We start from the raw sequence: 56,720 nt of genomic DNA on the forward strand, positions 1-56,720 counted from the left end.
ATGAGGTATCCCACTCTTCGTGAGTTAAGGCCCCCAGCTAGACCACTGGGTTGATAGGCCGGAGGTGGAAGACCGGTAACGGTTGGAGCTGACTGGTACTAATAGGCCGAGGACTTGTTACGAAGACGCTACGCATCCACTGTGCGGTTCTGGAAGAACAACCAGAACCGATCGAGCCCTGCCGCTGTGGCGGTTCGGGGTTTGGGTTGTGAATTCCATAGTGTTTCGGTGGTTATAGCGTTGGGGAAACACCCGGTCCCATTCCGAACCCGGTAGTTAAGCCCTTCTGCGCCGATGGTACTGCACTGGTTACGGTGTGGGAGAGTAGGTCGCCGCCGAACTTTACTTCCCTGAAGGGGCTTGTGATGCGGGGCACAACAACGGTGCTCGCTCGCAAGCCCCTTTCAGCATGTCCATAGGAGGATTTGGTGTCCAGGTTCGGGGATCGTCCCGGCGACCGTCAGCGTGGCCAGGGAGACCGACCGCGCCATTCCGACGGTGGCCGTTCGACAGGCGATCGCAAGTTCAGCAACAACCGCAACAACCCCCAGCGTGGTGAAGGCTCCGGCGACCGCACCAACAGCGGCGGCCGTCGAGACGACCGCGCCGGCTACCGCAAGGATGACTCCGGCGATCGCGGTGGCTACCGCGGCGACCGGTCCAGCTCGGGCGACCGCGGTGGCTACCAGCGCGGCCAGGGCTCGAGCGACCGCAGCGGTGGCTCGGGTGACCGTGGGGGCTACCGCGGTGGTAGTGGTTCCGGTGAGCGCAGCGGCTTCCGCAGCGACCGCCCTGCCTACCGCAAGGACGAGTCGGGCGACCGCGGTGGTTACCGCGGGGACCGCTCGGGTTCGTCCGACCGCGGTGGTTACCGCAAGAGCGAGTCGAGCGATCGTGGCGGTTACCGCGGTGACCGTTCGGACGATCGCGGTGGCTACCGCAAGAGCGACTCCGGCGACCGTGGTGGTTACCGCGGCGACCGTTCCAGCTCGGGTGACCGTGGCGGCTTCCGCAGGGACGAGTCGGGCGACCGCGGTGGTTACCGCGGGGACCGCTCGGGTTCGTCCGACCGCGGCGGCTACCGCAAGAGCGACTCCGGTGGCTCGGGTGACCGCGGCGGGTTCCGCTCCGGTGACCGCGACCGCGGTGGCTACCAGCGCAGCGAGACCTCCGGCGGCTACCGCTCCGACCGCGGTGGCGACCGCCCCGGCTTCCGCAAGGACGACTCCGGCGACCGTGGTGGTTACCGCGGCGACCGTTCCAGCTCGGGTGACCGCGGCGGCTACCGGGGTGCCGGTTCCAGCGACCGCGGCGATCGTGGTGGCTACCGCGGTGACCGCTCGGGTTCGTCCGACCGCGGCGGTTACCGCAAGAGCGAGTCGAGCGACCGCGGTGGTTACCGCGGTGACCGTTCGGACGATCGCGGTGGCTACCGCAAGAGCGACTCCGGCGACCGTGGCGGCTACCGGGGCACCGGTTCGAGCGACCGCGGCGGTTACCGCGGCGCAGGCTCCGGTGATCGCGGTGGTTACCGCGGCCAGGGGTCGAGCGACCGGGGTGGCTACCGCAAGAGCGAGTCGGGTGACCGCGGTGGTTACCGCGGCGACCGTTCCAGCTCGGGTGACCGCGGCGGCTTCCGCAGGGACGACTCCGGTGACCGGGGTGGCTACCGCGGCGACCGTCGTGACTCGCGTCCCGCCTACCAGCGCGACGACCGCGACAACCGCGGCAGCCAGCGCAACGACGAGCGGTCCGGCCCTCAGCGCGATGATCGTCGTGATGAGCGCAGCCGTGAGCGTGCGGCGCGGTTCCAGGAGCGTCGCACCGAGCAGGAGACCACCGGCCCGGACGACATCAGCCCGAACGACATCAGCCCGAACAACATCAGCCCGAACAACAGCTCCGACAGCACCGATGTCGAGACCACCGGTCAGGACACGGCGGGTGCCGAGCGCGCCTCTGACGTGAAGGCCGAAACGGCCCCGAGCGGTGAGCGCGCGGGCTACCGCCTGGGCGACGGTGCCGCGGCCACCCGTGCCGCCGCGAGCCGCGAGCAGACCACCTCCGAGAGCGACGCCCCGGCCGGCGAGCGTGGCGACATCGGCGGCACGTCCGGCGACTCGGACGTCCGCGACGACGTCGACAGCAGCGCCGACAGCGACAAGAGCGCCGGCGACATCGCCGACGACCGCGACGCTGACGACGAGCGTGACGTTCGCGCGGCCGGCGCCGGCTCCGGTGCGGGCGACGACCGCCAGGCCGGCGAGAACGCCGACCAGGCTTCGCGCGACGACGCCCCCGCGCCTCGCGGCGGACGTCCCGAGCTGCCGGAGGAGGCCGACCTCTCGCTGCTCGACCCGGAGATCCGGGCCGAGCTGCGCAGCCTGCCCAAGGGGCTCGCGGAGATCATCGGACGGCACCTGGCCGCGGCCGGGCTGCTGATCGACGAGGAGCCGGAGCTCGCGCTCGAGCACGCCCGGTACGCGCGCAGCAAGGCCGCGCGGGTCGGTGTCGTGCGGGAAGCGGCGGGTCTCACCGCGTACTTCGCCGACGAGTGGGCGGAGGCGCTGAGCGAGCTGCGCGCCGCGCGCCGGATGATGACCGGTCCCGGCCACCTCGCGATCATGGCCGACTGCGAGCGGGCGCTCGGGCGTCCGGAGCGGGCCATCGACCTCGCCAAGGACCCGGCGGCCAAGGAGCTCAGCCAGGAGGACGAGATCGAGCTGCGGATCGTCGCGGCCGCCGCTCGGCGCGACATGGGCCAGCTCGACGCGGCCGTCGTGGCGCTGCAGGGGCCGGACCTCGATCCCGGGCAGCGCACCCCCTACTCGGCGCGGCTCTTCTACGCTTACGCCGACAACCTGGCCGCGGCCGGTCGCACCGAGGAAGCGGTCAAGTGGTTCCTCAACGCCGCCGAGGCTGACGACGACGGGGAGACGGACGCCGCCGAGCGCGCGTTCGAGCTGACCCACGAGGAGACCGCGCAGCAGTGAGCGAGACGTTGGTCGACCGGTACGACGCTTTGCTGATCGATCTCGACGGCACCGTCTACCGCGGAAAAGAGGCCGTGCCCGGAGCCGCCGAAGCCATCGCGCGGGCGAGGGACAAGGGTCTCGGGATCCGCTACGTCACCAACAACGCCTCCCGCTCACCGCAGGAGGTCGCCGACCACCTCGTCGAGCTCGGGTTCTCCACGAGCGTCGACGAGGTGAGCACCTCCTCCCAGGCGGGCGCGGCCATGCTGGCCGAACGCCTGCCGAAGCGCTCCACCGTGCTCGTGCTCGGCACCGAGGCCCTGGAGGCCGAGGTGTTCAAGCGCGGTCTCATCCCGACCGACACCGCCGAGGGCGCGGTGGCGGTCCTGCAGGGCCTCAGCATGGACCTCGGCTGGCGCGAGCTGGCCGAGGCCGCGGTGGCCATCCGCTCCGGTGCGCTGTGGGTGGCGTGCAACGTCGACGCCACCCTGCCCACCGAGCGCGGGCTGCTGCCCGGCAACGGCTCCCTCGTCGCGGCGCTCAGGACGGCCACCGACCAGGAGCCGCTCGTCGCCGGCAAGCCCGCCACCCCGCTGTTGCAGCAGGCGGCGAAGGACCTCGGCGCGCACCGCCCGCTGGTCGTCGGTGACCGGCTCGACACCGACGTCCTGGGCGCGGTCAACGCGGGCATGGACTCGCTGCTCGTGCTCACGGGCGTGTCGACGGAGCAAGAGGCGCAAGCGCTTCCGGATGAGCAGAAGCCCACGTATGTCGGCGCGGACCTGTCAGTGCTCCATCGGCTACCGTAGGTCTGTGAACTACCCCCTGCCCGGACCGCCGCCCAACCCGGCCGACGCCATCGACGGCGCGCTGGAGAGGCTCGACGGGCTCGAGAACGTCCCCCTCGCCGAGCACGTGGCGCGGTTCGACGCCGTGCACGCCACGCTCACCGAAGCACTGTCGAGCATCGACAAGGTGTGATGCACAGTGCCTCGCAGGGTGCGGCTCGACGCCGAACTCGTGCGCAGGGGGCTCGCCAGGTCCCGTGAGCACGCCAGCCAACTCGTCGCGGACGGCCGCGTCACGGTGCGCGGCACCGTCGCGACCAAGCCCGCGACCGCCGTGGAGACCTCCGACGCGGTCGTCGTGAAGGACCTCGGCAACGACCCGAACTGGGCGTCCCGGGGCGCGCACAAGCTGATCGGCGCGCTCGACGCGTTCAAGATCGACCCCACCGGCAAGCGTTGTCTCGACGCCGGCGCATCCACTGGCGGTTTCACCGACGTGCTGCTGCGGGGCGGCGCACGGCAGGTCGTCGCGGCCGACGTCGGCCGGGGCCTGCTCGACTGGAAGCTGCAGACCGACGACCGGGTCGTGGTGAAGGACAAAACCAACGTCCGCACCCTCACGCCCGAGGACATCGGCGGCGAAGTTGAACTCGTGGTGGCCGATCTTTCGTTCATCTCGTTGAGGCTTGTGCTCCCCGCACTGGCCGCGTGCCTCGACGAGGAGGGCGACCTGCTGCCGATGGTCAAGCCCCAGTTCGAGGTCGGCAAGGAACGCCTCGGCTCCGGTGGCGTCGTGCGCGACCCGGAGCTGCGCGCCGCAGCCGTCCTCGAGGTGACCAGGGCCGCCGGACAGCTCGGCCTCGCGACGAACGGTGTCGTCGCGAGCCCGCTGCCCGGCCCGTCCGGCAACGTCGAGTACTTCCTCTGGCTCCGCAAGGGCGACCCGGTCGACCCCGCGGAGATGGTGCGCACCGCCGTCGAAGAAGGGCCCCAATGAGGGAAGTCCTGCTGGTCGTCCACACGGGCCACCAGAGCAACATCGATCTCGCCCGACAGGTGGCCGGCCGGCTCGCGGTCGGAGGCGTCACGACGAGGGTGCTCGACGACGAGGCGCGTGACCTCGGCCCGTCGTGCTGCACCAAGGTCGTGCCCGCCGACGACCACGCGGCCGAGGGCACCGAGCTCGTCCTGGTGCTGGGCGGTGACGGCACGCTGCTGCGCGGCGCCGAGCTCGCCCGCCCGGCGCGGGTGCCGGTGCTCGGCGTCAACCTGGGCCGGGTCGGGTTCCTCGCGGAAGCCGACGGGGACGCGCTGCACGAGGCCGTCGGCCACGTGCTGGAGCGCGACTACTTCGTCGAAGAGCGCATGACGCTCGACCTCGTCGCGAAGGTCGACGGCGAGGTCGTCGTGGAGACGTGGGCGCTCAACGAGGTCAGCGTCGAGAAGCTGATCCGCGAACGCATCCTCGAGGTCGTCGTCGAGGTCGACGGACGGCCGGTGTCGGCGTTCGGCTGCGACGGCGTGCTGTGCGCGACGCCGACGGGTTCGACGGCGTACGCGTTCTCGGCGGGCGGACCGGTCGTGTGGCCGGACGTCCAGGCGATCCTGGTGGTGCCGAGCAACGCGCACGCGCTGTTCGCCCGCCCGCTGGTCGTCTCGCCCAAGTCGCACGTCGCGTTCGAGATCGAGTCGACCGGGCACCCCGCCGCGCTGTCGGCGGACGGGCGGCGCACGTTCGAGCTGCCCGCGGGCGCGCGGATCGAGATCGTGGAGGGCGCGGTGCCGCTCAAGGTCGTGCGGCTGCGCCAGGCTCCGTTCACCGACCGGCTGGTCGAGAAGTTCGACCTGCCGGTGAAGGGATGGCGAGGGCCATCGGCAGGCTGACCGCGCCGCTCGGTGCGTCGGCACTCGCTCGTTATGGTGCCCGCGAGGAAATGTCGGACTCGACAAGTAAGGTTCGCCCTGTGCTGGCCGAGATGCGCATCAATGGCCTTGGCGTGATCGACGAGGCCACCCTTGAACTAGACCCCGGGTTCACCGTCGTGACGGGTGAGACCGGCGCGGGCAAGACCATGGTCGTGACCGGGTTGCACCTGCTCGGCGGTGGCCGGGCGGAGGCGTCCCGCGTGCGCACCGGCGCCGACAAGGCGGTGGTCGAAGGCCGCTTCCAGGCCCCGGCGGGCAGCCCCGCCGCGAAGGTGGCGGAGGAGGTCGGCGGCGAGGCCGACGAGGACGGGTCGCTGATCGCGATCCGCACCGTCGGCGCCGACGGCCGGTCCCGCGCCCACGTCGGCGGCCGGTCGGTGCCGGTCGGCGTGCTGTCCGAACTGGCGGAGCAGCTCATCGCCGTCCACGGCCAGAACGACCAGCTACGCCTCATGCGCCCCACGGAGCAGCGCGGCGTGCTGGACCGCTTCGCGGGCGACGACGTGGCCGAGCCGTTGCGCGAGTACCAGCGCATCCGCGAGGAGTGGCTGCGCGTCTCCGCCGAGCTGCGCGAGCGCACCGAGCGCTCCCGCGAGCTGGCGCGCGAAGCCGACCTGCTGCGGCACGGCCTGGCGGAGATCGACGCCGTCGCCCCGGTGCAGGGCGAGGACGCCGAGCTGCACGACGAAGCACGCCGGCTGGCCGACGCCGACCAGCTCCGCGAGGCGGCCCAGGGCGCGCAGTACGCGGTGTCGGGCTCGCTGGAAGGCGACCCGGACAACCCCGGCGCCCTGGGGCTGATCTCCGAAGCCGCGCGCCGCCTGTCCACGTCCGAGGACCCGAAGCTGCGCGACCTCGAACCGCGCCTGGTCGAGGCGGCGACGCTGCTGGCCGACGTCGGCGCCGAGATCTCCGCCTACCTCGACCACCTGGAAGCCGACCCCGGCCGCCTGGAACAGGTCCTGCAGCGCCAGGCCGAGCTGAAGGCGCTGACCCGCAAGTACGCCGCGGACGTCGACGGCGTGATCGCGTGGGCCGCCGACGCCCGCGCGCGCCTCGACGGCCTCGATACCTCGGAAGAGGCACTGACGGCCCTGGCCACCCGCCGCGACGAACTGGCCGTCGAACTCGCCGCCCTGGCCGAGCAGGTCACCGCCGCGCGCGTCGAGGCCGCCCTCGAACTGGGCAAGGCCGTCACCGAGGAGCTCGACGGCCTCGCGATGCCGCACGCCTCGGTCGAGCTGGCCGTGCGCCCCCGCCACGCCGAGTCGGGCGACCCGCAGGCGTTGACGGTGGGCCGCTCGATCCTGCACGCGGGCTCGTCGGGCGTCGACGACGTGGAGCTGCGCCTGATCTCGCACCCCGGTGCCCCGGCCCTGCCGGTGCACAAGGGCGCGTCGGGCGGCGAGCTCTCGCGCGTGATGCTCGCGCTCGAGGTCGTGCTGTCGCACTCGGACCCGGTCCCGACCCTGGTCTTCGACGAGGTGGACGCCGGCGTCGGTGGCCGCGCCGCGGTCGAGGTGGGCCGCAGGCTCGCGCGCCTGGCCCGCTCGCACCAGGTCATCGTGGTGACGCACCTGCCGCAGGTGGCGGCGTTCGCCGACCGGCACCTCGTGGTGGACAAGTCGGCCGACGGCACGTTCACGCGGTCCGCGGTGCGCAAGCTCGACGAGACGCAGCGCGTCGTCGAGCTGGCCCGCATGCTGGCCGGCATGGACTCGACGGACACCGGGCGCGCGCACGCCGAGGAACTGCTGGCGGCGGCCAAGGCGGACAAGTCGTCGGCGCCGGTGGTGCGGCGGCGCAAGAAGAAGGCCTGACGCGCCGGGTCTGTGCCGCGGATCGCCCTTGGTGTTGTAGGGGAGGGGCTGGCTTGCTGTGGATGGGAGCCGGCCGAGGGTGTCCGCCGGTCGTGCGGCGGCGTAGGAAGAAGGCCTGACGTACCGGGTTCGTGCTTGCCGCGGTGAGGTTTCTCGTGCGCGGGTGCGCTTGGCCGGATCGCTTTCGTGTCGCGGCCGCAGGCTGTTGATCCCGCCTCGCCCCACACCGCTGATCCCGACGGGATTCGGCATGATGGGGAACGTGACCGGTCATCGGTCAGCGGACGCACACGGTGGTGCGGTGGAAGGTGGACCATAGTCGTGACCACGCGCCGGGTGTTCGGGGCGGTGCTGGTGTTCGTCGCGGCCGGGCTGGCGGTGGCGGCGTCGTTCCTGAACGCCTACGCGGTCCAGGTCACGGTGGGTGGCCGGGTCCTGCGGTTCGAGGCCACGTCGTGGGCGGTCGAACGGGACGACTTCCGCGGGGCGTTGATGCTCGTGCCGATCGAGTTCGGGGAGCCCGCCGTCGGCGCGGCGCTGGTGATGGCGTTGTCGGCGGTGCTGGCGTTCCGGGTTCCGGCGATGAGGGTGGGGTCGTTGCTCGGCGCCGGGTTGCTGGCGGGGGTGGCCTGGTCCGCGGTCGGGTCCGTGCGGTCGACGGTGACGAAGCTGCAGGAGATCGACTCACCGGTGACCGTGGCGGTCGAGCAGGGGGACGGGATCACCTTGCTCGTCGTGGCGGCCGGGGTGGCCGTGGTGTCGGCGGTGCTGCACCAGGAGCTGCCGAAGCCGGCACGGACCGGGCAGACCGCGGACGGTGTGGTGATCCACCAGCTCGACGACGAGCCGGACGACACCGACACGCCTCCATACGGGTACCCGGTAGTCGTGGAGCCGAAGGATGGCTGACCGCCGCAAGATCGCACCGGTGCTGCTGGTGCTGGGAGCGGGACTGGCGGTCGTCGCCGGCTTCCGCACGACCTACAGCACCGTCTACCGGGGGTACGGGCCGGAGGTGACGATCTCCAGCACGTTGTGGACCACCACGTCCGATCCCTCCGACGGTCCCGCGGCGCAGCCCGCGCAGTACGCGGCCGGCTGGCCGGTGGTGATCAGCGCCCTGGTCGTGGTCGCCGCGGTGGTGCTGATGACGCGCGAGCGCACCGCGGTCGCCGGGCGTCCGCTGGCCGTGGGCGGGGCGGGCGCGCTGGCCGGTGTCGTGTTCTCCTACCTCAGCCAGGTCTGGCGGCTGGAGGACCTGGTGCAGCAGCTACCGCCGGACTCCGGGCTGACGTACGAGCTGAACTACCTCAGCGGTATGCACCTCCTGGTCGCGGCGGCGATCATCGCCTTGGCCGGCGCCGCGCTCGCGCAGCGCGGCCCACAATCCGTGCAACCACGAGAAGAGGTTGTCGTGCACCAGCTCGGCGCGGACGACGACACGCCGCCGTTCGGAATCGCCATCCCGGACGAGCGGGAGGCGCGGTGATCGGCCGGGCCACGGCGGTCGCGCTGATCGCGGCCGGGGTCGTGCTGACCGCGACGGCCATGGTGCTGCCCTGGTACTCGACCGCCTACCCCGGCGATGTGGAGGTCGTGGTCAGGGCCTGGGGCACGGAGGTCGTCAACAAGCCCGGCGACTGGCCCGCCGGTGACCTGTCGCCCTGGTACGGCCTGCCGATCGCGGTCACGGCCGCGCTCCTCACGGCGGGCATCTGGGTCGGCAGGGCCGCGCTGGCGGGGGCCGCGGCCCAGCTCGGTGCCGTCGGCGTGATCGCGGCGCTGCTGGTCTCCGAGCGCGGCCACGCGGTCGAGCAGCAGGGCGACTTCGCGATCGGCTTCGGGCTGGTGTTCCTCGCGCTGGGAACGCTGACCGCGTTCGCCGGTGCCGTCGCCGTCCAGCGGGAGGCGGCGTGAAGATCGTCAGCGCGGTGCTCCTGGCGGCAGCGGCCGCGGCGGCGGTCACCGCGACGTTCCTGCCGCTCTCGGAACTGCTGATCCGGCTCGCACCGGACCAGCCGCAGACCGCCTACGTCACCACGGGCTGGGCCACGCACTTCGGTGGCACGAAAGATCGGCACGGCCCGCTGTTCGGCGTCCCGGTCGCAGCGGCGGCGATCGCGCTCCTCGCGGGCATCCGGTGGCGCAGAACCGCTTTCGCCGCGGCGGCGGCGCTCGCCGGCGTCACCGGCATGTTGTTCGTGTACCTGCTGAACGCCATCGGTTTCCACGAAGAGGGCAACATCGCGATCGATCCCGGCCTTGAGGCGGGCTTCGGCACCGGGACCTGGGTGCTGATGGCGGCGACGGTCCTCGCGTTCGGCGCCGTGGTGGTTCACCCCGACGACTGACCACCGTGAAACGCCCGGCGTGCCTCACCGTTCACATGCGCACCGTGAGCCACTATCGGGCGCATGAAGCTTTCCGGGCTGCTGAGCCGTACCAACCACGAACTTCCCGGTGTCACGGGTGTCGCGCGGGTTGATCGGCGCGCGAGCGACCTGGTGCGGCGCGTCAGTCCCGGTGACGTCGCCGTGTTCGACCTCGTCGACCTGGACCGGCGCACGGCGGAAGCGCTCGTCGCCGCCGAGGTGGTGGGCGTCGTGAACGCCTCGCCGTCGATCTCCGGGCGCTATCCCAACCTCGGTCCGGAACTGCTGGTCGAGGCGGGCATCCCGCTGATCGACAACGTCGGCGCCGTCGCGCTGCGCGAGATCAAGGAAGGCACCAGGATCCGGCTGCACGAGGGGGTCGTGTACGCCGGGGAGCGCGAGCTCGCCCAGGGGGTCGAGCAGAACGCCGAGAGCGTCGCCGACGCGATGATCGAGGCGAAGGCGGGCATGTCCGCTCAGCTGGAGGCGTTCTCCGCCAACACCATCGAGTTCCTGCGCCGCGAACGCGCGCTCGTGCTCGACGGTGTCGGCGTGCCCGAGGTCTACGTGCCGATGCGCGACCGGCAGGTGCTGGTCGTCGCCGGCGGCCCGTCGCACGCCGAGCAGCTCCGCAAGCTCCGCAAGTACATCCGCGAGTACCGGCCGGTGCTGATCGGCGTCGACACCGGCGCGGACACGCTGCACGACGCCGGGCTCAAGCCGGACATCATCGTCGGCGACCCCGACGGCATCGGCACCGCGTCACTGCGCGCCGCCACCGAGGTGGTCGTGCCCGCGCAGACCGACGGCCACGCGCCCGGCCTGCAGCGGATCCAGGACCTCGGCATCGGCGCGGTGACGTTCCCCGCCTCCGGCAACGCCGAGGACCTCGCACTGCTGCTCGCCGAGGCGCACGGGGCGTCGCTGATCGTCACGGTCGGCCTGCGGGCGACGCTGCGCGAGTTCCTCGACCGCGGCCACTCCGGTTCCAACCCCTCCACGTTCCTCACCCGGCTGAAGCTCGGCAGCTTGCTCGTCGACGGGGAGGCCGTCGCGACCTTGCACCGCAGCCGGGTCTCGCTGGGCGTGATCGTCGCGCTGGTGGCCGCCGCGATCGCCGCCATGGCGGCGGCGCTCACGATGTCCGGCGTCGGTCACGTCTACGTCGACATCGTCGTCGACGGCTGGCAATCCGTCGTCAACTGGTTCAAGGGGATCTTCTCGTGATCACGCTGCGATACCACATAGTTTCGATCACCTCGGTGTTCCTCGCGCTCGCGGTGGGGGTCGTGCTGGGGTCGACCGCGATCAGCGGACGGCTGCTGTCGGGGCTGAGCGACGAGAAGAACTCGTTGGCGCAGCAGGTGAACGAGCTGCAGAACGACCGCAACGCGTTGAACGCCAAGCTGACCGAGGCCGACGAGTTCGCCGAGTCCGTCGGCCCGCTCGCGGTGAAGGACCGGCTCACCGAGCGGACCGTCGTCCTGGTGACGACCGCGGACGCCCGCCCGTCGGACCGCGACGCGCTGTCCGGGCTGCTGAAGGCCGCGGGCGCCACCGTCACCGGCGAGGTCCAGCTCACCGACGCGTTCGCCGACCCGTCCCGCGGCGACCAGCTTCGCGACCTCGTGGCACGGTTGCAGCCCGCCGGTTCGCAGCTTCCCACGGCCGGTGACCCCGGAACGCGCGCGGGCGGCCTGTTCGGCACGTTGCTGCTGCTCAACCCCACCAACAACCAGCCGCAGGCCACGCCGGACGAGGCGGCCGCCGCGCTCTCCGGGCTCTCCAACGCCGGGTTCGTGAAGGCGAGCGCGGGCGTGAAGCCCGCGCAGCTCGCGGTCGTGCTGACCGGGGGCGCCGCGCTCGGCGACTCGGCCGCCGACCGCGCCTCGACCCTCGCGCGCTTCGCGACCCAGCTCGACCGGACCGGCGCGGGTGTCGTGCTGGCCGGGGCGGACGGGTCGGCGAACGGCACCGGCGCGCTCGGCGTGGTCCGCGCGGACACCGCCGCGACGTCGGTCCTGTCCACCGTGGACAACTCCGACACCCCGGCCGGTCAGGTCGTCGTGGTGATGGCGCTGCGCGAACAGCTGGAGGGGCGCTCGGGCCGGTACGGCGTCGCGGGCAACGCCGAGGCGTCCTCGCCGGGAACCGCGAGCTAGTGGCGCGACCCGGCCCGCGGGCACGCCCCTAGTACTCGGTCGCCCAGCCGCCGGGGAGCTGCTTGACCAGCAGCTCCAACGCTTCCGGCGTCCGGGCGCGGGCCCACAGCCACTGGCCGTCGTCCTCGCGGACGATCACGTCGTGGCCCGCGAACCAGCGGGTGCCGGGGCTGTGCAGCGGCAGTGCGGCGAAGTGCTCGCGCAACAGGGAGGTGTCCGCCTCGGACATCTCCCTGTCCGCTGTCTCGGCGCCGTCGCGGAACAACGCCTCGGAGAGCACCATCTCCACGCACGCCAGGGAAAGCCGGGGCAGCCACGGGTCCCAGCGCTCCCGCGACTTGTCCACGAGGTCGTGCTTGACGAGCACCTCGGGGTCGTCGTCCGCTGTCGTCGAGCCCCAGCTCGCGACCCACTGGTTCTCGTCGCGGAAGACCAGGACCTCCCTGCCGCCCGCGTCGCGGTCGAGCCGCAGCTCGGCGGGGGTGAGCAGGCGGTCCTGGTTGCTGGTCAGGTCGGGGCGCTTGCCGAACAGCGACAGCGCCTCCTTGAGCGCCTCCGGCACGCGCACGCCGAGCCGGTCCTCGGCCTCGGCGAGCTCGCGGCGGGTCCAGCCGTCCTGCGGCTCCAGCGGTTCCGCCCACGCGGCCGCGAATCCCTCGATGAACCGCCACGCGGCGGAGCGGTCGTGCACGGCTCTTGCGGCGTCCCCTGGCACGTCGAAGGTCACGTGACAACGATTCCTGATCCCGGCCCGTGCCGGGGGGAGTTCGGGAAAACCCCCCACTGGGCCGATCGGGTGATGTGATCTGCCGGGTCGTGGTGCGCTGAGTGACCGGCGGCGTGTTAGCGTTAGGGCCCGTGGACGGGGGACTTTCCCCCACGATCTTCACGGGAGCCCCGTTGGTGCAGCAGGCACGTACGACCAAGCACGTCTTCGTCACGGGAGGCGTCGCGTCCTCCCTGGGCAAGGGGCTCACCGCCTCGAGCCTCGGCCAGTTGCTCACCTCGCGCGGCCTCCGGGTGACGATGCAGAAGCTCGACCCGTACCTCAACGTGGACCCCGGCACGATGAACCCGTTCCAGCACGGCGAGGTCTTCGTGACCGACGACGGCGCGGAGACGGACCTCGACATCGGCCACTACGAGCGGTTCCTCGCGCGGGACCTGAGCGGTGACGCGAACGTCACCACCGGCCAGGTGTACTCCGAGGTGATCGCCAAGGAGCGGCGCGGCGAGTACCTGGGCGACACGGTCCAGGTCATCCCGCACATCACCGACGAGATCAAGCGCCGCATCCGCGCGATGGCCGAGCCGGACGCCGACGGCGTCAAGCCCGACGTGGTCATCACCGAGGTCGGCGGCACCGTCGGCGACATCGAGTCGCTGCCGTTCCTGGAGGCGTGCCGGCAGGTGCGCCACGACGTCGGCCGCGACAACGTCTTCTTCCTGCACGTCAGCCTGGTGCCGTACCTGGCGCCGTCCGGCGAGCTGAAGACCAAGCCCACGCAGCACTCCGTCGCCGCGCTGCGCAACATCGGCATCCAGCCCGACGCGATCGTGTGCCGCGCGGACCGCGAGATCCCCGACTCGTTGAAGCGCAAGATCGGCCTGATGTGCGACGTCGACACCGACGCCGTCGTCGCGGCCGTGGACGCGCCGTCGATCTACGACATCCCGAAGGTGCTGCACGCCGAGGGCCTCGACGCCTACGTCGTGCGCCGCCTCGACCTGCCGTTCCGCGACGTCGACTGGACGGTGTGGGGCGACCTGCTGGAGCGCGTGCACAACCCGGCGGAGACGGTGAAGATCGCGCTCGTCGGCAAGTACGTCGACCTGCCGGACGCCTACCTCTCGGTCACCGAGGCGCTGCGGGCGGGCGGGTTCGCGCACCACGCCAAGGTCGAGATCAAGTGGGTGCCGTCCGACGAGTGCAAGACGCCGGAGGGCGCCGCTCGCGCGCTGTCGGGCATGGACGCGGTGCTGATCCCCGGCGGGTTCGGCGTGCGCGGCATCGAGGGCAAGATCGGCGCGCTGAAGTACTCCCGCACGCGCGGTGTGCCGACGCTGGGCCTGTGCCTCGGCCTGCAGTGCATGGTGATCGAGGCGGCGCGCAACCTCGCGGGCATCGAGGACGCGAACTCGAGCGAGTTCGAGGAGGGCGGTTCGCCGGTCATCTCGACGATGGCGGACCAGGAGGACGTCGTCTCCGGCCAGCGCGACATGGGCGGCACGATGCGCCTCGGCGCGTACATCGCGAAGCTCACGTCCGGCTCGCAGGTCGCGAAGGCCTACGGCACCACCGAGGTCTCCGAGCGGCACCGGCACCGCTACGAGGTCAACAACGCCTACCGCGGCAAGCTCGCCGACGCGGGCCTGGTGTTCTCCGGTCTCTCGCCGGACGGCCGCCTGGTCGAGTTCGTCGAGCTGCCGGCCGACGTGCACCCCTTCTACGTCGCCACGCAGGCGCACCCGGAGCTCAAGTCCCGTCCCACGAAGCCGCACCCGCTGTTCGCGGCGTTCGTGAAGGCCGCGATCGACTACCGGGTGGCCGACCGCCTCCCGCTGACGGCGGGAGCGGCGCAGTGACCTCCTCAGGAGCGGCGAGGCACGACTTCCGCACGGTCTCCAGCGAGGACGTGCACGTCGGGAAGATCCTGGCGCTGCGGGTCGACGAGGTCGAGATGCCCGGTGGCGGCACGGCCAAGCGCGAGATCGTCGAGCACACCGGCGCGGTCGCGGTCGTCGCGGTCGACGAGCAGGGCCGGGTCACGCTGGTCCACCAGTACCGGCACGCGCTGGGCCGGCACCTGTGGGAGCTGCCGGCCGGCCTGCTCGACCACGAGGGCGAGCCGCCGGTCGTCGGCGCGCGCCGCGAGCTGGCCGAGGAGGTCGGGCTCGCCGCCGAGCACTGGCACGTGCTGGTCGACGTCGCCGCGTCGCCCGGTTTCACCGACGAGGTCGTGCGCGTGTTCCTGGCGCGCGAGCTGTCCGAGGTCGACCGCGACGTGCAGGGCGAGGAGGAGGCGGACCTGGAGGTCCACCGCTTCGACATCGCCGAGGCCGTGCGGATGGTGCTGTCCGGCGAGATCGTCAACGCGTCCTCGGTCGCCGGGCTGCTCGCGGCCCGCGAGGTGATCGAGGGACGCGTGGAGCCGCGGCCGGCCGACGCACCGTTCCGCGACAAGCCGACCAGGTTCATCGCGCGCAAGAAGTAGGTTGGACCGGTGAAGACGATGAGGGGTGCGGTCACGCGGCTGGGCGCGCCCCTCGGCGTCTTGGCCCTCGGTGGCGCGGGCGCGGTGCTGCTGTTGTTCGTCGACCCGAACAAGCCCGGCAACCTGCTGCCGAAGTGCCCGTTCAACTGGCTGACCGGGCTGGACTGCCCAGGGTGCGGCGCTACGCGCATGGTGCACGCGCTGCTGCACGGTGACGTTGTCAGCGCATTCCACTACAACGCGGTGCTGCTCGCGTTGGGCGTCCCTCTCGCCGTGTGGCTCTTCGCACGGTGGACGAAGGACCGGTGGACCGGGGAACGGCGATCCGTGCCGAAGTCGGTCGGTGTCGCCGTTCTCGTCGTAGCTGCCGTGTGGGGCGTGGGCCGGAACCTGGCGGGGATCTAGGCTCGGCGCTTGCCCGGTCTGGAGCACGCCGTGGTCCGTCGCGGCCCCGGCCGGGGTCGGCTCACCCCCGCCGCGGCGGCTAGTCCCTGAGCTTGCGGCCCTGGGCGTCCGTGCCGCCGTTGACCAGGATGATGATCCCGTCGATCAGCGACCAGATGCCGCAGCCACCGCAGGTCAGCAGCTGCGCGACGGCCATGCCGGTGTGGCCGGTGTAGAAGCGGCCGATGCCCAGGTTGCCCAGGAACAGCTGCAGCACGCCGGCGGCGACCTTCGACTTGTCCGACAGCGGCACGCCGGTGACCGGGTCGAAGCCGTACGGGGCGGCCGGGTTCGCGTAGCCCATGCCTCCCGGTGCCATCCCTGGCGGCGGGGGCGGGGCGTACTGCGGCTGGGGGCCGGTGGGCGGCGGGTAGTACGGCTGGGTGTGCTGGGGCGGGTACCCCGGCGGCGGGGGCACGGCGGCGAACGGCACCGAGGGCGGGGCCAGGAACGGCGGGTGCGGCTGCGGGAGGTCCCGGAACAGCTCCGCGAGCTCGTGGTAGGACTGCGCGCCGGACGCGCGGTTCACCCGCTCCTGGTACTCGCCGATGTCGAGCCGCGCGAGCGCGAAGTGGTCGTTGAGCGCGGTGATCGCCTCTTCGCGCTGCTGGTTGCCGATGCGCTGTTGCTCCGGCCCGGATGCTTCTGACACGGCTGCGCACGTTATCCGATGCGGCACGCGGATATCGGGAATACGCTGCGACGATGCCGGTCGGTGTCCCAAAGGAGATCAAGGACCACGGGCACCGGGCCACCGGAGCGGACCGGTCGCCGCCCGGTCGCGGGGCCGTGTTCTACTGCGTGGGGACCACGCCGGGCGGGGTGCCGACCGCGCCACCGCCGTACGTCATCGCCTTGGCGGACAAGGGTTCCGGCCCTGCTGTGGCGAGGATCCCCGGCCGGCCGGGGACAGCGGCGCACGTGCCGGGGGAGATCTTGTCGGAAGGGCTGGCGTGATCGAAGAGCTGGTGGCGACCTACCTCGACCACCTCGCCGTGGAACGCGGCACCGCCCGCAACACGCTCGACTCGTACACCCGCGACCTGCGCCGCTACACCGAGCACCTGGCCTCCCTCGGCGTCGGGGACTTGAGCGCGGTGACCGAGGCGCAGGTGAGCGAGTTCCTCGCCGCGCTGCGGGAAAGCGGGCTCGCCGCGTCGTCGGCGGCGCGGACGCTGGTCGCGGTGCGGGGACTGCACCGGTTCGCACATCGCGAAGGCGTGGTGGCCAACGACGTCGCACGTGCGGTGCACCCGCCGTCGCCGCCGAAGAGGTTGCCGAAAGCATTGCCCGTCAATGATGTTCTGACTTTGCTCGACACCGTCGCGAACCCGCGGGACAAGGCGCTGCTGGAGCTGCTCTACTCGACGGGCGCGCGCATCTCCGAGGTCGTCGGGCTCGACGTCGACGACATCGACGCGGATGAGCGAACCGTTCTGCTGGACGGAAAAGGGGGAAAGCAGCGGCTGGTTCCCGTAGGGCGGCCCGCATTGGCCGCGGTGGACGCGTACCTGGTCCGGGCGCGCCCCGAACTGGCGGCGAAAGGCCGTGGGACACCGGCGTTGTTCTTGAACAAGCGGGGCGGCCGGCTCTCCCGGCAGAGCGCGTGGACCGTTCTGAAGACCGCCGCGGAAGACGCCGGGATCACCGCGGCGGTGTCTCCTCACACGCTGCGGCATTCGTTTGCCACCCATCTGCTCGAAGGGGGTGCGGACGTTCGGGTGGTGCAAGAACTTCTCGGGCACGCATCGGTTACGACCACTCAGGTGTACACACTGGTGACCGTTACGACTTTGAGGGAGGTCTACGCAACTGCACACCCTCGGGCCACTGGAACATGAGGCTTGCACGGGTACGGTGGGCAGGTGCCGAACTTGGACGAGCCGTCCCCACAGGCCATTGATCTAGCCGCTGTGCTGCACGCGCTGAGCGACCCGACACGGCTCGCGGTCGTTCGCCAGATCCAGTCGAGCGGGGAGAGGCTGTGCGGGGCCTTCGAGGTGGACGTGGCGAAGTCGACCCTCTCCCAGCACCTGCGCGTGCTGCGCGAGGCGGGCATCACCCGGACCCGCTGCCGGGGCAACCAGCGCTGGGTGTCCTTGCGCCGCGATGACCTGGACCACCTCTTCCCGGGCCTGCTCGACGTGGTGCTGACGGCCTCCGAGCGCCGCACGCGAACGGACGTTCCGGCCTGACCCGGGTGTTGACACGCCGGTCGGAGACATTTTCCCGCTCCCGCCGGACCGGCGAGGCGCGTTGCCGCTCGCACGGGTGCGGCCTAGGCTGCGCCCGGAGAGACGACTACGACCAGATGAGGGAACGCCAGCCATGTCGACACCGGAGCACGTTTTCGCGCCCCGTGCCGATCTGAACCTGGCCCCGCACGCCGCGCCGGTGGACGACGTCGCCCACGAGCAGCTCGACGGCGTCGGCCCGACCGGTCGCACCCGCCGCCACATCCCGGATCCGCCGCCGCTGCTGCACCACGGCCCGGCGAAGATCCTCGCCGTGTGCAACCAGAAGGGCGGCGTCGGCAAGACGACGACGACCATCAACCTGGGCGCGGCGCTGGCCGAGTACGGCAGACGGGTGCTGCTCGTCGACTTCGACCCGCAGGGCGCGCTGTCGGTGGGCCTCGGCGTGCACCCCCACCAGCTCGAAACCACGATCTACAACGTCATCATGGAGGGCAACACCGCCGTCCCCGACGTCATCCGCAAGACCATGGTCGACGACATGGACCTGCTGCCGAGCAACATCGACCTGTCGGCGGCCGAGATCCAGCTCGTCTCCGAGGTGGGCCGCGAGCACACGCTCGTGCGCACCCTTCGTCCCGTCATCGACCACTACGACTACGTGCTGGTCGACTGCCAGCCCTCGCTCGGCCTGCTCACGGTGAACGCCCTCGCGGCCGCGGACGGAGTGCTGATCCCGCTGGAGTGCGAGTTCTTCTCGCTGCGCGGCGTGGCACTGCTCATCGACACCATCGAGAAGGTCAAGGAACGGTTGAACCCCAAGCTCACCATCACCGGCATCCTCGCCACGATGTACGACCCGCGCACGCTGCACTCGCGCGAGGTCATGGCCCGCGTCGTGGAGGCGTTCGGCGAGATCGTGTTCGACTCGGTCATCAACCGCACGGTGCGCTTCCCGGAGACGACCGTCGCCGGTGAGCCGATCACCCGCTGGGCCCCCCGCTCGTCCGGCGCCAACGCCTACCGGGCGCTGGCCCGCGAGGTGATCGCCCGGTGAACCGCCGCCCGACCCTGCCGGGCGCGGCCGAGCTGTTCCGGCTGACCGCTGCCCCGGCCCCCGCCCCCGCTCCCGCGGAACCGGCCGATCCGCCCGTGCAGCGCCGCGGCTCCGGCCGCACCAAGCACACCACGAAGATCACGGTGTACGTGTCCGACGAGGAACTGCTGGCCCTGGAGCAGGCACGGCTGACGCTGCGCGCGTCGCACTCGCTGGGGGTCGACCGCGGCCGCGTGGTGCGCGAGGCGATCGCGATCGTGCTGGACGACCTCGAGACGCACGGTGACGAGTCGTTGCTGGTACGCAGGTTGCGCGAGCAGTGACAGAAGAAGTTCCCGCTGAGGTCCCCGCTCCGGACGACGGCAGGTTCAAGGTCAAGCTCACGAACTTCGAGGGCCCCTTCGACCTGCTGCTGCAGCTCATCTCCCAGCACACCCTCGACGTGACCGAGGTGGCCCTGCACCAGGTCACCGACGACTTCATCGCGCACATCCGCGGGATGGGGCAGGCGTGGGACCTCGACGAGACCACCGAGTTCCTGGTCATCGCGGCGACGCTGCTCGACCTGAAGGCGGCCCGCCTGCTGCCCAGCGGCGACGTCGAGGACGAGGACGACCTGGCCCTGCTGGAGGCGCGGGACCTGCTGTTCGCCCGGCTGCTGCAGTACCGGGCCTACAAGCAGGTCGCGGCCCTGTTCGCCGAGCTGGAGCAGGGCGCCTACCGGCGCTACCCGCGTTCGGTGTCGCTGGAGCCGCGCTTCGAGGGCCTGCTGCCCGAGGTGATGCTCGGCGTGACGCCCGCGAAGTTCGCGCTGATCGCGGCCGCCGCCTTCCGCCCCAAGCAGAAGCGGACGCTGTCGGTCGCGCACATCCACCAGCACCGGGTGTCGATCCGCGAGACCGCGGACCTGCTGCGCGCGATGCTGGTCGAGAAGGGCACGGCGTCGTTCTCCGAGATCGTCGCGGGGTGCACCGAGACCATGGAGGTCGTGGCGCGGTTCCTCGCGCTGCTGGAGCTGTACCGGGAGAAGTCGCTGGCCTTCGAGCAGGAGGACCCGCTCGGGCCGCTGCAGGTGACGTGGGTCGGCGGGACGTTGGAGCAGGCGCAGACGCAGGTGCGCGCCGGCGACGAGGATGAGGACTACGGCGGATGAGCGAGCCACTGGTCGGACCGGACGCGGCGGAGGTCGGGAAGCCGGGGCCGGCGTTCGACGGGGCCGGGCCCGGGGGTGCGGAACCTGACGCGGCGGGCCCTGAGGCCGCAGGCGCTGAACCCGACGTCGAGCCCGCCGCCGACGTGGCGGACGCCGCCACCCTCGAAGCGCAGCTGCTCGCCGCCGCCCCCGAGGAGGCCATCGAGGACTCCGGCCTGCCCGACCTCGCCGACGACGCGGTGTTCGAGGCGGCCATCGAGTCCGTGCTGCTCGTGGTGGACAGCCCGATCTCCGAAGAGCAGCTCGGCAGCGCTCTCGAGCAGCCGGTGAAGCGGGTCAAGGGAGCACTCCGTAGACTCTCCACCCGGTACACCGAGTCCGGCAGCGGCATCGACCTGCGCAGGGCGGGGGACGGCTGGCGGTTCTACACGCGGGACCGGTTCGCCCCGTTCGTGGAGAAGCTGCTGCTCGACGGCCAGCGCGCGAAACTCACCCGCGCGGCCCTGGAGACGCTCGCGGTGATCGCCTACCGGCAGCCCGTCACGAGGGCGCGGGTCGCGGCGGTGCGTGGCGTCAACGTGGACGGTGTGATCCGGACCCTGGTCGCGCGGGGGCTCATCGAGGAGACGGGCACGGACAGCGACACGGGTGGGATCCTGTACCGGACTACCGAACTGTTCCTGGAGCGGTTGGGGCTGTCGTCGCTGAGCGACCTGCCGCCAATCGCGCCGCTGCTGCCCGAAGTGGATGCGATCGACGATGTCTGAGAACGAGGGCGTGCGCCTGCAGAAGGTGCTGGCGCAGGCGGGAGTCGCCTCGCGCCGTGCTTCCGAGGAGCTGATCGACCAGGGACGTGTCCAGGTCGACGGCGAGGTGGTGCGCGAGCAGGGGCGGCGGATCGACCCCGAGACGGCCGTCGTGCACGTCGACGGTGTCCGGGTGCAGATCCGCGAGGACGTCGTCACGATCGCGCTGAACAAGCCGTTCGGGATGCTCTCCACGATGGAGGACGACCTGGGCCGCCCGTGCGTGGGTGACCTGGTGCGCAACCGCAAGGAGCGCCTGTTCCACGTCGGCCGCCTCGACGCCGAGACCGAGGGCCTGCTGCTGCTCACCAACGACGGCGAGCTCGCCCACCGGCTCATGCACCCGAGCTACAACGTCATGAAGACCTACCTCGCCGAGGTCCCCGGCCCGGTCGAGAAGGGGCTCGGCAAGCGCCTCAAGGCGGGCATCGAGCTCGAGGACGGGCCGATCAAGGTCGACTCGTTCAAGCTCATCAGCGCCGTTCCCGGCAAGGCGCTGGTCGAGGTCGTGCTGCACGAGGGCCGCAAGCACATCGTGCGCCGCCTGCTCGAGCACGTCGGGTACCCGGTGCAGTCGCTGGTGCGGGTCGCGATCGGTGACGTGTCGCTCGGCAACCAGCGTCCCGGCTCGATGCGGGTGCTGAACCGCCAGGAGGTCGGCGGCCTCTACAAGCTCGTCGGTCTCTGACCACGACGTGTTCCCCGTCCGCCCTCCGGGCCAGGAGGGCGGACGTGCTCCGTGATCCCGGCCGACATTCCGCCGTGCCGGAAATGACCTGCCCCGCCCGGCAGGTTGACCGGTGACGAAGACCGCCTCCGGATGGTGAGCGGTTAGCGGTCCGTTAGACGGCAGGCGAACCTCTGGTGGACAATCCGGCCAGGAGGCGGCATGCCACGAGGGGAACGACCGCTGGGTCCGGAGGACACCGCGCTGCTGCGGTTCGCCGGTGACCTGCGCAGACTGCGTGACCAGGCCGGCAAACCGAGCTACCGCGAGCTGGCCGGGCGGGCGAACTACTCGCCGACGGCGCTGTCCGACGCGGCCGGCGGCCGCAAGTTGCCGTCCCTGGCGCTGACGCTCGCGTTCGTCCGTGCCTGCGACGCCGACCCCGGACCCTGGGCCAAGCGCTGGCGCGAAGTCGCGGCCGAGCACGCGCAGCCGTCGCACCCGGACGCGCCGTACCCCGGCGACGTGCCCTTCACCGAACAAGACGCGAAGCAGTACTACGGCCGTGAGTACCTCGTCGAGCAGATCGTCGAATCGGTGCGGGCCGAACCCCTCACCCTCGTCTTCGGCGCCTCCGGGTCGGGCAGGACGTCGTTGCTGCGGGCGGGGCTGCGGCCGGCCCTCGACGACGCCGTGGTCATCACACCGGGCCACGACCCGCTCGGCGACCTCGCGCGGGCCCTCGCCGGGGTCTTCGAGAACACCGCGGAGGACCGGCTCGCCGAGGAGCTCCGGCGGGACCCGGGACACCTCGGGCCGCGGATCCGGCAGCACCGCCCCGGTCTCGTCCTGCTCGTCGACGACTTCGAGAAGGCGCTCGGCGCGGACGACTTCGTCACCGCTCTCACCCGGTGCCCGCGCGTCGTGCTCGCGGTCCGCGCGGACCAGCGGCAGCGCTGCCTCGACCGGGGCCTGACCGGCGCCGCGATCACCATCGAGCCGATGAGCGCGGACGAGCTGCGCCGCGCGATCACCGAGCCCGCCGCCAGGATCGGCGCCACGGTCGAGACCGCGGTGATCGCGCGACTGGTCGCCGAGGCCGCGAACCAGCACGCGCTGCCGCTGGTGCAGCAGGCGCTCGTCCAGACGTGGCGGCGCAAGCGCGGCATGACGCTGTCGCTGGCGGGGTTCGAGGAGTCCGGCGGCGTCGAGCACGTCGTCGTGAGCGCCGCCGAGACCCTCTTCGCCGCACTCGGCGAGGACGACCGCGGTGCCGCCAGGAGCCTCCTCCTCCAACTGGTCTCCGTGCGGCGCAACGGGCTCGCGCAACGCAGGACCCGCAGGCCGGACGTCGAACCGCGCCTGCTGGACCTGCTCGCCGGCGCGAGGCTCGTGACGCGCGGCACCGACGGCGTCGAGCTCTCCCACGACGCGGTGCTGCGCTGGCCGAGGCTCGCCGGGTGGGTCGACGAGGAACGCGAGAACCTGATGACCCACCAGCAGCTCGTCACCGCGATGGAGCTGTGGGAGGCGAGCGACCGCGACCCGCTCGCCCTCTACCGGGGCGCGCGGCTGCGCAGGGCCAAGGAGCTCGGTGAGTTCCTGACGGGGGAGGAGCGCAGGTTCGTCGACCTCAGCACCAGGCGCGAGACGCGCCGCTCCACGGCGTTGATCGCCGTGATGGCGGTGCTGATCGCGCTGGTGCCCGGCACGGTCGTCTACGCGCTCGCCAACGAGCGCAAGCTCACCGAGCTGCACGACCGGGAGCTCGGCGGCAAGGCCATCTCCGAGTCCGAGGCGTTGATGGAGCAGCGCCGGCCGTACGCGGACAAGTTCGCGCTGGTCGGGTACAAGGTCAACCCGTCGCCGGAGGCCGAGAGGGTGCTGCGGCTCGCGAACGCGGTCACGCGCGGTATCTCGTTCACCGGCACGCCGCGGGACGACGCCGACGTGCTGGTCGCCCCGCGCGGCGAGATGGCGGCGGTGACCGACGAGGACGGCACCGACCGGATGTGGGGCGTCGACGAGGACGTGGCGGTGCCCGGCAAGAGGTTCGCCGACCGCCACCGCGTCGTGAAGCTCGCCGAACGCCGTGCCGTCACGCGGGACGACACCGGCGCGGAGCACCTGTGGGCCGTCAACGACGCCGATGACGTCACCTACCTCTCGGCCCTGCCCGACCGGTTCCGCACGCTCGACCTCAGCGCGGACGGCTCGCGGATCGTCGGCAAGGTCGGCGAGGCGGCGGGGGGCGGGCTTCCGACGCCCGACCAGTCCGAGCACGCGGAGCTGTTCGACCTCAGCGATCCCCGCGGTCCTCGCGAGCTGCCGATGCCGGTGCGCGACCCGGAGACCGTCGCCCTGAGCCAGGACGGCCGCGAGCTCGCGACCGCCGTCCGGGACGCGACGGCTGGCACCACGACGATCGAGTTCTGGCGCATCGGCGGCACTTTCGAGCCCGCCGGGCCCGCGTTGCTCCAGCACGGCTACGTGCGCGGCCTCACCTACAGCAGCGACGGCCGGTGGCTCGCCGTCGAGCACTCGGCCGAGTCGGTCGTCGAAGTCTGGCAACGGGTGCCCAGCGGAACGCCTGTGCTGCGCGCACGGCTCGACAGCGCGTTGCGGGCCGGAGCGCGCGTCACGTTCTCCGACGACGACCGCGTGGCCGTCGTGCGCGACAACGTCTTCGAAGTGCAACGGCTCTACACCTCTGACCGGAACGCGGACCGGCTCGTGTACGTCGTCGGGCACGGCAACTCGACGCGCGCGGTGTACCGGCCGCAGTACGGCGACTTCCTCGTGCGCAGCGGGGGCCAGGACCCGGAGCTGCTGCCGTACCAGCTCGACAGCGGTCAGATCATCAAGAGGATGTGTGAAAAAGACGGCGCGCGGCTCACGGACTCCGAATGGGTGAAGAGCTTCGGCGAAGTGGAGCGCGTGGATGTCTGCTGAAGCGCCCTGATCCGCTGGAAACTACCTGGAGTTGGGCAAACACGCATTGTGAAGGTGAGATCCACTCTCTAGGGTGACCGGGTGCGTGCGTTCACAAGGGGACTTCTCGGCATTGCCGGGTTCCTCGTCCTGTGGGAGCTCTTAGGACGCTCTCCCCTCATCCCTGCACACGCGCTTCCGCCACCGTCCGTCGTGTTCGGTGAGCTCGTGTCGCAGCTGACTTCACCTGAGTTCCTCAGCCATGTCGTGGCGACGGTGCTGGCACTCCTGATCGCCATCGCGATCGCCGTGGCGATCGCGGTGCCGAGTGGACTCGTGCTCGGCAGCGTTCCGGCCGTACGCCACGCAACGCGCGCCGTGATCGAGTTCCTGCGCCCGATCCCTTCTGTGGCTTTGATTCCGCTCGCGCTCGTGATGCTCGGTTTCGGCCCCGAAACCAAGATCACGCTCGCGGTGTACGCGGCACTGTGGCCGATCCTGTTCAACACCATCTACGCCCTCGACGAACTGGACCCGTTGCAGGTCGAGACGGCGCGGGTGTTCGGCACCGGCCGCTTGGGCGTGTTGTTCGCGGTGGCGCTGCCCAGCGCGCTGCCCTTCGTCCTCACCGGAATCCGGCTCGCGGCCACGACGGCGCTGGTCGTGATGGTGAGCGTGGAGCTCATGGCCGGCAGTCAGATCGGTCTGGGCTACTTCATCATGGAGGCCCGCAGCGGGCCCGGCCGCATGGACCAGGTGCTCGTCGGCACCGTGGTCGCGGGCGCGATCGGCGTCCTGCTGAACAGCGGTCTCGAACGCGTCCGCCGGCGTTGGGTGGCCTGGTGACCAAGTTCCTGCAACGGTGGACCGTGTTCGCCGGTCTCGTCGTCGTGTGGCAGGTGCTCGGCTGGCTCGCCGAGGACCCGTTCTTCCCGCCGCCGTCCGAGATCCTCTCGGCCGCCTGGGAGTGGTGGGTGGTCGAGCCGGAGAACTTCACCGAGCACGTCGTGCCGTCGATCGTGCGGCTGCTGTCGGGGTGGGCGATCGCCTCGGTGATCGGTGTGTCCCTCGGGCTGCTGCTGGGCCGCTCGGACCGGGCGATGGAGTACGCGGGCCCGCTGCTCGTGTTCCTGCGCTCGATCCCGCCGCCCGCGCTGGTGCCGGTGTTCCTGCTGCTGTTCAAGGCGGGCACGTCGATGCAGCTCGCCACCATCGTCTTCGGCGTCGTCTGGCCGGTGCTGCTCAACAGCGTCGACGGCGCGCGGTCCGTCGATGTGACCAAAGTGGACACTTCCGCGGTCTTCCGGATCCCGCGGTGGCAGTGGGTCCTCGGCGTCGTGCTGCCCGCGGCCTCGCCGAAGATCTTCGCCGGGCTGCGGGTCTCCCTCTCGCTCTCACTGGTGCTGATGGTCATCTCCGAGCTCGTGGGCACGGACAACGGCATCGGTTCACAACTCATGCAGGCACAGCGCGAGTTCGACTACACGCGCATGTGGGCCGGGATCGTCCTGTTGGGCGTGCTCGGCTACGGACTCAACACCGCGCTTCTCGCGGTGGAACGCAGGGCGTTGGCGTGGCAACCGAGGAGTCGCGATGAGCAACATGCTTGAGGTGGCCGACCTGGGCCACACCTACGGGGACCACGAGGCCATCGGGGGTCTCTCGTTCACCGTGCGCGCCGGCGAACTGGTGTGCGTCGTAGGACCGTCCGGCTGTGGCAAGTCCACTTTGCTGCGCACGATCTCCGGGCTGGTCTCGCCGACCCGTGGCGACGTGTCGCTGCACGGCTCGCACCTGGCGGTGGTGTTCCAGGACTACTCGCGGTCGTTGTTCCCCTGGCTTTCGGTGCAGGGCAACGTGGAGTTCCCGCTGCGGTCCCTGCCGCGGGCGGAGCGCCGCGCACGGGCCGCCGAGGCGCTGGAGTGGGTCGGCCTGTCGGGCGCGGCCCGCAAGCGTCCCTGGCAGCTCTCCGGCGGCATGCAGCAACGTGTGGCCATCGCGCGCGCTCTGGCGTACCGGCCGGCGTTGTTGTTGATGGACGAGCCGTTCGCCTCGGTGGACGCGCAGACCCGGTTCGAACTGGAGGACCTGTTGCTTCGCGTGCGTCGTGAGCACGACACGACCGTTCTCGTCGTCACGCACGACATCGACGAGTCGGTGTACCTGGGCGACCGGATCCTCGTGCTCTCCGGCTCTCCCGCCCGCCTGGTGGCGGACCTGGAGGTGCCGCTGCCCGCCGAGCGCAACCAGGTGACCACGCGGACCGACGAGGGTTTCGTGGCGCTGCGGTCCAAGGTGGCGCGGCTGCTCAACGTCGGCAAGCCTTCGATGGACGTCGAGAAGTGGGCCGCGGCGGAGCGGGAGTCGCTGAGCGAGACCGTCCCGTCCTGACCCCGGGGTGACGGACTGGAACCTGTTCCTCGTCGTCGACGCGGAACCCGTCGAGCTGTCCGGCGGGCGGGACAGGATCGTGCTGCTGGCGAACCGGCGGCTGCTCGCGTTGCCGGACAACGGTTTCCAGCTCCTCCTCGCGTGGGTCGCCGGCCCGCGCCGGGTGGTGCGCACGCCCGTGCCGGTGCATCCCGACCAGGACGTCGTCGACACGTTCGTGAACTCCTACCTCGTGGAAGCCGGTGTGCCACCACGGCCTCGCGGCTTCGCCTGGTACCTCGACCTCCCGGCCGGGGTCGCGCCCGCCGAGCTGTGGCGCGCGGTCGGCCTGAGCGGGCGGCACGGGGCACCGGTCGACCTGGGGCGGGTCCGCGAGGCGATGGAGCGAGGACTGGCCGCGCTCTTCGACGCCTCCTGACGAAAACCACCACGAAATCCCTGTGGCGCAGCAACATGAAGATCAGCCCCCGGACCGTGTCGGTCCGGGGGCTGATCCCGTCGCACCGGGGACGTGACGGCGGGTTGGCCCGCCAGCCAACGAGAAGCCGTCACAGTGCGACTGGGAGGGTGTGAGCACAGCGCGGGGGTGGGGCGCCTCGCGATCGGGGCACGAACGCTCAGCGCCCGCTTCCCCCGCTTCCAGCCGGGAGGATCAGAGGTGCAGGCCCAGGTCGTTGCCGTTGCCGATGCCGCCGTCGAGCAGCTCGACGTCGCCGAGCTTGATGTCGCCGATGACCTGGCCGAGGTCGTTGTGCACGTCGCCGACCTGCGCGACGTCCTGCACCACGTTGCCGGTCAGGTTGCCGGTGACGCCGGCGACGTCGGTCACGTCGAGGTCAGCGGTGTCCACGACGTCCTTGACCAGCACGTCCGTGTTCACGACGTCCTTGAGCAGCACGTCGGTGTCGAGGTCCTTGACCAGCACGTCGGACACGTCCTCGACGTTCACGACGTCGGTCACCGTGGAGACGACGCCGTTGTGCGAGGCGATGCCGGTGACCTCGGAGACGATGCCGTTCTCGGAGACCACGCCGGAGACGTTCGAGACGACGTCGGTGGCGCCCAGGACGGTGGCGTCGAGGGTGTTCGACACGTCGCCGACGCCGGCGAAGTCCGTGACCAGCGCCGTGACGGCGGTGGGGGCGGCGATGTCGGCGACACCCGTGATGCCCTCGACGTTGCCGGTGATGAACTTGAGGCTGTCGACGGCGGTCAGGTCGCCCGCCTCGACCAGCAGCTTGTCGATCGCGTCGACGTTCCCGACGGACGCGGTGTCGAGCACCAGCGGCAGGATCTCGTGGATGTCGACGACCGAGATGTCGCCCAGACCGGCGGCCTCGAGGGTGCCCTCCGGGTCGACCAGGAACGCCTCACGTGCGTCGAGGTCGCCGAGCAGGTTGAGGGTGAAGTCGTGCAGCGTCTGCTGGGTGCCCATGAGGAACTCGAACTCCTGTAGGTGGATCGGGGGGTGTCGGGGTGAACCGTATGGAGGAACGACACCCCCCGGCATCGGGAGTTGGCCCCAGTTTGTAACGAAATGAAGTCCTTAGGGGAAGCCCGTCACCCGTTAGGGGAGGGGGGATTTCACCCGTTAGGGACCCACGTAGTTCTCGGCGAAGGTCGCCCGGTAGGCAGGGGACTCCGCCAGGTGCTCCAGCCTGGCCTGCGCCAACCGTCCGAAGAAGGGCGAGCTGACGTCGGTGTGGATCATGTTCACCATCCACTGGGAAAATTCCTGTGCCCGCCAGACGCGGCGCAGGCAGTCCTCCGAGTAGGTCTTGAGACCGGTCTCGGACCCGGTGGCGTAGAAGTCCATCAGTGCACGTCCGAACGTTGCGGCGTCGTTCATCGCGAGGTTCATGCCCTTGGCGCCGACCGGCGTGATGATGTGGGCTGCGTCACCGAGCAGGAAGAGCCGGCCGTAGGACATCGGCTCCACCACGTGGCTGCGCATGTCGAGCACGCGCTTCTCGATGATCTTTCCCTCGGTCAGCGCCCAGGCCGAGTCGTGCAGTGCGAACCTCTTGTGCAGCGCTTCCCAGACCCGTTCGTCGGACCAGTCTTCCGCCTTTGTTCCGACCGGTACCTGGAGGTAGAACCGAGAAATGCTCGGGGATCGCAACATGTGTCCGGCGAAGCCGTCCGCGTGCAACGCGTAAATGATGGCTTTAGTCGACGGGGGAGCCTCCGCGAGAATCGCGAGCCACTCGATCCCGTGCTGGTGGGTGAATTCCGTCAGCACCCCGTCAGGAATGGATTTCCGGGATATTCCGTGAAATCCGTCACATCCGGCCACGAAGTCGGACTGCACGGTCTCGCGGACGCCGTCTGCGCTGGTCCACACCACTGAGGGCCGTGAGGTCATCAGGTCGCGCAGCTCGACGTCGCTGACCGAGAACCGGATGTCCCCTCCGGCGTCGAGGAATGCCCCGATGAGGTCCTTGACCACTTCCTGCTGTGGATAGACGTAGTGCTGGCGTCCGCCATACAGGTCGCTGTACGCCACCTGGAAGGCCTGACCGTTCACGCGGAATTCACACGTTCCGTGACGGTCTGCTTCCATCAGCAAACGATCTGCCAGACCGAGTGACTCCAACATGGTTACGGAGCGGTGCTCTAAGACTCCCGCCCGTGGCCGTGTTTCCACATGACTGCGACTCGCTTTTTCGAGCACGACGCAGTCGATACCTGACTGCTGGATCAAGTTTGCCAAGGTCAGACCGGCCGGCCCGGCGCCGACGACGGTCACTGAACGCTTCAAGTGGGTTCTCCTAGCCCTAGACCTGCTGTGCTTAGATGCTCACCGCAGGTAGTGGACTGGAACCTGCTCGTGTCGGTCAACTGGGGTCTTTTGGAGCAGCATCACTACTCTGAGTGGTTGACCGTCGCGAATCTCCCCGCAACGACGACACCGCTCCGACAGGAGAGTGCTCCCGATGACTCGAAGAGTCCGCCGTATGGCCATCCGTGGCATCGCCCTCGCCACGCTGCTCGTCACCGTGGCGAGCTGTGGTGCGCTCGGCGGCAAAGAGCAGGCACCCCCGGCCGACGCGAACAACAGCGGTCCGGTCGAGAAGGCCAAGATCACCCTGGGGACCATGCCCGTCCTCGACGTGGCGTCGATCCACGTGGCGATGAGGAAGGGCTACTTCCAGGCCGAGGGCCTCGAGGTCGAGCTCAAGACGATCCAGGGCGGTGCCCAGGCGATCCCCGGCCTGATCAACAAGGAGCTGGACTTCACGTTCGGCAACTGGGTCTCGTTCTTCGCGGCCCAGGCCAAGGACGCGGCGAAGGCGGTCGACGGGATCAAGCTCGTCGCCGACGGCTACCAGGCCACACCCGGCATGTTCCTGATCCTGGCTGCGGGTGACTCGGCCATCAAGGCACCCCAGGACCTGGCCGGCAAGACCATCGCGATCAACACCTTCCGCAACATCGCCGAGCTGACCGCGAAGGCCACCCTCGAAGCCGCGAACGTGGACGTGAGCACGGTCAAGTTCAAGGAGATGGCGTTCCCGGACATGCAGGCGGCGGTCCAGAACAAGACCGTTGACGCGGCCTTCATGGTCGAGCCGTTCATCACCCGTGCCCAGCGCGCCGCCGGTCAGATCAAGGTGCTGGACGCCGCGACCGGCCCGACCGACAACATCCCGATCGCCGGCTACGCGACCAGCGGCGAGTTCGCCAAGAAGAACCCCAAGACCGTCGCCGCGTTCCAGCGCGCGATGGCCAAGGGCCAGGCCGACGCCGCCGACCGTCCCACGGTCGAGCCGCTGCTCGTCGAGTACGCCAAGGTCGACAAGGAAACCGCAGGTCTCGTCCACTTCGGTGCCTTCCCGACCACGCTGGACCAGACGCGTTTGCAGCGCGTTGTCCAGCTGATGCAGCGGTATCAGATGCTCGACAAGGATCTCGACGTCAAGCCGATGCTCATCCAGCCTTCCGGCAGTTGACGAACAGCGCGGGTGACTGTGATCGGGCCGTGATCGCGGTCACCCGTGCGCGTCGTTTCCGCCGGATGAATTATCGCTTCAGGGCCGTTTAGCCGCCCATTCAAAGTTGTTGATTCTCGAACCAGCTGTTTTGTCGTCCGAACGGCGGTATGAGAGCGGTTCGTTTTACTCCAAGATCCACCAGGTTTGCAGCTATTAAACGGGCGGGGAGTGTTGACGGTGCGCGGTCGTGAGGACCAGCGAGGCATCGACCGGTTCCGCCTACGCAACTGGCGGTTGCGGAGCAAGCTCGCGGTGGTGTTGTTGGTTCCGGCTCTGAGCACCGCGACTCTCGCGGGCCTGAGGCTGAACACCCAGCTCGACGACGTCGAGCTCTTCGACACCGTCCAGCGCGAGCTCGCGGTCAGCCATCAGGCGGCCAAGGTGGAGAACGCGCTGCAGGTCGAGCGCGACTGGGCCGTGCAGTGCGTAGGCGCAGGCAGGCAGAACGCGTGCCCCGAGCACGCCGCCAAGACCGGTCTCACGGACACGGAGCTGGGCAGGTACCGCGACGCGGGCGCGACGGCCACGGCCTTGAGCGCGTCTCTGCAGGAGGCGTTCACCAAGTCGCTCGAGTCGCTCGACGGACTCGCTAGCCTGCGCGTGACGATCCTGAGCACGAAGTACCCCGACATCGCGGTGGTCGGGGCGTACAACCAGATCATCGCCTCGCTCGGCCAGGTGCACCGCGCCGCGGTCTCCAGCCTGAGCGAGCCCGAGATCGTCCCGCTGGTCTCCGCCGCGCAGGCGCTCTACGTCGCGCAGGAGCAGCTCGGGCAGCAGAACTCGATCCTGACGTCCACGGCGCTGCGCCGCAGTTTCGCGCCCGGCGCCGCGGACGAGCTGAGGTCGGCGCAGTCCCGGTTGGACGCCGCGTTCACCGAGTTCAACGACCTGGCCTCGCCGGCGAACCGGCAGCGGTTCCAGGACGTCGTGTCCGGTGCCGCCGTGGACGGCCGCAACCGGCTGGTGAAGCTCGCCCTCGCGCAGGACGCCGAGCGCAAGCCGGTGTCCATCACCGACGCCGAGGTGCTCAAGATCGGCCAGGACACGGCGAACCTCGTCCGCGAGGTCACCACCGACCTCGAGGGTCAGGCCGACGCGACGACCACGCGCCTCGCGAACGCGGCGCGCACGGACGCCTGGCGGGACGCCGGTCTGGTCGCGATCTCGCTGTTGATCGCGTTCGGCCTGATGGCGATGGTGGCCCAGTCGATGCTGCGACCGCTGCGCGTCCTGCGCCGCAGCGCCCTCGACGTCGCCCGCAACCAGCTCCCCGAGGCGATCCGCCGCATCCGGTCGCACCGCGACCCCGAGCGGGCCGCGGAGGAGGCGATCGTCCCGGTGCCGCTCAACACGACCGAGGAGGTCGGCCAGGTCGCGCGGGCGTTCGACCTCGTGCAGCGCGAGGCCGTCCGCCTCGCCGTCGAGCAGGTGGTGCTGCGCGCGAACGTCAACGACATGTTCATCAACCTGTCGCGGCGCTCGCAGGCGTTGGTGGAGCGGCAGATCAGCGTGATCGACCGGCTCGAGCAGGACGAGCAGGACCCCGACCACCTGGCGTCGCTGTTCGAGCTCGACCACCTCGCGACGCAGATGCGCCGCAACAGCGAGAACCTCCTGGTGCTCTCCGGCACGACGGTCAACCGCCGCGTCACCCGCCCGGTCGCGATCGCCGAGGTGCTCGGCGCCGCGGTGTCCGAGGTGGAGAAGTACGCGCGTGTCCAGATCGCGCCGACGCCGGAGGTGATGGTGCAGGGCCGCGTGGTCAACGACCTCGCGCACCTCGTCGCCGAGCTGCTCGACAACGCGACCGCGTTCTCCAAGCCGACCACCAAGGTCACCGTGCGCACGATCGAGACCCGCAAGGGCGAGGTCGCGATCCGCATCCACGACCGCGGCGTCGGCATGCAGGAGGACGACGTCGTCGAGTTCAACGCGAAGCTCGCCGAGCCGCCGGAGGTCGACGTCTCGGTCGCCCGCGAGATGGGCCTGTACGTGGTCGGCCAGCTCGCGAAGCGCCACGAGATCCGCGTGACGCTCGCGAACAACGACGACATCGAGGGCGGCGTCACCGCCCAGGTGGTCCTGCCGACCTCGTTGCTGCACAAGGGCGCCGCGCCCGCGCTGCCGCTGCTGCCGCCGGCTCCGGCGAGCACCGACGCGACCGGTGAGGGTCTCTCCGGTGTCCCGAAGTGGACGCCGGAGCACCCGGTGGTCGTCCCGTCGCCCGCCACCGCCGACGAGAACTCCGGCCGGCACCGCATCGAGCAGACCTCCGCCGACGGTCTGTTCACCGCGCGGATCGAGGCGGACGAGAAGTCCGCTGAGGACGGTTACTCCTACGAGCCGCCGCCCATCGAGCGCCCGGCCGACCCCGCCACCGAGATCTTCCCGGCGATCGTCGACGACGACGAGCCGCTGATCTCCCCCGACGCGCTGTCGCGGTGGTTCCAGACCCCCGCCGCGGACGAACCGGTCAAGCCGCCGTCCGAAGTGGACAGCGCGCCCGCCGAACCGGCGCGTGCCGCAGCGGAAGCGGAACCCCCCACGGTGAACGGCCTGCCCAAGCGGCAGCGTTCGGCGGAGCCCGTGCGGACCGAGGCGCCGACGGCGGTGCCCCGCGCGGTCGCCGACTTCGCCGAGTCCGACTGGGGAGCGGCGGACGAGGGCTGGCGCGCCGCCGGCGCCCTCGGCACCGGCGAGACCGCGCAGACGACGGAGAACGGCCTGCCCAAGCGCGTGCCGAAGGCGCGCCTGGTGCCCGGCTCGTTGCCGAAGCCGTCGTCACCCGCACCCCAGCTCGCCACCGCGAACATCCCCGGCCGGTCAGCCGACCGGCTCCGCCAGCGGTTCGCCACGTACCAGAAGGGCGTCCAGATGGGGCGTGAGTCGCTCGTCGACTCCTCCGTCGGAGGCATCCCCGTGATCGCAGAAAGGGAACGCCAGTGACCACCGCGACTGAGGAACTGGACAACTTCAGCTGGCTGGTCGAGGACTTCGTCAGCAGGGTCGCCGGTGTCGCGCACGCGATCGTCGTCTCGGCGGACGGCCTGCTGCTCGCTTCGTCGGACCGCCTGCCGCACGACCGCGCGGAGCAGCTCGCCGCCGTGTCCTCCGGCCTCGTTTCGCTGAACCTCGGCGCGGCGCGTTGCTTCGAGGCGGGGGAGGTGAAGCAGACTGTCGTCGAGATGGAGCGGGGCTACCTCTTCCTGATGTCCATCAGCGACGGGTCCTGCCTCGCCGTTCTCGCCGCGCCCAACTGCGACATCGGGCTCATCGGTTATGCGATGACCCGGCTCGTGGAGCGGGTCGGTCTCCAGCTGACGCCGGAGATCCGTGCCCAGCTGCACGTATCCATGCGAGCCTGAGCTCTGAGTAGAGAGAAGTTCCCATGAGCAACGGTGCTCCGGGTCGTCCGGGGTCACCTGGGGTCGACCTGACGGCGACGTCGGCGAAGATCGTCGTCGCGGGCGGGTTCGGTGTCGGCAAGACGACGTTCGTCGGCTCCGTCTCCGAGATCACCCCGCTGACCACCGAGGCCGTCATGACCCAGGCATCGGTGGGGGTCGACGACCTGTCCGCGGTCCCGGACAAGGTCACCACCACGGTGGCCATGGACTTCGGCCGGGTGTCGCTGGACAGGGACCTGATCCTGTACCTGTTCGGCACGCCCGGTCAGCACCGGTTCTGGTTCATGTGGGACGACCTGGTCCGCGGTGCGATCGGCGCCGTCGTCATGGTCGACACCCGCAGGATCGACGAGGCGTTCGCGCCCATCGACTTCTTCGAGGACCGCGACCTGCCCTACGTGGTCGCGGTGAACTGCTTCGACGGCCTCATGCACCACCGGGCCGAGGAGATCCGCGACGCGCTCACGATCCCGTCCTCGGTGCCGATCATCCCTTGCGACGCGAGGAACCGGCAGTCGACGAAGCAGATCCTGATCGCGCTGGTGGAGCACGCGCTGCGCCAGCCGTCGTTCGCCTAGCTCCGCTTCCCGCGGCAACGGGGCCGGTGCCTCTGGGCACCGGCCCCGTCGGCGTGCGGGTGCCGAGCCTTTCGCCGGTGCGCTGCCGCGGTGGCGGGCGACTGCCGTGCCGCAGTGGGCCGTTCGGCTTCCCCGGCGCACGGCCGTCGACAGTCATTCGCCAGAGCTTCATTCCGCGCGCCCACCGGCTCCGGCACGCTCGGAAGACATGGAGCGTCGGAACTTCTTACGTGTCGCAGTCGTCGGGACAGCCGCGGCGGCTTTCGGTGGCGCCAACTGGCGTGAGGCCTTCGCCGCCGGAGCCCAGCCGGGCCCGAGCCCCTACGGCCCCCTGCAACCGGTGAACGCCAGCGGTCTCATGCTGCCGCAGGGGTTCACCAGCCGCGTCATCGCCCGCTCCGGCCAGAAGGTGGCCGGCACCTCCTACACCTGGCACTCCGCGCCGGACGGCGGTGCGTGCTTCGCCGACGGCACGGGCTGGATCTACGTGTCCAACAGCGAGGTGCCGCTCGTCGGCGGGGTCGGGGCGGTGCGGTTCGACCAGAGCGGCACCATCACCGCCGCCTACCGGACCCTCAGCTTCACGAGCGTCAACTGCGCCGGCGGAGCCACGCCGTGGAACACCTGGCTCAGCTGCGAGGAGATCGACCGCGGCTACGTCTACGAGACGGACCCGTGGGGCGCCAAGGCGGCGGTGCGCAGGCCCGCCATGGGGCGCTTCAAGCACGAGGCCTGCGCGGCGGACCCGGTCCGCCGGGTCGTCTACCTCACCGAGGACGTGCCCGACGGGTGCCTCTACCGGTTCCGGCCCGCCACGTGGGGCGACCTGAGCACCGGCACGCTCGAGGTCATGACCGGCGGCGCCGAGACGTCCGGACCGGTCGGCTGGGCGAGGGTGCCGGACCCCGGCGGGAGTCCGACGGCGACGCGCGACCAGGTGCCGGACGCCAAGCGCTTCAACGGTGGTGAAGGGTGTTACTACGCCGACGGCACGTGCTGGTTCACCACCAAGGGCGACGGGCGCGTGTGGGCCTACGACGCCGTCAACGGCACGATCAGCCTGACCTACGACGACTCGCTGGTGACCGGTGGCACGCCGCCGCTCACGGGCGTCGACAACGTGACCCGCTCGTCCGGTGGCGACCTGTTCGTGGCCGAGGACGGTGGGAACATGGAAATCTGCATCATCACGCCGCAGGGGGTCGTGGCGCCGTTCCTGCACCTGCCGAACCAGAGTTCCAGTGAGATCACGGGTCCCGCGTTCTCACCCGACGGCAGTAGGCTCTACTTCTCCTCGCAGCGCGGCACCTCCGGCAGCAGCGGAGGTGGCATCACCTACGAAGTGACTGGACCGTTCCGGCGCTGATTGACGTTTGACTCTTCTTGTGCGCCAACGTCGCAGCGATACAGTCGGGGTGCAATTACCCTGCATTGCGAGGAGATCCCTGTGTTCCTGCGCAAAACAATCGCCGTTGTGGCCAGCGCTGCCGCCCTGTCGGCCGGCATCGCCGGCACGGCGGAAGCTGCGCCCCGCACCCTCACCTACAACTCCAGTGGCGCCGGTGAGTTCCAGGCCGCCGTCGACCAGGGCGCCCAGGTGTGGAACAACAGCGTGGTGAACGTGCGGCTGGTCAAGACGACCGGCGCCGCGAACATCACCGTCACCGTGGACAACCAGTGGCCCCGCGCCTACGTGTCCAGCCTCGGCCGCGGCCGGTGGGTCATGGGCCGCCAGGCGGTCAACGAGGGCCACGACACCGTCCGCATCTCGTCCCACGAGTTCGGTCACCTGCTCGGCCTGCCCGACCGCAGGACGGGTCTGTGCACCGACCTGATGTCCGGCGCCAGCGCCGGCACCTCCTGCAAGAACCCCAACCCGAACACGAGGGAGAAGGCCGAGGTCGAGGCGAACTTCCGCACGGCGGCGACCGTCCAGGCCACGACGTTCGTGGACGCTGCCTAGCCAGTGCGCGGTGGTTGTGGCCGACCTGCCGGCCACAACCACTCACGACGGCGAGACCACCAGGTCGACGCCCAGCGCGCGGAGCTCGTCGGGATCACCGGGCCCGCCGATCACGTGCACGCCCGCGGACCGCAGCAACGGCACCATGAGGGCCAGCCCCTGGCGCGCCAGGCGTTCGGACGGCGGCCTGGCCAGCCGGACACCCCACACCGGGCTGCGCTCCACAGTGGACAGACCGGCGAACCCGCCGCCGAACTCGTGCAGCAGGACGTGCACGCCCATGTCGTGCAGCACCTCGAGGTTCTCCTCGCCGTCCGGCATCGCCCGCACGTCGAGCGCCAGGAACAGCGACGAGGCGGGGAAGGCGCCGGCCCGCAACGCCGACCGCACGTGCGCCGCCAGGTCGGGGTCGCGCGACAGGTCGCGGGACAACCTGATCAGCACCGGCTCACCGCGCGAGCACGCGTCCCGCAACACCATCCGGCCGAGGCGCGAGGCGAGGCCCAGCGCGTCGGCGTGGGCCACCACGTCGTCGTGCCGGGAGACGCCCCACCGCAGCGAAGCCTCCAGGAACGCCCGCTCTCCCGAGACCCACGACACCGGCGCGTACTCCACGGAGATCTCGCCGTTCTCGAAGGCGCCGGGCATGGCCGCGATGCGCGCGAACCTGGCGCGGTCGGCGGCGTCGGCCTCGTGGTCGTAGATGCCCCACTGCCGCTTGCCACCGGTCTCGGCCCGCCGCAGCGTCGAATGGGCGCGCCGCAGCACCGTCGTCGAGTCCACCCCGTGCCCGGCGGTGTGCACGAAGCCGATCGACGTGGACACCGCGACGCCCGCGCCCTCCAGGTACACCGGCTCCGACAGCTCCTCGTCGATCATCGCCGCCAGCGCCGCGACGTCGGGGGAACCGTGGATCAGCACCACGAACTCGTCGCCGCCGACCCGTGCCACCACGGCGTCCGGGAGCGCGGCCCGCAACCGCCGCGCCACCTCGACCAGCACGGCGTCCCCGGCCGCGTAGCCCAGACCGTCGTTGACGATCGTCAGGCTGTCGACGTCCAGGTAGCCCAGGGTGTGCGGCTCACCGGTCGCGAGCGCCGACTCCAGCTTGTCGGTGAACGAGGCGCGGTTCGGCAGGCCGGTCAGCAGGTCCGTCAGCGACTGGTGCCGCAGCCACTCGTGCAGCATGCGCTGCTCCGTGACGTCCTCGATCAGCGCGACGTGGAACTTGGGCAGGCCGTCGGACCCGCGCAGCACGGACAGCACCACGTTCGCCCACACCGTGTCGCCGTTGTCGCGGGTGAGCTCCCACTCGCGCCGGTCGCTGTCCACAGAGGACTCGATCATGCGCTCGCAGGCCGCGGCCAGAGCCGCCGCGTCCGCGTCGGTGAACAGGTCCTTGGGCATCTCCTCGTGGCCGAGGATCGCGGCCAGCGCCTCGTTCGCCTCCACGACACCGCCGCGCAGGTCGAAGATCGCGATGCCGACCGCCGTCGACGCGAAGACCTGGGCGAACCGGGCCTCGCTGTCGTGCAGGTCGCGCTGCGCGTCCTCGACGGCCTTCAGCAACGCGTTCTTGACCTTCTCCTGCTCGGCGAACAACTGGTCGCGCGTCGCCCGCACGTACCCGGCCGCCAGCGCGCCGAGCACCTCGGGCGGGAACTCGGGCGCCAGCACCTCCAGCGTGCGGCGCAACGAGTCGGGCCCGGTGAAGCGCTTGCGCACGAGCCATTCGCCGATGGCCACCGCCGCCTGCCCGGCGCGAAGCCGGACGGCGTGCTCGTCGAGGTGCTGCGTGAGCTCCCGCCGCGACATCGGCGAGTACGCGCTCTCGATCAGAACAGCCGCCCAGCGCTGCGCCAGGGGAGAGGGGGCCATCAGGCTTTGCGGCCCACCGCGGCGTAGAGGTTCGCCTTCGACGGGTCCGCGCCGACGTCCTCCGGCGTCTCCGGCCGCCACTCGGGCGTGAAGACGATGCCGGGCTCCACGACCTCCGTGCCCGCCAGCATGTCCGCCACCTGGGCCTTGGTGCGCGGCGTGATCGGCTCCGCGGTCTTCGCGAAGATCTCCGCGCCGGCCGCCATGGCCGCCGGCATGCTGTCCGCGGTGAAGTGCGACAGGGCCAGGTACGAACCGGGCGAGAGCGCTTCCACGTACCGGGACAGGACGCCCCACGGGTCGTCCGAGTCGGGGATGAACTGCAGGACCCCGACGACCAAGAGCCCCACGGGCCGGGAGAAGTCGAGCGACGACGAGGCCTGCTGCACGACCTTCTCCGGCTCGCGCAGGTCGGCCAGCAGTGCCGTCACGCCGGGCTCGTCGGCGAGCATGAGCTCGGCGTGCGTGGTCGCGACCGGTTCGAAGTCGACGTAGACGACCTTCGACTCCGGCGCGACCTCGTGCGCCACCTCGTGGACGTTGCCGACGGTCGGGATGCCCGAGCCGAGGTCGAGGAACTGCCGGATGCCGAGGCCGGCCAGCTCCAGGACGACCCGGCGCAGGTACGCGCGGTTGCGGCGCGCCATGTCCCGCACCGGCAGCACCTTGATCAGCGCTTCCGCCGTCGCCCGGTCGGCTTCGAAGTTGTGCCCGCCGCCGAGGAGGTAGTCGTAGATCCGAGCGGAACTCGGGACGTCGACGTTGACGCCTTCCGGAACCCAGCTGACTCGATCGACCACAGCGGCACACCTCTCGCGACGCGAATTCTGAGCGTGCTCACCCTACTGGCGGCGATGATAGGCCGAACGAGCGAAATCCGGTCACGTGCGAATGGCCCGTCAGAGGATGAACCAATCGGTGCAACCACCGGCGAACCGGAACTTCACCGGTCCGCGTGGACCGCTCCCCATCACGAACGTGCCCAGCTCGTCGACGGCCGAGGTCTCGTGCTCGCCGTTCGGTGTCACCAGCGTGACCGACCCGGACGCCGGTATCAGCTGACCGGTGATCCCCGCTGCCGACACCTCGACCTGCAACGTCACGCCGTTCGCGTCGAACACGAGCTGCCGCGCCGTCGTCGTGGCCCGCGCACGGGCGAACAGGGTGTCGTCCAGCACGGAGTCGTACGACGTGATCAGCAGCAGCTCCTCGTCGACGGTGCGCCAGGTGAACGCGGCCTTCGCGGCCTCGACGAACTCCGGCGGCACGTCGCCGGGAGGTGTGCTCACCGCGTCGCGCAAGGCGTCGAGCAGAACCTCGTCACTGTCCCAGTCGTGCCGCACCCAGCACACCTCCTCCCGTTCGCGACTTCACCGGAGATCCCAGGAACGCGGCCACCGCGGCGGTCTTGCGCAGCTTCTGCAGGCACCGGATCCGCGTCGGGCCGATGCTGCCGACCGGCATCGCGAGCTCTTCGCTCACGACCTGGTAGCTCGGCGGCGGATCGGTCATCAGCTTGGTGAGCAACCGCTTGCACTGGTCCGTGAGCTCGGCGAACCCGTCGCGCAGCGCCTGGCGCCGCTCCACGGCCAGCAGGTCCGCCTCGACGTCCGCGTCCACCTGCTCCGACTCCAGCGCCTCGGACTCGGACAGCGGGTCGTACAGGTGCGTCCTCTGCTGCACGCGCAGCACGCGCAGGCACTCGTTGCGGGTCGTCGTCATGATCCAGCCGGGCAGGGCCTCCGGCTCGCGCAGCCGTCCGATCTGCTCCACGAGCCGCAGCCACAGCGTCTGGTTCACGTCGGACGCGTCCGCCGGGCGCAGCCGGTGCTTGTAGATCACCGACACCACTAGCGGCGTGTAACGGTCCACGATCTCGTTCCACGCCGACTGGTCGCCCTCGGCCGCCGCGCTCACGAGCGCGGCGATCGGGGATCCAGAGGTCACGTCGACTCCTTGCGGTCACAACTTGCGGAGGCCGAGGTCGCTCCCCAGATACAACTACTTGATGAGAACACCGTAACCGGGGTGGAACACCGCGCCGGTCAGCAGCTTGTCCCGCGCCTGAGCCGCGGTGCTGCCGTCGGCGACCATCGTCGCGGCGATCCGGCCGGTGACCAGCGGCGCCGCGAACGACGTGCCGTACCAGTACGCCCACAGCGCGAACGGGGTCGCGGAAGGTTCGCCGGGTAGCTGCCACCGGCCCTTGAGGTAGGTCGAGGCCCGGTTGCCGATCGCGCACGCGTCGACCCAGTGGCCCCAGTTCGAGTACGACGCGGGAACCACGGAGCCGTCCTGGTTCTGCTCGGCGGCGGCGACGGCGGTGACGCGGGGCAGCGCGGCGGGCCAGCTCGGCCGCTGCGTGCCCTGGTTGCCGGCCGAGCCGACCACGACGACGTCCGCGGGCAGCTCGTCGACGACGCGCCGCAGCGGTTCCGACGCCACGTCGTCCGCGGTGAAGCAGCCCAGCGACAGGTTGAGCAGGTGGATCTTCTTCCGGCCCAGCTCGGAAATCTTGAGGCAGAGCCGCTCCTCGTCACCGAACCCGTTCTCGTCGAGCGCGACCTCGGGGTCGAACGTGACGCCGGGCGCCGCGTTCTGGATCACGCCGGCGACGAACGTGCCGTGCCCGCCCTGCAACGCGAAGAGGTCGCCGCCGCTGTAGGCGGGGTCGACGTCGTCCGCCTCCTTGGCGTAGCGCTCGGCGAACCAGCCGGCGTGGTCGCTGTCGGCGCCGGAGGAGATGCCGGTGTCGACGATGCCGACCCGCACCTCGCGGAGGCGGTCGTCCGCCTCGGGCGTGGACATCGGGTCGGCCGGGCGGGGCCGGTCGCCGGGGTTGCCCATGACGAGGCCGCCGTGGCCCACGACCACGTGGTGCGGCTGCACGAGCGGCACGCGCTGGCCTGGCCAGTTCCGCGGGTCGCGCAGCAGGCGGACGATGCGCGGGACGTCCTCGGCGTTGTTCGGCAGCAGCAGCCTGGCCATTCCGGCGAATCCGTCGCCGGGCCGGGTGACGATGTTGTTTTCCCGCAGTTTCTCGGCCACGCGTTGTTGGTCTTCGGTCCCGACGAGCAGCTGGCCGGGACGATAAAGGAATTCACGTCCGCGTTCGGCGTGCAGACTGATGTTCTTGTCCTCGGCGATGAGCTGCAGGAAAGCTCTTTGGTAAAGCTCCGCGCTTTCAGGCGTTTTCGACACCACGGCCTCACTAAAGCAGCGTTGACGGACACCCCGACCGAGCTTGATCAAGCTACCACAACGGATAAAGTGTCGCCGTGACCGATTTTTGTGCGGAAGACGCGCTGGTGGCCAGGCAGCGCAACCCCCGCGAGGCCGTGGAGATGGCCCGCGCGGTGCTCCGCACGACGGAAGACCGCTCGGAACGGTCCACCGCCGAGCGCGCGATCGGTCTCGCGTTGCGCGAGATGCACGACTTCGGTGGCGCGGCCCGGCACCTGCGCCGCTCGATCCGGATCGCCTCCGACGCCTCGCTGCCCCGGCTGGCCGCGCTGGGGCAGATGAGTCTCGCGTGGGTGCTCGCCTACACGGGCAAGCACCGGCAGGCGTTGAAGGCGCTGGACGACGCGATGCCGGAACTGACCGGCGCGGACGCGGTGGCCGCGCTGATGCAGCGCGGCGTCGTCTTCCACTACCTGACCCGCTACGACGACGCCCAGCGCGACTACACCGCGGCCATCGCCGGCGCACGTCGCGTCGGGGACCGGCTCGTCGAAGCGCGCGCTTTGAACAACCGCGGGCTCGTGCGCGCGTACGTGGGCGACATGCGCGAGGCGTCGGCGGACTTCGAGCGGGCGGCCTCGTTGCTCGGTGAGCTCGGCCAGGAGCTCGGCGTCGCGGACGTGCACTGGAACGCCGGCATCATGGCGACGCGCGGCGGTGACGTGCCCGCCGCGCTGACGTTGTTCGACAAGGCGGAGGAGGTGTACCGCCGGCTCGATGTGCTGCGCCCGGTGCTGCTCGTGAACCGGCTGGAGCTGCTCGTCTCGGTGCCGCTGCTGGACGAGGCGCGGGCCGCGGCCGACCGCGCGATCACCGAGCTGAAGGCGTTGCAGAACCCGCTGGGCGTCTCGGAGGCGCTGTACTTCCGCGCCAGGATCGCCCTGCTGGACGACGACCCCGACGCGGCGAACGCGTTCGCCGCGGAGGCGCGCCGCCGGTTCCGGCGCGAGCAGCGCCCGCTCTGGGCGGCCGGTGCGCGCTACCTGGAGCTGCACGCCGCCGTGCTGCGCGGGGACCGGTCCCGGCCGTTGCGGCTGGCCCTGTCGCGGGTCGCCGCCGAGCTCGACTCGGTGGACTGGCGGCTGCCCGCGCTGGAGGCCCGCATCGACGCCGGTCTGGTGGCCGCCGACCTCGGACATCGGGTCCGCGCCGTGGCCGAGCTGTCGATGGCCGCCGCCGCACGCCGTCGCGGTCCGGCGGGGTTGCGCGTGCGGGGCTGGTACGCGGAGGCGTTGCGGCGCAAGCTCTCCGGCGACGTCCGCGGCACCTCGTCGGCGTTGCGGCGGGGGATCGGGCTGCTGGACGAGTACCGGGTGTCGCTGGGCGCGGCCGAGCTGCGCGCCTCGACCGGTGTGCAGGGCCAGGCCCTGGCGCTGGAGGGCCTGCGGCTGGCCGTCGCCTCCGGCAACGCGGCGCGGGTGCTGTCGTGGACCGAGAGCTGGCGGGCCGGGGCGTTGCGGATGAAGTCCGCGTCCCCGCCCGACGACCCCCGGCTCGAGGACGCCCTGGCGTCGTTGCGCGCGGTGGCGGCGGACGTGGAGTCCGCCGTGCTGGCGGGAAAGCCCGCCGGCGCCCTGCGCGCCAAGCTGGTCCGCGCCGAGCAGCGCGTCCGCGACCTCACCCGGCAGATGTCGGGCGAGGTCGCGATGGTCAAACCGCCCTCGGTCCCCTCGCTGGCCTCGGCACTGGGCTCGGCGGCGTTGATCGAGTTCGTCGAGTACGACGGCTCGTTGTCGGCCGTCGTCCTGGCCGGTGGGCGCGCGTCGCTGCACGCGCTGGGGCCGGTCGAGGGCGTGGTCCGCGAGATCCGCCTGCTGCGCTTCGCCCTGCACCGCCTGGTCACGTTGCCGCCGGAGCTGCCGAACGCGGCCGTGGCCCGCTCGTCGGCTGCGCACGCCGCCGCGCTGCTGGCCCGCCGCCTGCTGGAGCCGCTGGCGTCCAGGGTCGACGGCCGTCCGCTGGTCGTCGTGCCGACCGGTGCGCTGAACGGCCTGCCGTGGGCCGTGGTGAACCGCCAGGTGACCGTCGCGCCCTCGGCCGCGGTGTGGCTGCGCGCTCGGTCGGTGCCGGACGCGGCGGGGGAGGCGGTGCTGGCCGCCGGTCCGCGGATGGCCGCGGCGCCCGCCGAGATCAAGGCCATCAGCGCGCACGTGCCGGGTCGTGTCCTCGTTGACGCGGAAGCGACCGTGAGCGCCGTCTCGTCCGCCATGGACGGTGCCGCGCTCGCCCACATCGCCGCGCACGGCTCGTTCCGCGTCGACAACCCGCTGTTCTCCGCCCTGGAGCTGGCGGACGGGCCGTTGACCGTCTACGACATCGAACGGCTGCGCCGGCCGCCGACCCGGGTGGTGCTGTCGGCCTGCGACACCGGTCAGTCGGCGGTCCGGCCCGGTGACGAGCTGATGGGGTTCACGGCCGCGCTGCTGGGGCTCGGCACCCGCACGTTGATCGCGCCCGTGGTGCCGGTGCCGACCGACGGCACCGCGCCGGTGATGGTGGAGCTGCACCAGAAGCTCGCCGCCGGGCTGGCTCCGGCCGAGGCGCTGGCGGCGGTGCAGCGGGCAGCGGGCGACGACGCCGCTTACGCCGCCGCCGTCGGGTTCGTGTGCTTCGGCGCCGGGTGATCAGCCCGCTTCGGCGGGATGCCGGTGCAGCGCGGTGGCGGCGTCGCAGCGGAACTCGCTGACCGGCACCTTCGACCGGTCGGGGAACCAGAGGTCGACCTCGCCGGTGGCCGTCCTCACCGCGAACTGGCACTCGAGCTCGCCCCGGTCCGTGGAACCGGCGGCGACGGCGACCACGGAGTCACGCACGGCGACGTCGAGCGTCGGCGGGTTGACCACCGGCGGGGGCAGCGCCGCCTGGATCGCCGCGCGCACCTCGTTCTCGGCGGGCGCCGGCGGGAGTGCTTCGAGGGTGCGCCGCACCACGTCCCCCATGGTGCTGGGCAAGCCCTTGCGCGGGACCGGCGGTGGGGTGAGCGCGGCGGCGCCCGGCGGGCAGGCGACGCGGTCCGGGTGGCCGTCGACCAGACCGTAGTAGTCGAACTCCATGCGGTAGCAGGCCGTGATGGCGTCGCGGTGGGTGAACCAGGCGGAGTACGCGTCGTGGTGGATGCGGATGACCAGCCGCACGCTCGGTCTCGTCGTGTCGGCGAGGCGGTCGCCGATGTCGGAGTACTCGAGCACGTCGGAGCTGCCGCACAGGCTGTAGCGGTCCTGCAGGCGGCGGGCGAACCCGGCGGCGTCTGCCGGCATCGGGTACTTGGCGAGGCATTCGGCCGTGCGCTCGGCGTCGGCGTCCGTGTACGAGCTGCCTTCCGGCCGCGTGGCGAAGTACCCCGCCACCCCCGCGACGAGCGCGACCGTCGTCAAAGCCACGATCCCCCAAGGCTTCATGCCGGTGACGTTAGCGCCGCGCCGGTCCGGGGCGCACGAGTAGTCGTACTCAGGTGGCCCGGGGTTCGCCGGCGCCGGAGGACGCCGTCACCGCCGGACGACCTGCTCGGCCCCGGGTCCTCACCACACGATCGAGCGCAGGATCAGCGCCGCGATGAACACCACGGTGAACGCGAGGTCCAACCCGAACCCGCCGAACCGCAGCGGCGGCAACACCTTGCGCACCGGTGCCAGCACCGGCTCGGTCACCGCGTGCGTGACCCGGCGGACCTTCCACACCCAGTCACCGCGCGCCTCCAGCGTGACCGCCCAGTCCACGATCATCCGGCCGATCATCACGATGATGAACAGCGTCAAGAGCCAGCCGACCACGAAGCCGATCACGCCGAACAAGTTGGCCTCCTGTTGTGTCCCGTACGTCCATGAAGCCACATGAAGCTGAGAGGCGCCTGGCAACTCGCTGAGACAGTCTCCAGCACGTGACGTGCGGACGAAGGCCCGGGCCACCGCCGGGGCGGCCTGCGTCGTGGTGACGGCGCCGAGCCGCTCACCGCCGGCTGGTCGCCGCCATCGCCACGGCGACGCCGACGACCGTGAGGACGATCCACTGCGTGATCTCCGCCCACCGCGGCGGATCGTCCCAGAACCACTCGGCGGGGGTCGGCGGGTCGAGCACCCACCGCGGGGCGTCGCCCTGCCGCACGACCAGGTGGTGGCCGGCCAGCAGGGCGCCCGCCGCGGCGAAGAGGCCGAGGCCGCCCAGGCAGCCGGGGTCCGCGCGGACGGCGGCGCCCAGGCCCGTGATCGCGGCGACGAGGACCAGCGAGCCCAGCACCGCGAGGAGCCACGACCAGGTCTCGCCCGTGCCCAGCTCCTCGAAGCCCTGGCGGAAGTAGCCGAAGGACACGATCGCGTAGATCAGCGTCGAGAGGCCGGCCAGCACCGCGACGCAGCCCGGTCCGTTGTCGTCCACACGTACCACCCACTCCCCGGACAGCCGGTCGGAACGAAGGGTCAGAAGCTCACCAGCGGAGCTCCGGTGACGAACTCGTGGACGAAGTTCACGAAGAAGAACCCGAAGAACACCACGTTCAGCCCGAGCACCACGTAGTGCCACCACCGTGGCCGCGCCGGGCGGGGGAGCCGCGAGTTCAGGTACATCAGGGCGAACGGGAACATCAGCGCGCCCAGGTTCGACATGTTCGCCGAGATCTGCACCAGCTCGACGGGCAGCGCGAGGTGCATCGCTCCCGCGATGAGCACCAGCACCAGCAGCATGAACGGGTAGTAGAACCGGCGCGGGTCGTCCTCGATCCGCTTGCGCAGCCGCGGGGACACCGCGTGCACCGCGTCGGTGAAGTTGCGCACCAGCGCCTCGAAGATGCCGAGCTGCGTGGAGAACAGCACCAGCACGCCCACGACCAGCATCAGGTAGAACATGCCTTGGCCGTGGAGCACTCCGAGCTGCTCGGCGGTGAACGTCGGCACGTCGGCCGCGGTCGGTTGCCGGCCCGACACCGCGACGATGTGCGCCATCAGCACGGTCGGCAGCAGCATGCCGAGCATCGCGCCGACGAAGAACACCGCCCACTGGTCGATCAGCAGCAACCGGTACCAGCGCTTCCAGAGCGAGGTGTTCGCCGGGGTGTCCACAAAGGTCACGCCGACCGGGCGGAGCTCCTGCTTGCCGCCGCGCAGGCCCGCGATGAACCCGACGTGGTGGCCCATGCCGTAGCCCTTGTCCCGGTAGTGGTTCATCGCGTACCAGTTCAGGCCGGACGCCAGCGCGGTGAAGCCGGCCAGGCCGCCGAGCTGCGTGGCGGTGATGCCCTGCGGCGGGGCCGCCGGGGTCACCAGGCCGCGCACTCCCTCCGACCACGCGGAGAACGGCACGACCGCCACCGCCACCACGATCAGGACCAGCAGCAGCGAGCCGACGAGCACCCAGTTCGCCAGCTCCAGCGCTCGCGACACCTTGCGGGCGCCCGCGGTGATCAGGAACACCACGACGAGCAGACCGATCGCCAGCAGCCGCACGAGCTGGATCTCGTCGGGCCGGTAGCCGCGGCCCGCGATCAGCGCGAAGAGCCCCTGGCCCGCGCCCGCCGCCCAGCCGCCGAAGAGGAACGCGAAGTAGAAGACCGCCAGCGAGACGGGCACCCAGAACTTCCAGCCCGGCGGGACGCGGCCCCAGCCGACGACCGGCACCTCACCCGTCGCCACGACGTACCGGGCGATCTCCACGTTGTAGAACGTCTGCAGCAGCGCCGACACGGTGATCACCCAGCCGATGCCGACGAAGCCGAACTCGCCGACCGCCTGCGGGCCGAGCAGCCACTCGCCGCTGCCGATCGAGATGCCGAGCGCGATCAGGCTCGGGCCGATGACGAACTGCACGACCTGGCGGAGTCCCAGCCTGCGGACCCGGAAGACCTCCTCGGGTTCCGGCAGGTCCGCCAGGTCGAGCGGCGGCCTGCTCACCCCGATCTGCATCGACAGCACTGTCGACCTCCCGGCACGCGGGGAACGGAGCCACCACTGTCCCGGCGGTACGGGCACCCGGTCAACACATCGCAGCCCGAGAGACCGGCACGCCGATGGCGGTGGAACCGCTCAGGACGAAGTAGCTTGGCCCGCATGACCTCTGCTGCAGACATGCTGGCCGTCGCCGTCGAAGAGGCGCGGACGGGACTGGCCGAGGGCGGCATCCCCATCGGCGCCGCGCTCTTCGACGGCGACGGCAGGCTGCTGGGCCGCGGCCGCAACCGCCGCGTCCAGGACGACGACGCCTCCATGCACGCGGAGACGTCGGCCTTCCGCAACGCGGGCAGGCAGCGCGGCTACCGCGGCACGACCATGGTCACGACGCTGTCGCCGTGCTGGTACTGCAGCGGCCTGGTGCGCCAGTTCGGCATCTCGCACGTGCTGATCGGCGAGGCCACCACGTTCCACGGCGGCCACGACTGGCTCGCCCAGCACGGCGTCGGCATCACGGTCGTCGAGGACCCCGGGCTGATCGAGCTGATGACCGCGTTCATCGCCGAGCGCCCTGAGCTGTGGTACGAGGACATCGGCCGGGACTAGTGGGTGCGTGGCTTCCGTGCTGATCGCCGGCGCGAACGGGGACGCGGGTGCCGAGGCCGCCCGCCGGCTGGTGCCGGCCGGTCACGCGGTGCGGCTCGACGACACCTCGGACGAGTCCGCCTCGGCGGCGACGCCGGCGGAGCTGGACGTGCTGGTCAACTGCCGGAGCGCTCCGCTCGCCCGGTGGTGAACGTCGGCGACCGCGGGTCCCCGGAGTCGAGGGCCGCGATCGCCGTGGTCACCGTGGAGTGCGCGAAGGCCTTCCCGCGGATGCGGATCACCGCAGATCGGACCGGACGGGCCGACCGGCGCCTACTTCGAGGCCGTGTAGCGCTCCACGGCCTCGTCCACCGAGCGCACGATCGTGAAGACCGAGTCGAGCCCGGTCGCCTCGATCGGCCGCAACGCCGCTCGCGCGGCCGCGACGACGATGAAGTCGACCCCGGCGCGGGAGGCGCGCTGCTGTCCCAGCACCAGCGCCTCCAGCCCGGCGGAGCCGAGGAACTTCACGCCGGCCAGATCGACGACGACCGCACGGTTCGCTTCCACCACGTGGCTGTCCAGGGGACCGTTCAGCTCGCTGCTGCTCGTGGTGTCGAGCTCGCCGGACACGTGCAGCACGACGACGTCGGAGGTGATCCGGTCGACGACCACAGAGGCCAGGGCGGTGGGGTCGGGCACGCTGTCTCCCTTCGAGAACTTCAACACCCCACGTTAACGCGGCCCTGGGAGACCAGCCAACGCCCCCTCAGCGAGGAGCGGCCCTCGGCCAGTGCGGCGTCGACGTGCTGGGTCAGGCGGGCGTGCAGTTCGTGACAGACGGTGAAGCCGAGCCGGACGTCGTCCGGCGGGCACTGCACCGGCAGCAGCTGCGCGAACGGGTCACCGCCGATGGTGTCGACGGCGGTCAGGAACCCCACCAGAGCCCCCACCAGGCGCCGGTGCAGCCCGAACAGCGACAGCGCGTTGGCGAGCGCCAGGGTGGGCGCCGGCATGTCGTCGACGCTCGGGCCGGGACCGCCGTCGAGGTCGCGCAGCGTCACGGTGAACAGCACCGAGTGCGTGCGTTCCGACCGGGCGCCGTACGCGTCGCCGTGGATGTCGCGCAGCACCGAGCGCATCTCCCGGCGCGGCCGCCAGAACGCGTTGTGCTTGCGCAGCTCGGCCTCGCCCGCGTCGGAGAGCACCGCGGGCTGGGTCGTCTCGGTGAGCGAGCGCAGGCTCTCCTCCCAGCGCGCTTCCAGCGCCGCGCGGAACTGGGTCAGCGCCGGGTGGTCCTCCCAGCCGGGGTCGACGTCGTCGAAGCCGCGCATCCGCAGCTCGTAGCAGATCCACAGCGTGAGCTGCAGGTCGTCGTCCAGCCACGCCTGCCTGGTGCCGCCGCTGACCAGCAGCGCCGGTCGCGGCAGCGGTGGGACGCGCAGCGCGGCGACGAGTGCGGCGCTCATGTGGCCGCGGGGAGCAGGGAGGCGCATCAGGTTTCCTCACGCGTTCGGGCTATCAGCTGGTCCACAAGGGACTCGGGGTCCGGGCAGCGTCGTTGCCTGGCGGCACCGCAGCCGTTGCGGCGCAACCAGTCCATGTGCCGCTCCACAGTAGACAGCGTGCCGCGATCGCGCAGCGCGGGCGCCACGTGGTCGACGAGCGACAGTGCCCGGTCGAACGCGGGGGAGAGCTTTCCGGTGTGCGGGTCGGCGGCCAGTCCGTCGGCCCCGTCGCGCGACGCACGCCAATATGCCGCTCGCAGCACGGAATCGTCCACCCTCTGTTCGGAGGGTTCGGACGCGACGAGAGCGCGGATCAGCTCCGCGAGGACGACCACTTCCGTTGCCAGCTGCGGGATGTCCGCCACCCGGATCTCCACCGTCGGGTGGTCCTGCGACGGCCGCACGTCCCAGTAGACCATCGCCCTGTCCAGCAGGGCCTGGGTCGCGATGACCGCGTCGACGGTCCGGTCGTAGTGCTCGGGGCCGTCCCACTCGGGAGGCGGCCCGCTCACCGGCCAGCGTGACCACACCATCGACCGCCAGCTCGCGTACCCGGTGTCCTCTCCCCCGTAGATCGGGGAGTTCGCGCTGAGGGCGAGCAGCGTCGGCAGCCACGGCCGCAGCTTGTTCGACGCCCGCAAGGTCTCCGCCTTGCTCTCGACGCCCACGTGCACGTGCAGTCCGCAAGCACCTTGCCCGATCACGAGCCTGCGGTGGGAGTACTCGATCTGGTGATACCGGGGGTCATCCGATCCGGGGGGAGGGCCCGCTTCGCCGATCGGCGGCATGCCCGTGGCCACCAGCCGCGCCCCGGCCTCGTCGGCGGCCCGCACGAGCGTGCGCCGTGCCGCGCGGACCTGCTCGTCCAGCTCCTCGAAGGAGTGGGTGACGCCCGTGGCGACCTCGATCTGGAACGGCGTCAGCTCGCCCTGGACGTCGAGGTCTCCCGGCGCGCGGGAGATCTTCCTGACCTGCGGCGCCAGCGCCACCGGCCGCCGCGACTCCGGGTCGACGAGGAGGAACTCCTGTTCCACGCCGACGGTGTAGTGATTCATCGGAGAGCGGGTACCCGCACGTCGTGCTGATCAACCACGAGGTGTCCGAATGAGACTGCGCCGCAGCGACCCGGCTCGTCCCGGCTGGACCCGTCGCCGGCACGGCGGCGGTTTCCGGTACGTGGACGCCACCGGCAACGCCCTCACCGCCGACGACGTGGCGCGGGTGAAGGCCCTGGTCATCCCGCCCGCGTGGCGGGACGTCTGGATCTCCCCGCACCCCAACGGCCACATCCAGGCCATCGGCTACGACGAGGCGGGCCGCCGCCAGTACCTCTACCACGAGAAGTGGCGGATCGACCGGGACGCGGAGAAGTTCGACCGGGTGCTGGAACTCGCCCCGCGCCTGCCGAAGTTCCGCGCGCAGATCGAGCAGGACATGAGGTCGCGGGGCCGCAAGCGGTTGCTCGCCATCGCCCTGCGGATGCTCGACCTCGGCGTGTTCCGGGTGGGCCACGAGCAGTACACCGAGGACAACGGCACCCACGGGGTCGCCACCCTGCTCTGCGAGCACCTCAGCGTGCGCGGCCACCGCGTGCGGTTCCGGTTCCCCGCCAAGCACGGCGTCGAGGTGGACGAGGAGATCACCGACCCCAAGCTCGCCCGCGCCGTCCGGTCGCTGCTCAGGGACAGGACGCCGGACTGCCGCCTCTTCGACCTCACCGCGGACGACGTCAACGAGCGGTTCCGCGAGCTGGTCGGCGCCGAGTTCAGCGTGAAGGACCTGCGCACCTGGCACGCCACGGTCCGCGCGGCCGAGGCGTTCGCCAGGGCCTTGCGGGAACGCGGCAAGCCGTCGAAGCGAGCGGTCAGCGCGGTCATGAAGGAGGTCTCCGGGCACCTGGGCAACACGGCCGCCGTCGCGCGGAAGTCCTACGTGGACCCGCGTCTGGTCGAGGCCTTCGAGAAGGGCGAGGTCATCGGCAACGGCGATCCCGAGCGGGCGGTGCGCAAGCTGCTCAGGAAGCCTTGAGCGCGGCGGCCCGGTCGCACTGCCGGCACCAGACGGCGCCCTGCGCCACCGCCAGCGCCGCGAACCCGCTGAGCAGGTGCAGCGCGTTGCTGCCGGAGTTGACGTTCAGGAAGTTGACCACCTGGTCGTCGTAGCGGGCCGTCCCGAACCCGAAGAGCACCAGGAACGACGCCGCCACGAGCAGGCCGGTGCCGCTCAGCGCCCTCAGGCGCGGGTAGGACAGCAGCAACGCGGCGCCGGCCAGCACGTGGATCGTGTTCTGCAACGGGTTCACGCGCAGCCCCGCGACCCAGGTGTCCGACTCGCCGGCGAAGGACGAGAACCCGGTCGCGAAGAACCCGGCCACGCCCCAGAGCACGAGCACCGCGCCCGTGCCGATCGCCAGTTTCTGGGGCCACCTCAACCGGTTCATGCCGCCAGTATCGCCAGAACCGGACATTCCCGCTCGCCCATCCTCACTCCTCCGCCAGCAGGTCGTGCCGCAGCTGCTCCAGCGACTTGGTGAGCAGCCGCGAGACGTGCATCTGCGAGATCCCGACGCGGCGCGCGATCTCCGTCTGGGTCAGCCGGCCGAAGAACCGCAGGACCACGATGGTCCGCTCACGCCGGGGAAGGCCCCGCAGCATCGGCTGCAGGGCCTCGTGGATCTCGACGCCCTCCAGTGCCGGGTCGTCGACCGTGGAGTTCTCCAACGAGTCGAGCGGCGCGAAGGCGACGTTCTTCTCGACGCGCAGGCCCTCGTAGACGTCGCTCACCGGCACGCCGAGGTGCCGGGCGATCTCGGAGGGCGTGGGGGACCGCCCGGTCCGGTGCGACAGCTCGGCCGTCGCGCCGTCGATCGCGTCGCACAGCTCCTTCAACCGCCGCGGCACCCGCACGGCCCAGCACTGGTCGCGGAAGTGCCTGCGCACCTCGCCGGTGATCGTGGGCACGGCGTAGGACAGGAAGTCCGTCTGCCGACCCACGTCGAACCGGTCGATGGCGTTGATCAACCCGACCGCCGCCACCTGGGCGAGGTCTTCCATCGGCTCGCCGCGTTCGCTGAAGCGGCGGGCGATGTGCCGGGCGAGCGGGAGGTACTCCCGCACCAGCCGGTCCCGCAACGCGTAGTAACGCGGCGAGTCGCGGCCGGTGCGGGCGAGGTCCTCAAACGCCGCGTGCTGGTCGGGCGTCAACGCGCACCGCGATCAGACCTGGGGCGGCGGCGTGACGTCGCCCCGCCAAGCGCCGGTCTCGGTGCCGCGGTTCTCGATGAACTCCTTGAACCGCTTGAGGTCGCCCTCGATCCGGTGGCCGACCACGCCCAGCGCGGCACCCGCCTTCTCGGTGAGGGTCTCGGGCTCGTACTCCATCTGGAGGTGGACCCGCGTCGTGTCGTTGTCGAGCCGGTGGAACGTGACCACACCACCCTGCGGCGGTCCGTCGACCGTGGTCCACGCGACGCGCTCGTCGGGGTGCTGCTCGGTGATCTCCGCGTCGAACTCGCGGACGACCCCACCGATCTTCGTGGTCCAGTGAGTCCTGGTCGGCGTGACCTGGTCGATCTTCTCGACGCCGTCCATGAACGCCGGGAAGGATTCGAACTGGGTCCACTGGTTGTACGCCGTGCTCACAGGAACATGGACGTCCACCGACTTCTCAATGGTGGTCACGAAACCTCCTCCTTCATCTTGGTGTCATCAGGTGAGTACCCAGGTCACTCGGTGTTACACATCGCCTTCAGTCCACTCTGGACAGTCACGGTCGGTGACCGATCGCTCGCCATCCGCGCATCACGAATCCGACCGTGGTGGTCGACATCACGTCCGGTGGCGGCATACTGCTCGGTATGTGACACGGGCCACTAGGAGGCGCTGGTGCTCGAGGCGAACAACCTTGAGGTTGTTTACGACGAGGTGATGCTGGTGCTCCGCGGCGTGAGCCTGCAGGTGCCCCAGGGGAAGGTCGTCGCCCTGCTCGGGGCGAACGGAGCCGGCAAGACGACGCTGATGAGGGCCTTCAGCGGGCTCCTCGACGTGCACGACGGCAAGGTCACCAAGGGGTCGATCACCCTCGACGGTGAACCGATCCACCGCCTCTCACCGGCGAAGATAGCCGACCGGGGCATCAAGCAGGCGCTGGAGGGCCGCCGGATCCTCGCCGAGCTCACGGTGGAGGAGAACCTCAGGGTCGGCGGCCACGCGAGGCCCAAGGCGCTGCGGCGGAACCTCGAACGCTGCTACGAGCTCTTCCCGCGGCTGCTGGAGAGGCGGAGGCAGAGCGCCGGCTACCTCTCCGGCGGCGAGCAGCAGATGCTCTCGATCGGCAGGGCGCTCATGTCCGAGCCCTCCTACCTGCTGCTGGACGAGCCGAGCCTCGGCCTCGCGCCGTTGCTCGTGCAGCAGATCCGCGACCTCGTCGTGAAGATCAACGAGCAGGGCACCACGGTCCTGCTGGTGGAGCAGAACGCCAGCATGGCGCTCTCCATCGCCGACCACGGCTACGTGCTGGAGACCGGCAAGGTCGTCATGGACTCCCCGGCCGCGGCCTTGCTGGAGGACGACGACATCCGCGAGTTCTACCTCGGTCTGGGCACCTCCTCGTTCCGCGCGGTCAAGCACTACAAGCGCAGGAAGCGGTGGCTGTCATGAGCATCCTGCAGGTGAGCGACGTCAGGCTCGCGTTCGACGGGGTCGTCGCCGTCGACGGGGTGTCGTTCGAGGTCGGCGAGGGCGAGCTCTTCGCGGTCATCGGCCCGAACGGCGCAGGCAAGACCTCCATCTTCAACGTCCTGAGCGGTGTCTACCGGCCGCAGCGGGGTTCCGTCCGGTTCGCCGGGCAGGACCTCGTCGGCATGCGCCCGCACCGCGTCGCCGCGGCGGGCATGGCCCGCACGTTCCAGAACATCGAGCTGTTCTCCCACCTCACCGTCGTCGACAACCTCATGCTCGGCCGCCACAACCACATGCGGTACGGCGCGCTGTCCGCGTTCCTCTGGCTCGGCAGGGCGCGCCGGGAGGAGCTGGAGAACAGGGCGGCGGTCGAGCGGGTGATCGACTTCCTGGAACTGGAGCAGTGGCGGCGGCTGCCGGTCGGCCTGCTGCCCTACGGGGTGCAGAAGCGCGTCGAGCTGGGCAGGGCGCTCGCGATGGAACCCCGGCTGCTCCTGCTCGACGAGCCGGTCGCGGGCATGAACGTCGAGGAGACCGAGGACATGGCCAGGTTCATCCTCGACGTCCGCGAGGAGCTGTCCATCCCGATGATCATGGTGGAGCACGACATGGGTCTCGTCATGGACCTCGCCGACCGGGTGATGGTCATGGACTTCGGCCGTCCGATCCGCACCGGCACGCCAGCCGAGGTGCAGCAGGACCCCGACGTCATCCGCGCCTACCTCGGCGAGCAGCACCGGAGCGTGGCGCCATGACGACCACCGTCGTGAGTCGCGTGCGGGACAGGGCGGCCGCCACCGGAGACCAGATCGCGTTGCGCGCCAAGGACTTCGGCATCTGGCAGGAGGTCAGCTGGGCCGGCTACTGGGCGAACGTCGAACTGGTCGGCAACGCGCTGCTCGCGCTCGGCCTGCGGCCGGGCGACCGGGTGGCGATCCACTCGGAGAACCGGCGGGAGTGGCTCTACGCCGACCTGGGCACCGTCGCGGCGAGGGGCACCACCGTCGGGCTGTACCCGACGAACCCGCCCTCCGAGGTCGCCTACCTGCTGTCCCACTCCGGTGCGCGGATCCTCGTCGCCGAGGACCAGGAGCAGGTCGACAAGGCGCTGGCGGTGCTGGAGGACGCGCCGGAGCTGGAGTGGATCGTCTACGTCGAGCCCAGGGGCATCAAGGGCCGCTACGACAACCCCAAGCTGCTGTCCTGGGCCGACTTCCTGGAGCTGGGCGCGCGGCACCGGGAGGAGAACGCGGGCGAGCTGGCCGGGCGGATGGCGGAGACGACGCCGGACGACGTCATGACGTTGATCTACACCTCCGGCACCACCGGGCCGCCCAAGGGGGCGATGCTGACCGTGGCGAACGTCGAGTTCGCCGTCCGCGTGCTGGTGGAGGGCGGCGGGTTCACCTCGCCACCGCCGTCCTCCGCCGACGTCACGCTGTCCTACCTGCCGCTGTGCCACGTCGCCGAACGGATCTTCACGACGTGGTTCAGCGCCGCCTCCGGCGTGCAGGTGCACTTCGCCGAGTCGATCGAGACCGTGCAGGCGAACCTGCGCGAGGTGCAGCCGACGATCCTGTTCGGCGTGCCGCGCATCTGGGAGAAGGTGCTGGCCTCGGTCACGATCGGTGTCTCCAGCGCGGGCCGGCTCAAGCGGTCCGTCGCCCGGTTCTGGCTGCGCAGGGCCGAGGGCATCGGCGAGACGCTCGTGCGGACCGGCGGCAGGCACACCCCGCGCAGCAGGCTGGTCTACGCGCTGGGCTGGCTGTGCTGCTTCCGCGCCCTGAAGACCAGGATCGGCATGCGGCACGTCCGCTACGCCGCCTCCGGCGCCGCGCCGATCGCCCCGGACGTGCTGAAGTTCTTCATGGGCATCGGGGTGCCGATGCACGAGGTCTACGGCATGACCGAGAACACCGCCGTGGCCACCGGGAACCGGCCGGGGCGGGTCAAGCTCGGCACGGTCGGCGAGCCGCAGCCCGGCACCGAGCTGCGCATCGACCCCGGGACCGGCGAGATCCTCACCAGGCACGGCGGCACGTTCGCCGGCTACTGGCGCGATCCCGAGGCCACGCGGCGCGTGCTGACCGACGGCTGGCTGCA

60 protein-coding genes and 2 rRNA genes (1 of these 62 running past the window's edge) are annotated in these 56,720 nt (G+C 70.9%); 43 read left to right on the forward strand and 19 right to left on the reverse strand.

Going from position 1 to position 56,720, the window contains the following annotated elements; translation table 11 throughout:
* The 14 genes from BMW88_RS22725 to BMW88_RS22785 form a co-directional block, all read left to right on the forward strand.
* Positions 1-122 (forward strand): 23S ribosomal RNA (locus BMW88_RS22725); the annotation flags it as partial.
* Between the two features lie 102 nt (positions 123-224).
* Positions 225-341, forward strand: a 5S ribosomal RNA gene (gene rrf / locus BMW88_RS22730).
* 87 nt (positions 342-428) lie between these two features.
* Positions 429-2,993, forward strand: a complete 2,565-nt coding sequence (locus tag BMW88_RS43430; protein WP_089953683.1) for a hypothetical protein — start codon at positions 429-431, stop codon at positions 2,991-2,993.
* Positions 2,990-3,784 carry an HAD-IIA family hydrolase gene (locus BMW88_RS22740; protein ID WP_089953684.1) on the forward strand — a complete coding sequence of 265 codons (795 nt, stop codon included), beginning with the start codon at positions 2,990-2,992 and terminating at the stop codon, positions 3,782-3,784. Before BMW88_RS43430 ends, BMW88_RS22740 begins: the two co-directional genes overlap by 4 nt.
* Positions 3,785-3,788: 4 nt before the next feature.
* Entirely contained in the window at positions 3,789-3,956 is a 168-nt protein-coding gene (locus BMW88_RS42030) for a hypothetical protein (RefSeq protein WP_177221251.1), read from the forward strand.
* A 6-nt stretch (positions 3,957-3,962) separates the two neighbouring features.
* Entirely contained in the window at positions 3,963-4,760 is a 798-nt protein-coding gene (locus tag BMW88_RS22745) for a TlyA family RNA methyltransferase (RefSeq protein ID WP_089953686.1), read from the forward strand.
* Complete coding sequence (locus BMW88_RS22750) at positions 4,757-5,647, forward strand: NAD kinase (protein ID WP_089953687.1); 891 nt, start codon at positions 4,757-4,759, stop codon at positions 5,645-5,647. Before BMW88_RS22745 ends, BMW88_RS22750 begins: the two co-directional genes overlap by 4 nt.
* An 80-nt stretch (positions 5,648-5,727) precedes the next feature.
* Complete coding sequence (gene recN, locus BMW88_RS22755) at positions 5,728-7,509, forward strand: DNA repair protein RecN (protein ID WP_218148175.1); 1,782 nt, start codon at positions 5,728-5,730, stop codon at positions 7,507-7,509.
* Positions 7,510-7,830: 321 nt separating this feature from the next.
* Entirely contained in the window at positions 7,831-8,418 is a 588-nt protein-coding gene (locus tag BMW88_RS22760) for a hypothetical protein (RefSeq protein ID WP_089953689.1), read from the forward strand.
* Positions 8,411-8,998, forward strand: coding sequence for a hypothetical protein (locus BMW88_RS22765; protein WP_089953690.1), 588 nt, complete (start codon positions 8,411-8,413; stop codon positions 8,996-8,998). The genes BMW88_RS22760 and BMW88_RS22765 overlap by 8 nt, the downstream gene beginning before the upstream one ends.
* Complete coding sequence (locus BMW88_RS22770) at positions 8,995-9,426, forward strand: hypothetical protein (RefSeq protein WP_089953692.1); 432 nt, start codon at positions 8,995-8,997, stop codon at positions 9,424-9,426. The genes BMW88_RS22765 and BMW88_RS22770 overlap by 4 nt, the downstream gene beginning before the upstream one ends.
* Positions 9,423-9,860, forward strand: coding sequence for a hypothetical protein (locus BMW88_RS22775; protein WP_089953693.1), 438 nt, complete (start codon positions 9,423-9,425; stop codon positions 9,858-9,860). Before BMW88_RS22770 ends, BMW88_RS22775 begins: the two co-directional genes overlap by 4 nt.
* A 63-nt stretch (positions 9,861-9,923) precedes the next feature.
* A complete protein-coding gene (steA, locus tag BMW88_RS22780; RefSeq protein WP_089953695.1) occupies positions 9,924-11,108 on the forward strand; it encodes a putative cytokinetic ring protein SteA in 1,185 nt (394 codons plus the stop codon).
* Positions 11,105-12,043 (forward strand): copper transporter, encoded by a 939-nt coding sequence (locus tag BMW88_RS22785; RefSeq protein WP_089953696.1) that lies wholly within the window; start codon positions 11,105-11,107, stop codon positions 12,041-12,043. Before steA ends, BMW88_RS22785 begins: the two co-directional genes overlap by 4 nt.
* 28 nt (positions 12,044-12,071) lie before the next feature.
* Here the strand turns inward: BMW88_RS22785 and BMW88_RS22790 are convergent, their stop codons facing one another.
* On the reverse strand, positions 12,072-12,770 hold the full coding sequence (locus tag BMW88_RS22790; RefSeq protein WP_089953698.1) for a hypothetical protein: 699 nt from the start codon (positions 12,768-12,770) through the stop codon (positions 12,072-12,074).
* 176 nt (positions 12,771-12,946) lie between these two features.
* Here BMW88_RS22790 and BMW88_RS22795 point away from each other — a divergent pair, with 176 nt between their 5' ends.
* The 3 genes from BMW88_RS22795 to BMW88_RS22805 are packed head-to-tail and all read left to right on the forward strand — an operon-like array spanning position 12,947 to position 15,663.
* Positions 12,947-14,629 carry a CTP synthase gene (locus BMW88_RS22795; RefSeq protein WP_425434681.1) on the forward strand — a complete coding sequence of 561 codons (1,683 nt, stop codon included), beginning with the start codon at positions 12,947-12,949 and terminating at the stop codon, positions 14,627-14,629.
* Positions 14,626-15,258: an NUDIX domain-containing protein gene (locus tag BMW88_RS22800; protein WP_089953701.1), complete on the forward strand. Its 633-nt coding sequence runs from the start codon at positions 14,626-14,628 to the stop codon at positions 15,256-15,258. The genes BMW88_RS22795 and BMW88_RS22800 overlap by 4 nt, the downstream gene beginning before the upstream one ends.
* A gap of 18 nt (positions 15,259-15,276) precedes the next feature.
* Entirely contained in the window at positions 15,277-15,663 is a 387-nt protein-coding gene (locus BMW88_RS22805) for a DUF2752 domain-containing protein (RefSeq protein ID WP_089954091.1), read from the forward strand.
* A 79-nt stretch (positions 15,664-15,742) separates the two neighbouring features.
* Here BMW88_RS22805 and BMW88_RS22810 read toward each other — a convergent pair whose 3' ends face one another.
* A complete protein-coding gene (locus tag BMW88_RS22810; RefSeq protein WP_089953703.1) occupies positions 15,743-16,354 on the reverse strand; it encodes an NINE protein in 612 nt (203 codons plus the stop codon).
* A gap of 53 nt (positions 16,355-16,407) precedes the next feature.
* Between BMW88_RS22810 and BMW88_RS22815 the strand changes: the two genes are divergently transcribed.
* From BMW88_RS22815 to BMW88_RS22875, 13 genes are all read left to right on the forward strand, one after another.
* A complete protein-coding gene (locus BMW88_RS22815; protein WP_089953704.1) occupies positions 16,408-16,659 on the forward strand; it encodes a hypothetical protein in 252 nt (83 codons plus the stop codon).
* An 8-nt stretch (positions 16,660-16,667) separates the two neighbouring features.
* Positions 16,668-17,543: a site-specific tyrosine recombinase XerD gene (xerD, locus tag BMW88_RS22820; protein WP_089954094.1), complete on the forward strand. Its 876-nt coding sequence runs from the start codon at positions 16,668-16,670 to the stop codon at positions 17,541-17,543.
* 24 nt (positions 17,544-17,567) lie between these two features.
* Positions 17,568-17,897 (forward strand): ArsR/SmtB family transcription factor, encoded by a 330-nt coding sequence (locus BMW88_RS22825; RefSeq protein WP_089954096.1) that lies wholly within the window; start codon positions 17,568-17,570, stop codon positions 17,895-17,897.
* Positions 17,898-18,030: 133 nt separating this feature from the next.
* The gene (locus BMW88_RS22830; RefSeq protein WP_089953706.1) at positions 18,031-18,954 is read left to right on the forward strand and encodes a ParA family protein; all 924 of its coding nucleotides are present in this window, start codon (positions 18,031-18,033) and stop codon (positions 18,952-18,954) included.
* The gene (locus BMW88_RS22835) at positions 18,951-19,277 is read left to right on the forward strand and encodes a hypothetical protein (protein ID WP_089953708.1); all 327 of its coding nucleotides are present in this window, start codon (positions 18,951-18,953) and stop codon (positions 19,275-19,277) included. Before BMW88_RS22830 ends, BMW88_RS22835 begins: the two co-directional genes overlap by 4 nt.
* Positions 19,274-20,107, forward strand: coding sequence for a segregation and condensation protein A (locus tag BMW88_RS22840; RefSeq protein WP_089953710.1), 834 nt, complete (start codon positions 19,274-19,276; stop codon positions 20,105-20,107). Before BMW88_RS22835 ends, BMW88_RS22840 begins: the two co-directional genes overlap by 4 nt.
* The gene (scpB, locus tag BMW88_RS22845) at positions 20,104-20,874 is read left to right on the forward strand and encodes an SMC-Scp complex subunit ScpB (protein WP_089953711.1); all 771 of its coding nucleotides are present in this window, start codon (positions 20,104-20,106) and stop codon (positions 20,872-20,874) included. Before BMW88_RS22840 ends, scpB begins: the two co-directional genes overlap by 4 nt.
* Positions 20,867-21,601 carry a pseudouridine synthase gene (locus BMW88_RS22850; protein WP_089953713.1) on the forward strand — a complete coding sequence of 245 codons (735 nt, stop codon included), beginning with the start codon at positions 20,867-20,869 and terminating at the stop codon, positions 21,599-21,601. The genes scpB and BMW88_RS22850 overlap by 8 nt, the downstream gene beginning before the upstream one ends.
* A 201-nt stretch (positions 21,602-21,802) precedes the next feature.
* The gene (locus BMW88_RS22855) at positions 21,803-24,532 is read left to right on the forward strand and encodes an XRE family transcriptional regulator (RefSeq protein WP_089953714.1); all 2,730 of its coding nucleotides are present in this window, start codon (positions 21,803-21,805) and stop codon (positions 24,530-24,532) included.
* 81 nt (positions 24,533-24,613) lie between these two features.
* Positions 24,614-25,357, forward strand: a complete 744-nt coding sequence (locus BMW88_RS22860; RefSeq protein WP_089953716.1) for an ABC transporter permease — start codon at positions 24,614-24,616, stop codon at positions 25,355-25,357.
* Entirely contained in the window at positions 25,354-26,121 is a 768-nt protein-coding gene (locus BMW88_RS22865) for an ABC transporter permease (protein WP_089954100.1), read from the forward strand. The genes BMW88_RS22860 and BMW88_RS22865 overlap by 4 nt, the downstream gene beginning before the upstream one ends.
* Positions 26,105-26,902: an ABC transporter ATP-binding protein gene (locus tag BMW88_RS22870; protein WP_089953718.1), complete on the forward strand. Its 798-nt coding sequence runs from the start codon at positions 26,105-26,107 to the stop codon at positions 26,900-26,902. The genes BMW88_RS22865 and BMW88_RS22870 overlap by 17 nt, the downstream gene beginning before the upstream one ends.
* Positions 26,903-26,909: 7 nt before the next feature.
* Entirely contained in the window at positions 26,910-27,320 is a 411-nt protein-coding gene (locus tag BMW88_RS22875; protein WP_089953719.1) for a DUF5956 family protein, read from the forward strand.
* A gap of 234 nt (positions 27,321-27,554) precedes the next feature.
* Here the strand turns inward: BMW88_RS22875 and BMW88_RS22880 are convergent, their stop codons facing one another.
* On the reverse strand, positions 27,555-28,337 hold the full coding sequence (locus BMW88_RS22880; RefSeq protein ID WP_089953721.1) for an IniB N-terminal domain-containing protein: 783 nt from the start codon (positions 28,335-28,337) through the stop codon (positions 27,555-27,557).
* A gap of 156 nt (positions 28,338-28,493) precedes the next feature.
* On the reverse strand, positions 28,494-29,651 hold the full coding sequence (locus BMW88_RS22885; protein ID WP_245777985.1) for a 4-hydroxybenzoate 3-monooxygenase: 1,158 nt from the start codon (positions 29,649-29,651) through the stop codon (positions 28,494-28,496).
* 208 nt (positions 29,652-29,859) lie between these two features.
* Between BMW88_RS22885 and BMW88_RS22890 the strand changes: the two genes are divergently transcribed.
* From BMW88_RS22890 to BMW88_RS22915, 6 genes are all read left to right on the forward strand, one after another.
* Entirely contained in the window at positions 29,860-30,855 is a 996-nt protein-coding gene (locus tag BMW88_RS22890) for an ABC transporter substrate-binding protein (protein WP_245777986.1), read from the forward strand.
* Positions 30,856-31,074: 219 nt separating this feature from the next.
* Positions 31,075-33,846 (forward strand): nitrate- and nitrite sensing domain-containing protein, encoded by a 2,772-nt coding sequence (locus BMW88_RS22895; protein WP_245777987.1) that lies wholly within the window; start codon positions 31,075-31,077, stop codon positions 33,844-33,846.
* The gene (locus BMW88_RS22900; protein ID WP_030468876.1) at positions 33,843-34,265 is read left to right on the forward strand and encodes a roadblock/LC7 domain-containing protein; all 423 of its coding nucleotides are present in this window, start codon (positions 33,843-33,845) and stop codon (positions 34,263-34,265) included. The genes BMW88_RS22895 and BMW88_RS22900 overlap by 4 nt, the downstream gene beginning before the upstream one ends.
* 23 nt (positions 34,266-34,288) lie before the next feature.
* A complete protein-coding gene (locus tag BMW88_RS22905; protein WP_089953727.1) occupies positions 34,289-34,885 on the forward strand; it encodes a GTP-binding protein in 597 nt (198 codons plus the stop codon).
* A gap of 208 nt (positions 34,886-35,093) precedes the next feature.
* Positions 35,094-36,251, forward strand: a complete 1,158-nt coding sequence (locus tag BMW88_RS22910; RefSeq protein WP_089953728.1) for an alkaline phosphatase PhoX — start codon at positions 35,094-35,096, stop codon at positions 36,249-36,251.
* 108 nt (positions 36,252-36,359) lie between these two features.
* Positions 36,360-36,848, forward strand: a complete 489-nt coding sequence (locus tag BMW88_RS22915) for a snapalysin family zinc-dependent metalloprotease (RefSeq protein ID WP_245777988.1) — start codon at positions 36,360-36,362, stop codon at positions 36,846-36,848.
* Positions 36,849-36,890: 42 nt separating this feature from the next.
* Here the strand turns inward: BMW88_RS22915 and BMW88_RS22920 are convergent, their stop codons facing one another.
* The 5 genes from BMW88_RS22920 to BMW88_RS22940 all read right to left on the reverse strand — a co-directional run bounded on the left by BMW88_RS22920 (position 36,891) and on the right by BMW88_RS22940 (position 41,774).
* Positions 36,891-38,726: a diguanylate cyclase domain-containing protein gene (locus BMW88_RS22920; protein WP_089953731.1), complete on the reverse strand. Its 1,836-nt coding sequence runs from the start codon at positions 38,724-38,726 to the stop codon at positions 36,891-36,893.
* Positions 38,726-39,526 (reverse strand): SAM-dependent methyltransferase, encoded by an 801-nt coding sequence (locus tag BMW88_RS22925; RefSeq protein WP_089953733.1) that lies wholly within the window; start codon positions 39,524-39,526, stop codon positions 38,726-38,728. Before BMW88_RS22925 ends, BMW88_RS22920 begins: the two co-directional genes overlap by 1 nt.
* A 99-nt stretch (positions 39,527-39,625) precedes the next feature.
* Positions 39,626-40,069 (reverse strand): hypothetical protein, encoded by a 444-nt coding sequence (locus BMW88_RS22930; RefSeq protein WP_089953734.1) that lies wholly within the window; start codon positions 40,067-40,069, stop codon positions 39,626-39,628.
* A complete protein-coding gene (locus BMW88_RS22935; RefSeq protein WP_089953736.1) occupies positions 40,047-40,673 on the reverse strand; it encodes an RNA polymerase sigma factor in 627 nt (208 codons plus the stop codon). Before BMW88_RS22935 ends, BMW88_RS22930 begins: the two co-directional genes overlap by 23 nt.
* Positions 40,674-40,727: 54 nt before the next feature.
* Entirely contained in the window at positions 40,728-41,774 is a 1,047-nt protein-coding gene (locus BMW88_RS22940) for a S8 family peptidase (protein ID WP_245777989.1), read from the reverse strand.
* 230 nt (positions 41,775-42,004) lie between these two features.
* Here BMW88_RS22940 and BMW88_RS22945 point away from each other — a divergent pair, with 230 nt between their 5' ends.
* Entirely contained in the window at positions 42,005-44,593 is a 2,589-nt protein-coding gene (locus BMW88_RS22945) for a CHAT domain-containing protein (RefSeq protein WP_245777990.1), read from the forward strand.
* Here BMW88_RS22945 and BMW88_RS22950 read toward each other — a convergent pair whose 3' ends face one another.
* The 4 genes from BMW88_RS22950 to BMW88_RS22965 all read right to left on the reverse strand — a co-directional run bounded on the left by BMW88_RS22950 (position 44,594) and on the right by BMW88_RS22965 (position 47,860).
* Entirely contained in the window at positions 44,594-45,367 is a 774-nt protein-coding gene (locus BMW88_RS22950) for a hypothetical protein (RefSeq protein ID WP_143116201.1), read from the reverse strand.
* 120 nt (positions 45,368-45,487) lie between these two features.
* The gene (locus tag BMW88_RS22955) at positions 45,488-45,751 is read right to left on the reverse strand and encodes a YggT family protein (protein WP_245777991.1); all 264 of its coding nucleotides are present in this window, start codon (positions 45,749-45,751) and stop codon (positions 45,488-45,490) included.
* A gap of 163 nt (positions 45,752-45,914) precedes the next feature.
* Positions 45,915-46,340: a hypothetical protein gene (locus BMW88_RS22960; protein ID WP_089953739.1), complete on the reverse strand. Its 426-nt coding sequence runs from the start codon at positions 46,338-46,340 to the stop codon at positions 45,915-45,917.
* Positions 46,341-46,381: 41 nt separating this feature from the next.
* Positions 46,382-47,860 carry an Nramp family divalent metal transporter gene (locus BMW88_RS22965; RefSeq protein WP_089954110.1) on the reverse strand — a complete coding sequence of 493 codons (1,479 nt, stop codon included), beginning with the start codon at positions 47,858-47,860 and terminating at the stop codon, positions 46,382-46,384.
* 144 nt (positions 47,861-48,004) lie between these two features.
* On the opposite strand from BMW88_RS22965, the gene BMW88_RS22970 reads away from it, so the two are divergent.
* Both BMW88_RS22970 and BMW88_RS22975 read left to right on the forward strand, forming a co-directional pair.
* Positions 48,005-48,451 (forward strand): nucleoside deaminase, encoded by a 447-nt coding sequence (locus BMW88_RS22970; RefSeq protein WP_245777992.1) that lies wholly within the window; start codon positions 48,005-48,007, stop codon positions 48,449-48,451.
* Between the two features lie 7 nt (positions 48,452-48,458).
* Positions 48,459-48,641, forward strand: coding sequence for a hypothetical protein (locus BMW88_RS22975; protein ID WP_089953741.1), 183 nt, complete (start codon positions 48,459-48,461; stop codon positions 48,639-48,641).
* Between the two features lie 122 nt (positions 48,642-48,763).
* Here BMW88_RS22975 and BMW88_RS22980 read toward each other — a convergent pair whose 3' ends face one another.
* From BMW88_RS22980 to BMW88_RS22990, 3 genes are read right to left on the reverse strand one after another with little or no spacing between them, the layout of a single operon-like run.
* A complete protein-coding gene (locus BMW88_RS22980) occupies positions 48,764-49,132 on the reverse strand; it encodes an STAS domain-containing protein (protein WP_177221252.1) in 369 nt (122 codons plus the stop codon).
* Positions 49,133-49,152: 20 nt separating this feature from the next.
* Positions 49,153-49,926, reverse strand: a complete 774-nt coding sequence (locus tag BMW88_RS22985; protein WP_089953743.1) for an iron-containing redox enzyme family protein — start codon at positions 49,924-49,926, stop codon at positions 49,153-49,155.
* Positions 49,926-50,993, reverse strand: a complete 1,068-nt coding sequence (locus BMW88_RS22990; RefSeq protein WP_089953744.1) for a carboxylate-amine ligase — start codon at positions 50,991-50,993, stop codon at positions 49,926-49,928. Before BMW88_RS22990 ends, BMW88_RS22985 begins: the two co-directional genes overlap by 1 nt.
* A gap of 49 nt (positions 50,994-51,042) precedes the next feature.
* Here BMW88_RS22990 and BMW88_RS22995 point away from each other — a divergent pair, with 49 nt between their 5' ends.
* Positions 51,043-51,966 (forward strand): DNA topoisomerase IB, encoded by a 924-nt coding sequence (locus BMW88_RS22995; RefSeq protein WP_089953746.1) that lies wholly within the window; start codon positions 51,043-51,045, stop codon positions 51,964-51,966.
* On the opposite strand, the gene BMW88_RS23000 is transcribed toward BMW88_RS22995, so the two are convergent.
* The 3 genes from BMW88_RS23000 to BMW88_RS23010 are packed head-to-tail and all read right to left on the reverse strand — an operon-like array spanning position 51,953 to position 53,618.
* On the reverse strand, positions 51,953-52,378 hold the full coding sequence (locus tag BMW88_RS23000) for a DUF4383 domain-containing protein (protein WP_177221253.1): 426 nt from the start codon (positions 52,376-52,378) through the stop codon (positions 51,953-51,955). The two genes, BMW88_RS22995 and BMW88_RS23000, sit on opposite strands and share 14 nt — an antisense overlap.
* 43 nt (positions 52,379-52,421) lie before the next feature.
* Entirely contained in the window at positions 52,422-53,141 is a 720-nt protein-coding gene (locus tag BMW88_RS23005) for a SigB/SigF/SigG family RNA polymerase sigma factor (RefSeq protein ID WP_089953749.1), read from the reverse strand.
* A gap of 12 nt (positions 53,142-53,153) precedes the next feature.
* The gene (locus BMW88_RS23010) at positions 53,154-53,618 is read right to left on the reverse strand and encodes an SRPBCC family protein (protein WP_089953751.1); all 465 of its coding nucleotides are present in this window, start codon (positions 53,616-53,618) and stop codon (positions 53,154-53,156) included.
* Positions 53,619-53,822: 204 nt separating this feature from the next.
* Here BMW88_RS23010 and BMW88_RS23015 point away from each other — a divergent pair, with 204 nt between their 5' ends.
* The 3 genes in view from BMW88_RS23015 to BMW88_RS23025 are tightly spaced (each overlapping or abutting the next) and all read left to right on the forward strand, a layout consistent with a single transcriptional unit that may run on beyond the window.
* Positions 53,823-54,596: an ABC transporter ATP-binding protein gene (locus BMW88_RS23015; RefSeq protein WP_089953753.1), complete on the forward strand. Its 774-nt coding sequence runs from the start codon at positions 53,823-53,825 to the stop codon at positions 54,594-54,596.
* Positions 54,593-55,372 (forward strand): ABC transporter ATP-binding protein, encoded by a 780-nt coding sequence (locus BMW88_RS23020; RefSeq protein ID WP_089953754.1) that lies wholly within the window; start codon positions 54,593-54,595, stop codon positions 55,370-55,372. Before BMW88_RS23015 ends, BMW88_RS23020 begins: the two co-directional genes overlap by 4 nt.
* Positions 55,369-56,720, forward strand: the 5' portion of a protein-coding gene (locus BMW88_RS23025) for an AMP-dependent synthetase/ligase (RefSeq protein WP_089953756.1). 469 nt of this gene lie beyond the right edge of the window; 1,352 of the gene's 1,821 nt are visible here — the first part of the coding sequence; it begins with the start codon at positions 55,369-55,371; its stop codon lies off the right edge, out of view. The genes BMW88_RS23020 and BMW88_RS23025 overlap by 4 nt, the downstream gene beginning before the upstream one ends.

The organism is Lentzea xinjiangensis (assembly GCF_900110955.1).
Lineage (GTDB): Bacteria > Actinomycetota > Actinomycetes > Mycobacteriales > Pseudonocardiaceae > Lentzea > Lentzea xinjiangensis.

What these genes read in the sequence shown, in the direction of transcription:
- BMW88_RS22830 (WP_089953706.1), top strand. Translation starts at nt 18,031, where the DNA reads ATGTCGACACCGGAGCACGTTTTCGCGCCCCGTGCCGATCTGAACCTG.
- scpB (WP_089953711.1), top strand. Translation starts at nt 20,104, where the DNA reads ATGAGCGAGCCACTGGTCGGACCGGACGCGGCGGAGGTCGGGAAGCCG.
- BMW88_RS22765 (WP_089953690.1), top strand. Translation starts at nt 8,411, where the DNA reads ATGGCTGACCGCCGCAAGATCGCACCGGTGCTGCTGGTGCTGGGAGCG.
- BMW88_RS22910 (WP_089953728.1), top strand. Translation starts at nt 35,094, where the DNA reads ATGGAGCGTCGGAACTTCTTACGTGTCGCAGTCGTCGGGACAGCCGCG.
- BMW88_RS22970 (WP_245777992.1), top strand. Translation starts at nt 48,005, where the DNA reads ATGACCTCTGCTGCAGACATGCTGGCCGTCGCCGTCGAAGAGGCGCGG.
- steA (WP_089953695.1), top strand. Translation starts at nt 9,924, where the DNA reads ATGAAGCTTTCCGGGCTGCTGAGCCGTACCAACCACGAACTTCCCGGT.
- BMW88_RS22890 (WP_245777986.1), top strand. Translation starts at nt 29,860, where the DNA reads ATGGCCATCCGTGGCATCGCCCTCGCCACGCTGCTCGTCACCGTGGCG.
- BMW88_RS22880 (WP_089953721.1), bottom strand. Translation starts at nt 28,337, where the DNA reads ATGGGCACCCAGCAGACGCTGCACGACTTCACCCTCAACCTGCTCGGC.
- BMW88_RS22905 (WP_089953727.1), top strand. Translation starts at nt 34,289, where the DNA reads ATGAGCAACGGTGCTCCGGGTCGTCCGGGGTCACCTGGGGTCGACCTG.
- BMW88_RS22805 (WP_089954091.1), top strand. Translation starts at nt 15,277, where the DNA reads ATGAGGGGTGCGGTCACGCGGCTGGGCGCGCCCCTCGGCGTCTTGGCC.
- BMW88_RS22750 (WP_089953687.1), top strand. Translation starts at nt 4,757, where the DNA reads ATGAGGGAAGTCCTGCTGGTCGTCCACACGGGCCACCAGAGCAACATC.
- BMW88_RS22850 (WP_089953713.1), top strand. Translation starts at nt 20,867, where the DNA reads ATGTCTGAGAACGAGGGCGTGCGCCTGCAGAAGGTGCTGGCGCAGGCG.
- BMW88_RS22870 (WP_089953718.1), top strand. Translation starts at nt 26,105, where the DNA reads ATGAGCAACATGCTTGAGGTGGCCGACCTGGGCCACACCTACGGGGAC.
- BMW88_RS22920 (WP_089953731.1), bottom strand. Translation starts at nt 38,726, where the DNA reads ATGGCCCCCTCTCCCCTGGCGCAGCGCTGGGCGGCTGTTCTGATCGAG.
- BMW88_RS23000 (WP_177221253.1), bottom strand. Translation starts at nt 52,378, where the DNA reads ATGAACCGGTTGAGGTGGCCCCAGAAACTGGCGATCGGCACGGGCGCG.
- BMW88_RS22990 (WP_089953744.1), bottom strand. Translation starts at nt 50,993, where the DNA reads ATGAATCACTACACCGTCGGCGTGGAACAGGAGTTCCTCCTCGTCGAC.
- BMW88_RS22965 (WP_089954110.1), bottom strand. Translation starts at nt 47,860, where the DNA reads ATGCAGATCGGGGTGAGCAGGCCGCCGCTCGACCTGGCGGACCTGCCG.
- BMW88_RS22950 (WP_143116201.1), bottom strand. Translation starts at nt 45,367, where the DNA reads ATGAAGCCTTGGGGGATCGTGGCTTTGACGACGGTCGCGCTCGTCGCG.
- BMW88_RS23020 (WP_089953754.1), top strand. Translation starts at nt 54,593, where the DNA reads ATGAGCATCCTGCAGGTGAGCGACGTCAGGCTCGCGTTCGACGGGGTC.
- BMW88_RS22995 (WP_089953746.1), top strand. Translation starts at nt 51,043, where the DNA reads ATGAGACTGCGCCGCAGCGACCCGGCTCGTCCCGGCTGGACCCGTCGC.
- BMW88_RS22855 (WP_089953714.1), top strand. Translation starts at nt 21,803, where the DNA reads ATGCCACGAGGGGAACGACCGCTGGGTCCGGAGGACACCGCGCTGCTG.
- BMW88_RS22985 (WP_089953743.1), bottom strand. Translation starts at nt 49,926, where the DNA reads ATGCGCCTCCCTGCTCCCCGCGGCCACATGAGCGCCGCACTCGTCGCC.
- BMW88_RS22815 (WP_089953704.1), top strand. Translation starts at nt 16,408, where the DNA reads ATGCCGGTCGGTGTCCCAAAGGAGATCAAGGACCACGGGCACCGGGCC.